Raw genomic sequence first — 56,522 nt, forward strand, 5'->3', positions numbered from 1 at the left:
GGCCCGGTCGTGCACCGTGCGTCAGGTCGTCAGGAGGCGGTGGAACAGGGCGCGGTACTGGCACAGCGCGACGCGCAGGCTCTCGGTGTCCGCCTCCAGCCCCTGGCCCCACTGGCCCTCCAGGGTCCCGCGGTGCCGGGCGAAGGTGTCGGCCAGCGTCCTCATCACGTCGCCGACCAGCACGTCCGCCGCGTGGACCGCCTGGCGGGGGTCGTCGACGAACCGGCCCTGGACCTCGTGCCAGCGCTTGCGGAACTCCTCCTCCTCCGTGGGAGCGAGCAGGTCCGGGATCTCCTCGGCGTCCCCGCCGGTGCCGGGCCGGGCGGGGCGGGCGTGGTCCGGCCGCCGCTCCGCGCCCCCGGCGCCCCGGGCCTCCCGCGCCGGGTCCTGCGGGGCGGGCGCGGCGTGACGGGCGTGCCCGCCGGAAGCGTGGGCCTCCGGGTCGGGGGACGCGGCGGGCAGGGGCGGGGTCCCCGGCGCGGCCTGCGGCGCGCCCCGCGGGGCGGGCGGGTACGGCGCGGCCGCCGGGTCCTGCGGGGGCGTCACCTGCCGGGCGGCGGCGGATACGGGCCCGGTCTGCGCGGTCCCGGGATCCGCGGGGCCGGAGCCGGGCCGGGTGCTCCCGGCGGCGGGACCTGACCGGGCCTGCGCGGCCCCGGGATCGACGGGGTCGGAGCCAGGGCCGGGCTGCGCGGTGCGGGGATCTACGGGGACGGGCCGGGACCGGCCGCCTCCGGGGCCGGTGGGCGCCGCGTGGGGCCGGGCCCGCCCCGGGGGGTCGGCCTGGGGCGGGGTCGGGGCGACGATGGGGCTGTCCGGGGCCGCCGACGGGGCGGCGGGGCCCTGCGGGGCCGGGCGCGGGGCCCGGCGGTCGTCGGCCGCTCCCGCGCCGGCCTGCCGCGGCGGGGTCGGCGCCACCGTCGGGCTGTGCTCCGGCGGACGCTGCGGCTCGGGTCCGGCCGTCCCGGACGCGGGGCCCGCGGCGGGGCGGCCCCGTCCCGCGCCCGCTCCGGCGGGGGCGTCCGGGTGTCCGTGGCGCCCGTCCGCCGGCCGCTCGTGGGGGTGGGGGTCCGGCGTCCGCGTCGTGGGCTCCGAGGTGTCGTGGTGTCGCATGTCTCCTGCCTCCGCGTCAGGACCGGCGCCGGGCGCCGGTCGGCTCGCCGTCGGCGAGCAGGTCGTCGAAGAGGGTGCGGTAGTGGGTCATCGCGCCCCTCAGCTGTTCGGTGGTGGCGGACCTGTGGGTGCTCAGCGCGTGGACCTCCAGGGCCGCCCGGTAGTCGTCCAGGACGCGGCCGTGGCGCACCGACAGGTCGCGCAGCCGCTGCTCGTACCCCTCGTCGGGGTAGCCGCGGTCGCGCATGAGGGCCGCCACCAGCTCGTCGGCCTCGTGGACCGCGGCCTCCGGCCGGATCACGAACTCCTCCTGGACCCGCATCCACCGGCGGGCGTACCGCTCGCGCGCCTCGCCGGGCACGGGCTTGATCTCCAGGTCGGCGAAGCGGCGCCGGCGGGCGTCGAGCTCCTCCTCCGCGGCCCGTCTGCTGCCGGCCGCCTCGACGGCCCGTTCGTACTCGGGGCCGAAGCGGTCGCGCAGCCGCGCCCGCCGTCCCCGGTCCACCGCCATGGCGGCGAGGAAACCGGCCGCGACGACGGCCGCGACGAGGACGACGACGATTCCGGTCGACATCGGTTGCCACCTCTCTCGTTCGCTCGCTGGGTCACGCTGTTCCGTCCCGGACCTCGGGGGTCCCGGGACCGCATGGAGGTCCGCGTGCCCCGCGGCCCCGGCCGCAAACCGGGCATCCGCGGCCCAACGGACCAACGGCCCGCCGGACCAGGAAGTCGGCCCGCTCCCCACCGGTCCGAGCCGGTCCGAGCCGAGCCGAGCCGGTCCGAGCCGGTCCGAGCCGGCGCGCCTCCCGCCCGGGACGACCGTTCCCGACCGGGCCGACCGTTCCCGACGGGTTGTCAGCTCCCCTCGCAGCTCCTACAGTTCCGGCCAGCACCATGCATGGGAGCGCTCCCAAAGGCGGATCGCCGGCAGGCGGCGCTCCACTCCCCCTCTGAGCCCCCACAGGTCACCCCCCTCCCGGAGAGGTCCCTCCATGCGAGCCTCACCCCACCGCCCCAGGCCCCTGCGCGACGCGCTCGGCGCGCTGCTCCTCGCCCTCGTCACCGTGACGGGCGTCCTCGCGGGCACCGCCACGACGGCCCGCGCCGACACCCTGCTGTGCGAGCAGTACGGCGCCACCACGATCCAGGGCCGGTACGTCGTCCAGAACAACCGCTGGGGCACCGGCGCGACCCAGTGCGTCACCGCCACCGACGCGGGCTTCCGGATCACCCGGGCCGACGGCGCCGTGGCGACCGACGGGCCGCCGAAGTCGTACCCCTCGCTCTTCAACGGCTGCCACTACACCCGCTGTTCGCCGGGCACCGCCCTCCCCGCCCGGATCGACGGCATCGCCGCGGCGCCCAGCGGCATCGCCTACGGCTTCGTCGGCGACGCCGTCTACAACGCCTCGTACGACATCTGGCTGGACCCGACGCCCCGCACCGACGGGGTGAACCGGACCGAGATCATGATCTGGTTCCACAGGACGGGCCCGGTGCAGCCCATCGGCGCGCCCGTCGGCACCGCCACCGTCGGCGGGCGCCCCTGGCAGGTGTGGACCGGCGGCAACGGCGCCAACGACGTCATCTCCTTCGTCGCGCCGTCGGCGCTCGCGGAGTGGAACTTCGACGTCATGGACTTCGTCCGGGAGACCGTCGCCCGCGGCATGGCCCGCGACGACTGGTACCTGACCAGCGTCCAGGCCGGCTTCGAGCCGTGGCAGAACGGCACCGGGCTCGCCGTGAACTCCTTCTCCTCGACGGTGGAGCTCGGCACCCCGCCCACCGGACCCGGTGAGCCCGGCCCCGGTGGACCGAGCCCCGCGACGGCCTGCAGGGTGACCTTCGCGCCGCACGTGTGGAGCGGCGGCTTCACGGCGGACGTCACCGTCACGAACACCGGTCCGGCCCCCGTGGAGCCCTGGCGACTCGCCTTCACCCTGCCCGCCGGACACCAGGTCACCCAGGCGTGGAACGCCGCCCTCTCCCCGTCCTCCGGCGCCGTGACGGCGACCGCCCTCGCCCACAACGCCCGGATCGCGCCGGGAGGGAGCCAGACCTTCGGCTTCCAGGGCACCTACAGCGGCACCTTCGCCCCGCCGTCGGGGTTCAGCCTCGGCGGCGCGGCCTGCACGTGATCCGAACGGTCACACATCCCCGACACGCACAGGAGACACGATGGCCGGACGCAAGAAGCGACTCGCCTCCCTGGCGGCGGTGCTCGCGACCCTGATCGCCGGAATCGGCCTGACCTTACTGGGCCAGAGCAGCGCGCGGGCGCACGGCGTCACGATGATGCCCGGGTCGCGCACGTACCTCTGCTGGGTGGACGCGCGGACGAGCACCGGAAGCCTGGACCCGACCAACCCCGCCTGCGAGGCCGCGCTCGCCGAGAGCGGACCGAACGCGCTGTACAACTGGTTCGCCGTGCTCGACTCCCAGGCGGGCGGGCGCGGCGCCGGCTACGTGCCGGACGGCACGCTGTGCAGCGCCGGCGGCCGGTCGCCGTACGACTTCGGCGGTTACGACGCGGCCCGCGCCGACTGGCCGCGGACCCACCTGACCTCGGGGCGGACGATCCGGGTCAAGCACAGCAACTGGGCCGCGCACCCGGGTGCCTTCCGGGTGTACCTGTCCAAGCCCGGCTACTCGCCCACCACCGCACTGGGCTGGGACGACCTGGAGTTGATCCAGACCGTCACCGATCCGCCGCAGACCGGCTCCCCGGGAACGGACGGTGGGCACTACCACTGGGACCTCGACCTGCCGCCGGGCCGCTCGGGCGACGCGGTGCTCTTCGTCCAGTGGGTCCGCTCGGACAGCCAGGAGAACTTCTTCTCCTGCTCCGACGTCGTCTTCGACGGCGGCAACGGCGAGGTGACCGGCATCCGCGGCTCGGACGGCACCCCGACCCCGACTCCTACTCCCACTCCGACCCCGACCGAGCCGACCCCCACCCCGACCCCGACCCCGACCCCGACCGACCCTCACACCGGTTGCATGGCGGTCTACACCGTCGTCAACTCCTGGACCGGCGGCTTCCAGGCCTCGGTCGAGGTGATGAACCACGCCACCACGGCGCGCGACGGCTGGGCCGTGCGCTGGACCCCCGGGGCGGGCACCCGGATCGACCACCTGTGGAACGGCTCCCTCGCCTCCGGACCCGACGGCACGCTCACCGTCGGGAACGTCGCCTACAACCGGACCGTCCCGCCGGACGGCAGCGTCACCTTCGGATTCACGGCGACGTCGACCGGCAACGACCACCCGATCGGATCGGTCGCCTGCGTCACCCCCTGACGTCCCTCCGCCCCCCTGAGGGGCCCTGACGAGCGAGGGGCCGGTCCCGCCACGGCGGTCCGGCCCCTCGCGGGCACGGACCCGGACGGGTCAGTGCCACTCCTCCGTCTGCTCCTCGCGCCCCTTGCCCGGGTCCGGGCTCTTGGCCGCGTGGCCGCCGGCGCCCTCGCGGTCGGTGGTGCCCCGCCGGCCCGCCACGGCCTCCTCCGCCTCGCGCCGGGCCTCCTCGTCACCACTCTCCCCCTTCGCGTGCGACGGCGTGGTGCGGGCGTGCGGGCCGCCCCGCTCGTGGCTCCGCTCGCGCTTCTTCTCGGTCATGTCTCCTCCTTCGGCCGCGGAAGGGGCGGGTCCCCTTCGTCGCTCCGGGCGTCCGCGCGGCTACCCGCCCACCGCGGAACCATGCGCGGCGGACGGTCTCGGCGGAGCCCGTGCGGAACCGCGCCGCGAAGCGGGACGACCGCGCCCGGTGCCGCGCGGGTTCCTCGGGCGGTGGGGTCGGGAAGGGGGTCGAGGGCGGCCGCCGCGCGCGGACGGCCGGGCCCGCGTGCCCCGGCCGTCCGCGCGCGGGTCCCGGCCGTCCGGGCGCGGCGGCCGTCGTGACCGCAGGCGGCGCGCCCCGGCTCACAGCGCGCTGACGATGTCCTCCACGCGGTCCTTGGCGTCGCCGAAGAGCATGGTGGTGTTGGGGCGGTAGAAGAGGGGGTTCTGGACGCCCGCGTAACCGGAGGCCATCGAGCGCTTGAAGACGATGACCTGGCCCGCCTCCCAGACGGTGAGGACCGGCATCCCGGCGATCGGGCTGCCCGGGTCCTCGGCGCCGGCCGGGTTGACCGTGTCGTTGGCGCCGATGACGAGGACGACGTCGGTGTCGGCGAAGTCGCCGTTGATCTCGTCCATCTCCAGGACGATGTCGTACGGCACCTTCGCCTCGGCCAGGAGGACGTTCATGTGGCCGGGGAGCCGGCCGGCGACGGGGTGGATGCCGAAACGGACGTCGACGCCCCTGGCGCGGAGCCTGGAGGCGAGCTCGGCGACGGGGTACTGGGCCTGGGCGACGGCCATGCCGTACCCGGGGGTGATGATGACCGAGCGGGCGGCGCCGAGGAGTTCGGCGGCGCCGCGGGCGGTGATCTCCTGGTGCTCGCCGTAGTCGACGCGGGAGTCCGCCGGGGCCTCGATGCCGAAGCCGCCGGCGAGGACGGCGAGGAAGGAGCGGTTCATCGCCCGGCACATGATGTAGCTGAGGTAGGCGCCGGAGGAGCCGACGAGGGCGCCGGTGACGATGAGCAGGTCGTTGCCGAGGAGGAAGCCGGAGGCGGCGGCCGCCCAGCCGGAGTAGCTGTTGAGCATCGACACGACGACCGGCATGTCGCCGCCGCCGATGGAGGCGACCAGGTGCCAGCCGAGCGCGAGGGCCAGGGCCGTCGCCGCGATCAGGAGCCAGAGGGCGGGCTCGGCGGTGAAGCGGACGGTGAGGGCGGCGAAGAGGACGAGCGCGCCCAGGTTGAGGGCGTTCCTGCCGGGGAGCATGAGCGGTTTGGAGTCGATGCGCGCGGCGAGCTTGAGGTAGGCGACGACCGAGCCGGTGAAGGTGACGGCGCCGATGAACACGCCGATGAGGACCTCGGCGTGGTGGATGCCGAGGGTGCCGAGCGCGTCGAGCGCGGCCGCCTCGGCGCCGCCGGGGTGGTGCTCGACCTCCAGGTAGCCGTTCCAGCCCACGAGGACGGCGGCCAGGCCGACGAAGGAGTGGAGCAGGGCGATCAGTTCGGGCATGCCCGTCATCTCGACGCCCCGGGCGCGCCACAGGCCGATGAGCGCGCCGGCCAGCATCGCGGCGGCGAGCAGTCCGGCGGCGCCGGCGCCGATGCCGCGGTCGGCGGCGAGGACGACGGTGGCGACGAGCGCGACGCCCATGCCGAGCATGCCGAAGGCGTTGCCGAGCCGGGCCGACTCGTGCTTGGAGAGCCCGGCGAGGGCGAGGATGAAGAGGAGGGCGGCGACGAGGTAGGCCGCCTGTGCGGCGTGGGTGGCGGACATGTCAGCTCCTGTGGAACATTCCGAGCATGCGGCGGGTCACCGCGAAGCCGCCGAAGACGTTGATGCTCGCCAGCAGGATCGCGGCGGCCGCGAGCACGGTGACGGCGGTGCCGCCGTGCCCGATCTGGAGGAGCGCGCCGACCACGATGATCCCTGAGATGGCGTTGGTCACCGACATCAGCGGGGTGTGCAGGGCGTGGTGCACGTGCCCGATGACGTAGTAGCCGATGACGACGGCGAGGACGAAGACGGTGACGTGGGGCAGGAGGGCGGCGGGGGCGAGGCCGACCGCGAGGAAGAGCGCGAGGGCGCCGAGGCCCACGCCGGCGAAGCGGCGCCCCGGCGTCATGGGCTCCATCACCGGCGAGACGGCCACCGGGGCGGTGTCGCCCGCGGCGGGGGCGGCGGAGACCTGGACGGGCGGCGGCGGCCAGGCGAGGGTGCCGTCGCGCACGACCGTGACCGAGCGCTGGACGGGGTCGTCCTCGTCGAGGACGAGCACGCCGTCCTTCCCGGGCGTCAGGAGCGCGAGGAGGTTGAGGAGGTTGGTGCCGTAGAGCTGGGAGGCCTGGGCCGGCAGGCGGCCGGCCAGGTCGGTGTAGCCGAGGATCGTGACGCCGTTCGGGGTGACGGTCCGCTCCCCCGGTACGGTCCCCTCGACGTTGCCGCCGTTGGCGGCGGCCATGTCCACGATGACCGAGCCGGGCTTCATCGCGGCGACCGTCTCGGCGGTGACGAGCCGGGGCGCGGGGCGGCCGGGGACGAGGGCGGTGGTGATGACGATGTCGGCGTCGCGGCACTCGGCGGCGTAGAGCGCGGCCTCGCGGGCCTTGTAGTCGTCGCCCATCTCCTTGGCGTAGCCGGTGGCGGAGACCTCCTTCTCCGGGGACTCGATGGCGAGGTACTCGCCGCCCAGCGAGCGGACCTGGTCGGCCACTTCGGGGCGCGGGTCGGTGGCGCGGACGACGGCTCCGAGCGAGCCGGCGGTGCCGATGGCCGCCAGACCGGCGACGCCCGCGCCGGCGACGAGGACCCGGGCCGGGGGCACCTTCCCGGCCGCGGTGACCTGGCCGGTGAAGAAGCGCCCGAAGGCGTGGGCCGCCTCGACGACGGCCCGGTAGCCGGCGATGTTCGCCATGGACGACAGGACGTCCATGGACTGGGCGCGGCTGATCCGGGGCACCGCGTCCATCGACAGGACGGTGAGGGGCCGGCGGGCCAGCTCCTCGACCGCCGCCGGGTCGGACGCGGGGGCGAACAGGGCGATGACCGTAGCCCCGGGCCGCATCCGGTCCAGCCGGCCGGGCCCGGGGGCGTTCACCCCGAGCACGACGTCCGCCTCCGCCGCGTCGCCGGTCACCGCGCCGGCCGCCTCGTAGGCGGCGTCGGGGAAGCCCGCCGCCGCCCCCGCGTCGGGGTCGACGACGACCTCGTACCCGAGCCCGCGGATCCGCTCCACGGTGACGGGTGTCGCCGCGACCCGCCGCTCGCCGGTCCGTGCTTCCCTGAGGACTCCGACCTTCACCGCGCTCCTCCGTTCGCCGTTCCAGCCCCCACCTTGGCCTGTGCGGCGGCCCGCGGGAAGAAGGCTCGCGCGGCCGTGCCGGAGCGGGGGCGCCCCCGCGGCGGACGCGCCCGCGGACGGCGTCCGTACCGGTGGCGGCGGCGCGGGTGGGGCGCACGGCGAATCGACGACCGTTCACGTATATGAATCCGCTGGTGCGCGGGCTAGGGTGGGCCGGGCCGGGAAGGACCGGTCGGCATTCCGGACGACTCGACCTCACCAGGCGGTGCGCGCATGGCCCTTTTCGACCTGCCCCTCGACGAGCTCCGGGGGTACCGCAGCGCCTCGGTCGAACCCGGCGACTTCGACGACTTCTGGGCGGTGACGCTCGGACGGGCCCGCGCGCACGACCTGGACGCGCGCTTCGAGCGCGTGACGACGGGGCTCGCGACGGTGGAGACGTACGACGTCACCTTCGCCGGCTTCGACGGGCAGCCGGTCAAGGGCTGGTTCGTCCTCCCGGCGGGGACCGACGGGCCCGTGCCGGCCGTCGTGGAGTTCCTGGGGTACGGGGGCGGGCGCGGCCTGGCCCACAGTCACCTGCTGTGGGCGTCGGCCGGTTTCGCGCACTTCGTGATGGACACCCGCGGCCAGGGCAGCGGCTGGGCGCCCGGCGACACCGCGGACCCGGTGGGCAGCGCGCCGTCGTTCCCGGGGTTCATGACGCGGGGCGTGGAGGACCCGGAGACGTACTACTACCGGCGGGTGTACACGGACGCCGTGCGCGCGGTGGAGGCCGCCCGGTCGCATCCGCGCGTGGACGCGGAGCGCACGGCGGTCACCGGGATCAGCCAGGGCGGCGGCATCACGATCGCCGTCTCGGGCCTGGTGGGGGACCTCGCGGCGGTGGCGCCGGACGTGCCCTTCCTGTGCGACTTCCCGCGGGCGACGACGGTCACGGACCGGACGCCGTACCGGGAGCTGGGCAACTACCTGAAGACGCACCGGGGCCGGACGGAGCGGGTGCGGGAGACCCTCGCCTACTTCGACGGGGTGCACTTCGCGGCGCGGGCGACCGCACCCGCGCTGTTCTCCACCGCGCTGGAGGACCTGACCTGTCCGCCGTCGACGGTCTTCGCCGCGTTCAACGCCCACGCGCACGAGGACAAGGCGATCGAGGTCTACGACTTCAACGACCACGAGGGCGGCGGCGTCTTCCAGCAGGCGGCCCAGCTGCGCTGGCTGCCGGAGCGGCTCCGCACCCGATAGCCCCTCCCTTGGTCTGGACCTGTCATGGGGTGGGCGTCAAGCTGGTCCCATGGACTTGGAGTTGCGGCACCTGAAGACGGTCCGGGCCATCGCCGAGGCCGGCAGCCTCACCCGCGCGGCCACCGCCCTCGGACTGGCCCAGCCCGCGCTCAGCGGCCAGCTGAAGCGGATCGAACGGGCCCTGGGCGGGGCCCTGTTCGTGCGCGGCCGGGACGGGGTGCGGGCCACCGCCCTGGGCGACCTGGTGCTCGACCGGGCCCGGGTGGTGCTGCCCGCCGTCTGCGAACTCCAGGAGGAGGCCGTCCGGTTCGCCCGGGACGGCGCCGCCGGGCACCGGCTCGGCGGGACCCACGGACCGCTGCTCGGCGGCCTGGTGGACCGGCTCGCCCGCGCCGCGCCGGACGACCGGGTGACCACGTACACCTCCTGGTCGGAGCGGGAGATCGCCCAGGGGGTGGTGGCCGGCCGGCTCGACTTCGCGCTCGTCGGCGTCTGCGGCGAGAGCTCCCCGCCGGAGGCCGGGCGGCTCGCCTGGACGGAGGTGGCCCGCGACCCGGTGTACGTCATGCTGGCGACGGGCCACCCGCTGGCCCCGCGCCCGCACGTGTCGCTGGCCGAACTCGCCGACGCGGACTGGACGGACGTCCCGGGCGACGGCTGTTTCGGCGACTGCTTCGCCGCCGCGTGCGTCCGGTCCGGCTTCACCCCGGCCCGGGTGTACGAGACGGACACCGCCTCCTGCGTCCACCTGGTCCAGGTGGGCCGGGCGGTGGGCCTGTGCCGGGCGACCTTCCCGGCCACCCCCGGCATCGTCACCCGCCCCCTGGCGGGCGCCCCGCTCCTCTGGCGCCACCTGCTGGGCTGGCACCCCGAGGGCCGCGCGGCCGGACGCGCCGCCGCCGTCCTCGGCCACGCCCGTGACGCCCACGCGGAGGCCCTGGCCCGCAGCGCGGGCCGCCCGCCCACGGGGACGGGCCCGGAGACAGGGCCGGAGACAGGGCCGGGAACGGTCCTGAGGACGGGCCCGGGAACGGGGCCGGGACCGACGCGCGCGGCGCCCTGAGCGGCCGTCAGGTGTCGTGGGTGCCGTCCCACGGGGCGGAGAAGCCCAGCCCGTCGGGGTGGAGCTCGGCCCATTCCCTCGGGCCCCCTTCGTGCGCGTCCACGACCAGCCCGAACGGGGTCCCCTCGTACCGCACGGCGAAGGGCGCGACGGCGATGGAGGCGTACCGCCGCCAGTCGGCCCCCGGCGTCCAGCCCTCGGGGAAGGCCGCGGTGACCGAGGCGAGGAACCGGCCCCCGTCCCACAGGCCGATGGCGGACGTGCGGCGGCCGGGCTCGCACGCGATCGGGAGGACCTCGGGAACGCTCATGCCCGCGCCGTGGCGGCCGCCTCCGGCAGCGCCCGGGGCCATAACGCGGAGGAGGGGGCCGGGTGGAGGCTCCCGCCGGGACGGGGGCGTTCCTACGGTTCTCCGCAGATCCCCTCCCCCACCGAGAACCGAGGAGACTCCCCATGCTCCGACGACACGCCCGCGCGGCGTGTACCGCGCTGGCCGCCGCCGGGATGGTGCTGGCCGGTCTTCAGGCCGGGTCCGCCACCGCCGCGCAGCCCTCCCCCGGGACCGCCCCCGGGGTGCAGAGCGCCGCCCGGGCGCTCGGCGCCGCCGAGGCGCAGCCCGAGCTGCTCGCCGCGATGGGCCGCGACCTGGGGCTGACCCGGGCCCAGGCGGAACGCCGCCTGGTCAACGAGGCCGAGGCGGGTGCCGCCGCCGCCCGGCTCCGCGACCGGCTCGGCGGATCCTTCGCCGGCGCCTGGGTCACCGGCGCCGAGTCCGGCAGCCTGACCGTGGCCACCACCCGCGCCGCCGACCTCGGCGCGATCCGCGCGGCCGGGGCGACGGCCCGGCTGGTCCGGCACGACCTCTCCGCCCTGGAGCGGGCGAAGGAGCGGCTCGACCGGGCGGCGGGCGCCGACGCGCCGGTCCGGTACGTGGACGTGCGCTCCAACGTCCTGGTCGTCGAGGAGACCGGGCCCGGTGCCGCGGCGCGCCTCACCGCGGCGACCGGCGTGCCGGGCGAGCTGGTGCGGGTGGTGCGGAGCGCCGAGGCGCCGCGCCCGCTCTACGACATCCGGGGCGGCGACGCGTACTACATGGGCGGCGGAGGCCGCTGCTCGGTCGGCTTCGCGATCACCCGGGGCACCACGCAGGGCTTCGCGACGGCCGGGCACTGCGGCCGCGCGGGGCAGACCACCAGCGGCTACAACCAGGTCGCCCAGGGCAGCTTCCAGGCCTCGGTCTTCCCCGGCAACGACATGGCGTGGGTGGCGGCGAACAGCAGCTGGACCTCCACCCCGTACGTGAAGGGCTCGGGCGGCGCGAACGTGCAGGTCACCGGTTCCGTGCTGCAGCCGGTCGGCGCCTCGGTCTGCCGCTCCGGCTCCACCACCGGCTGGCACTGCGGCACCATCCAGCAGCACAACACGAGCGTGACCTACCCCGAGGGCACGATCAGCGGGGTGACCCGGACGACCGTGTGCGCCGAGCCGGGCGACTCCGGAGGCTCGTACATCTCCGGCAGCCAGGCCCAGGGCGTCACCTCGGGCGGCTCGGGCAACTGCTCCAGCGGCGGCACGACGTTCTTCCAGCCGCTGAACCCGATCCTGTCGAACTACGGGCTGACGCTGAGGACCACCGGCACCGACCCCGGTCCGGGTCCCGGCCCGGGCGAGCCGGAGCCGGGCGGCACGTGGAAGGCGGGCACGGTCTACGCGGCCGGCGCGACGGTCACGTACGGCGGCTCCACCTACCGCTGCCTCCAGGGCCACCAGGCGCAGACGGGCTGGGAGCCCCCGAACGTGCCCGCCCTCTGGCAGCGCGTCTGACCCCGTGCCCTTCCGCGGGATCCTCCGCGGCGCCACTCGCCCCCGCCGGGCGGGTGGCGCCGCGGCGCCGGCGCGTAGAGTGGGGCGGGGCGCGGTGATCAAGAGGAGTTTCCGTGACCACGCCCACCCTGGAGCACGCCACCGTCCCCGCCGACAGCGGCGAGGTGAACCTGCTGATAGCCCGCCGGGTGGAACCCGGCCACGAGGCCTCCTTCGAGCGCTGGGCCCGCGGCATCCTCGACTGCGCGGCGACCTTCCCCGGCCACCTCGGCTACGGCTTCTTCCGCTCCGCCGGCGGCGACGCCCCCTGGTTCCTCGTCCACCGCTTCCGGGACGCGGAGGCCTGCCGGGCCTGGCAGGAGTCGCCCGAGCGCGCCGCCTGGTTCGCCGACTGCGAGGGGCACCACCACAGCGAGATCGCCCGGCGCCGGCTCACCGGCATGGAGACCTGGTTCGCCGAGCCCGGCTCGACCCGGCCCGCGCCGCCGCGCTGGAAGATGGCGGTCAGCGCGACCCTGGCGATCTACCCGATCTCCGTGCTCGGCAGCCTCTTCCTCGTCCCCCGCCTCACCGCGCTCCCCGTCCTGCTCAGCAGCGCGGTGCTCGCCTGCGTCTTCAACGTGCTGATGACCTACGCGGCGATGCCGGCCGTCAGCAGGCTCCTCCGCCGCTGGCTGACGCCCTAGAGGGAGGGCGCCGCCGGTCTGCGGGCGTGGAGGGCGTGGGCGCCCAGTGCGAGCGGGGTGTGGCCGACGAGGGCGAGACCGCAGTCGGCGAACAGCCGGGCGTACTGCTCGGCGGTGCGCTCGCGGCCCCCGGTGTTGCACAGCATGTGGAGGTCCCACGCGGTGGCGAGGGAGGGGGAGCCGTCGGCCGGCAGGAGGCGCTCGACGACGAGCAGGTCCGCGTCCGGGCCCATCGCGGCGGCGCAGTGCCGCAGGATGGTCCGGCAGCGCTCGTCGTCCCAGTCGTGGAGGACCCGGGAGAGCAGGTAGACGTCGGCCCCGGCGGGCACGTCGGCGAAGTCGCCCTCCCGGAAGGAGCAGCGCCCCTCGGCGGCCGGGACGGCCAGGCGGGTCCGCGCCGCGGCCAGCACGTGCGGGCGTTCGAGGAGGACGCCGCGCAGGGCGGGGTGGGCGGTGAGGACGCGTCCGAGGAGCTCGCCGGTGCCGCCGGCGACGTCGACGACGGTGCGGGGGCCGCCGGGGGCGCCGGCGGCCGAGGCGAGGACCGGGTGGCCGGGGAGCGGATCGAAGAGCGGGGCGCTCGACACCATGGACCCGTCGAACCGCGCGGCGAGTTCGGGGTCGCGCGCGAAGCGGTCGAAGTGGTTCTCGCCGTGGAGGTGTTCGAAGCCGGGCTCGCCGGTGCGGACGGCGTGGGTCAGGTGGGCGAAGGACTCGTAGAAGGGTCCGCCGTACATGAGCGCCAGGGGCCGCATGGAGTACGGGGCCTCCGCCGCGAGGAGCGCGCCGACCCCGGTCAGGCGGAAGCCGTCGGGGCCCTCGGCGACCACGTCCAGCATGGCGAGGTACCGCAGCAGGACCGCGAGGCTCTCGGGGCGGGCGCCGACCGCCCGGGCCAGCTCGGGGACGCCCGTCCCGGCGTCGCGCTCCAGCGCCTCCGGCAGTCCCAGCTCCGCGCAGGCCGCCAGGGCCTGGGTGGTCCAGGCCCCGGTGAGCAGCCGCAGGAGCGTTTCCGCCGGTTCGGACGAGGCGGGGGAAGCGGGGGCGGTCCCCCCGCCCGGGGCCCGTCCGAGGTGCTCGGCGAGTACGTCGCGATGGTCGCCGCCCGCGTACAACTCCACCCTTCGATAGGGGGACTTGGTGTCGTCGGGGGCGGTGAGGTAGAAGACGGTGCCGTCCTCGTGCGGGTTGTAGCCGCCCCCGTCGGCGGTCGCCCCGTGCCGGGCGAAGCTCGCCAGCAGCCCCCGCAGGACCAGCGGGTCGGGGCGCTCGACGTCGAAGGCGAGGTGCGCCTCGCGGTCCCGTACGCGCTCGGCGGCGGCGATCCGGGCCGCCCCGGACCCCGGGGGCGCGGCCAGCGCGAAGACCTCGACCGCCCGGCGTTCCCCGGCGGGCCCGGTGACCCCGGGGCGCAGGATCCGCACGTCGAGGTCCTCGGGGCGGCGGCCGTACCGGGCGGCGAGGCGGTCGCGGACGACGACGCTGGGCCGCGCCTCGGCGTCGGCGGCCAGCCCGCACGCCGCCAGCTCCGTCCGCAGCGCGGCCTCGTCGGGCGGGAAGACCAGCAGGGCGGCGTGCGCGAACCGGCACCGGTCGGTGAGGGCCCGCAGCTCGGGTCCGTCGAGGCCGGGCAGGACGCGGGCGAGCAGGAGTGCGGTGTCCTGCTCGCGGACGAACCGGGCGGTCTCGCCCAGCCGTTCCGCGTCGGTGACGGCGTCCGCCGCCACCGGGGTCGGGTGTGCGGGCACGGCAAAGGAGGGTTCGGAGTGCATGTCCCGTTCCAGGGGTGGGGGAAGGAGTGAGGGAGGAGCGAGGAGGGAGGGCGCGGAGAAGGTCCCCGCAGGTGAAGGAGAATGAGGGTGCGTCAGATGCCGACGTACTGCTCGGCGAACCAGTCCTGGCGGCTCGCCGAGTCGCGCAGCGACGCGAGCCGCACGTGCCGCAGCCGCTCCCGGAAGAGGCCGGCGTCGCCGGGGTCCGCGCGCTCGTGCAGCAGGCGGATCATCCAGTGCGAGAACTCCTGGGCCCGCCAGATGTGCGCCAGGCACCGCTCGGAGTAGCGGTCGATCCCCTCGGGGTCGCCGTGGACGAGCGCGTCGACCAGCGCCCGGGCGAGGAGTTCGGCCTCCAGGACGGCGAGGTTCGCGCCCTTCGCCGCGGACGGGCTGAGCAGGGCGGCGGCGTCACCGGCCAGGAACAGCGAGCCGTGGCGCAGCGGTTCGAGGACGTCGGACTCCAGGGCGACGACGGAGCGCTGGACGATACGGCCGCGCACCAGGGGGCCGTAGGCGGACGCCCGCATGCGCAGGTCGAGTTCGTCCCAGATCAGGTCCTCGCTCCACGCGTCGGCCGGGGTGTCCCGGTCGCACTGGAGGTAGTAGCGGGTGATGTCGGCGGAGCGGGCCATGTGGCCGGCGAATCCGCGCGGATGGACCGCGTATCCCACGGCGTCCAGGCTCGGCGGGGCCTCGGCGAGCAGGCCCAGCCAGGAGACGCCGTGGTCGCGGTGGTGGCGCACGGTGCCGGGCGGCAGGGAGCGCCGTCCGGCGCCGTGGCGTCCGTCGCAGGCGGCGACGTACCGGGCCCGCCAGCGTCCGGGCCGCCCGTCGGCGTCCCGGACGGTCACCGAGGGGGCCGGGCCGTCCGCGTCGGCGACGGCGGCGGCCTCGGTGCCGAAGCGGATCGTTCCGCCTCCGTCGAGGAAGCGGGCCATCAGGTCGGCGACCAGTTCGTGCTGGGGGTAGACGGTGTGCGGTTCGCCCGTGCCGAGCCGCCGGTAGTCCAGGCGGAAGCGGCCGGTCTCGGTGCGGAACTCGCAGACGCCGTGCTCCCGTCCGCCGCGCCGCACTCCCCCGTCGAGGCCGTTGCGCTCCAGGATCCGGACGGTGTTCGGCACGAGGAAGCCGGCGCGGGCGCGGTTCTCGACGCCCTCGCGGTCGGCGCGCTCCAGGACGACGCAGTCGACTCCGTGGCGCAGCAGGATGTTTCCCAGTACCAGGCCGGCGGGACCGGCCCCGATGATGACCACGTCCGCGGACTCCCCCGCGACCTGGGCATGTTGACTCTCTGTCACAGCAGTGGATCTTAAGCACGGAAAAGTACGGACCCGGTCCAGGATCACCCGTATGCACCCGTGCGAGGGAAAAGGATTCGCCTGCACCGACCGCGGGCCGCTCCCCCGCCGTCTCCGCCTCAACTCCGGCCACGGGCAATGACGGTGAGGGGGCTCCCCGCCCGTCCCCGGAACGGGTCCCTCCTCCGCGCGCCCTTGCGCGCGTCGAACACCGGGCCGTCCGGCGTCCTTCGCGCGGGGAGCTTCCGGCGCCGGGTGCACGCTCCGCCGGGGACGCGGCGCACGGAGCCCGGTGCCCCCGGCGACGGGGGTCCCGGGGACGGGGGTCCCGGGGACCCCCGCGAGGCCCGGGGGAACCGGCCCCGTCACGGGGCGGGGGCCGCGGGCCGGTTCAGGAGGTGCGGCGCTCCAGGGCGGTCGCGTAGGCGTCGTCGGGGTCCAGGTGGCGCAGCTCCTCGGCGATCAGCTCCGCCGTGGTGCGGACCTTGAGCGCCATGACGCGGCTCGGCTGGCCGGGGATGGCGAGCCGGGCCACCGGGCCCTCGGGGCGGTCGATGCGGATCTCGCCCTGCGGGGTGCCCATCCGGACGGCGGTGACGACCGGGCCCCCGGAGACGATCCGCTCCACCGGCACGCCGAGCCTGACCTCGAACCAGCGGGCCAGGAGTTCGGCGCTGGGGTTGGCCTCCTCGGCCTCCACGGCGGCCGAGACGACGTCCGTCCCGGCCTGGTCGAGGGCGGCGGCCAGCATGGAGCGCCAGGGGGTGAGCCTCGTCCAGGCGAGGTCGGTGTCACCGGGGGCGTACGAGGCGGCCCGCGCGTCCAGCGCGCCGAGCGGGTCCTCGACCGCGTACGTGTCGGTGATCCGGCGCTGCGCCAGGGCGCCCAGCGGGTCCTTGGAGGGGACGGCCGGGGCGTCCACCGGCCACCACACCACGACCGGGGCGTCGGGGAGCAGCAGCGGCAGCACCACGGAGTCGGCGCGGGCGTTGAGTTCGCCGTGGAGGCGGAGCAGCACCGTCTCGCCGGAGCCGGCGTCGGTGCCGAGGCGGACCTCGGCGTCGAGCCGGGTCACGTACCGCTCGCGGGGTGACAGCGCCCGGCGGCGGATGACGACGAGGGTGCGCGAGGGGTGTTCCTTCGACGCCTCGTTGGCGGCCCGCACGGAGTCGTAGGCGTTCTCCTCGTCGGTGACGATCACGAGGGTGAGGACGACACCGACGGCGGGGGTGCCGACGGCCCTCCGGCCCTCCAGGATCGCCTTGTTGATCGCGCTGGAGTTGGTGTCCGTGAGATCGATCTTCATTGCCCGGCGCCCGTCCCTTCCTCTGCGGCGAGCCTAACGCCCCGCACGCGCGCGCGTGCGGCTCCCCCGGGGTCCCGGGGCGGCCGCGCGGCGGGGCGGTCGGCGGTTCAGTGGGTCTCCGGCTCCTCGGAGCCGCCGGATACGGGGGCCGCGTCCTCCTCGGGGGCTGCGGCGGCCGCCCGGGCCTGGGCGCGGCGGCCGACCACGGCCGCCGCGGCGACGGCCGAGCCGAGGAAGGCGGTGGCCACCACCCAGGGGCGGTCGAGGACGTGCCCGGTGGCGTGGTCGAGGGAGTAGCGGCCGGCTCCGGTGATGCCGATCGCGGCGGCCGTGAAGCCGAGGAAGGCCGGGTACTCGTAGCCCCCGGCCTGGGCGAAGAAGCCGGCCGGGGCGTGCACGGAGACGGCACCGGCCATGGCGCCCGCCGCGGCGGCGCCGGCGGCGGGGGTGGCGAGCCCCAGGGCGAGCAGCAGGCCGCCGCCGGCCTCGCCGAGCCCCGCGGCGACGGCGGACTCGCGGGGCGGGTGGAAGCCCATCGCCTCCATCGCGTGGCTGGTGCCCTCGATCCCCCCGCCGCCGAACCAGCCGAAGAGCTTCTGGGTGCCGTGCGCGGCGAGGACGGCACCGGTGCCGACCCTCAGCACGAGCAGCCCGAGGTCGCGCCGGTTGGGGTGAGCCATGGGTTTCTCCAGGTGCGGGAGGGAACGCGTACGCCTCCACTCTCCGCGCGCGTCCCGCCCGACGCCGCCCGACAGTCCGTCCCGTACTCCACTTGTGTCATCTTTTGCGGCGTTTGACCGGCATTGTTTGACTGGGATGGCCGCCGCCGCCCCGGCCCGCCCGGGAACGGCCCGAGGGAAGTGGGTACGCATGACCTCCGAGTCCACCGACACCGCCGCGCTGCGGGAACGGGTCCGGGCCCTGATGCCGCGCGCGCAGGAGGACCTGACCGCCCTGGTGGCGATGCGCTCCGTGGCCGATCCGCGCCAGTTCCCGCCCGAGGAGTGCGCCCGGGCCGCCGACTTCCTGGTGCGGGCCTTCACCGAGGCGGGGCTGCGGGACATGCGGCGGGTCACCACCCCGGACGGCACGGACGCGGTGGTGGGCCACGCGCCAGGCCCCGAGGGGGCGCCGACGGTCCTGCTCTACTGCCACTACGACGTGCAGCCGCCGCTGGACGACGACGCCTGGGAGACCCCGCCGTTCACCCTGACCCCGCGCGACGGGCGCTGGTACGGGCGCGGCACGGCCGACTGCAAGGGCAACATCGCGATGCACCTCACCGCGCTGCGGGCGCTGGGCGGCGCCGACGGCGCCGGGTTCCCGGTGAACCTCAAGTTCGTGGCGGAGGGTTCGGAGGAGCAGGGCACCGGCGGCCTGGAGCGGCTGGTGCCCCAGCGGCCCGAACTCTTCGAGGCGGACGCCCTGCTGATCTGCGACACCGGCAACTTCGCGCGGGGGCTGCCCACCGCGACGACCTCGCTGCGCGGGCTGGCCAACGTGGTGGTGACGGTCTCCACGCTCAAGGGCGAGATGCACTCCGGCATGTTCGGCGGCCCGGCGCCGGACGCGCTGGCCGCGCTGGTGCGGATCCTGGACAGCCTGCGCGACGAGCACGGCAACACGGCGGTCCAGGGGCTCGCGGCCGACGGACGGTGGGACGGGGTGTCGTATCCCGCCGAGCAGTTCCGGGCCGACGCGGGGGTCCTCGACGGGGTGCGGCTGGTCGGCACCGGGTCGGTCGCCGACGAGCTGTGGGCGCGGCCCGCCGTCACCGTCCTCGGCATCGACTGCCCGCCGGTGGTCGGCTCCTCGGCCGCCGTGCAGGCGAAGGTGCGGGCGCGGGTCAGCCTGCGGGTGCCGCCGGGGACCGACGCCGACCAGGCCCGCAAGGCGCTCACCGACCACCTGGTGGCGGCCGCGCCCTGGGGCGCCCGGGTCGAGGTGGAGGCGGAGAGCGCCGGGCAGCCCTTCCGGGCCCGCACCGACGGGCCCGCGTACGCGGCGCTCGGGGCGGCGCTGCGCGAGGCGTACGGCAAGGCCATGGTGCAGTCGGGGCAGGGCGGTTCGATCCCGCTGTGCAACGTGCTCGCGGACCGCTTCCCGGACGCGGAGGTCGCGCTGATCGGCGTGGAGGAACCGGGCTGCCTGATCCACGCCCCCAACGAGAGCGTCGATCCCTCGGAGATCGAGCACATGGCGCTGGCCGAGGCGCTCTTCCTCCGCTCCTACGCCGAGGCGTTCGCGCGCCCGGCCGGCGCGTGAACGCGGACACCGGCGCGCACCACGGGAGGTGGAGACGGCTCCATGGCGCGGACGCGCGACCGACCGTACGAGGGGCCCCTCCGGGAGGAACCGCCGCCGGGTCGACGGCCCTGCTCGCGGGGGCGGCGCGGCAGGCGCCGCCGCCGGCCGGGATCGCGGCCCTCGCCCTGGGCGCGCCGGTGCCGGCGCGGCCGGGCGCCTCGCCGGCCGGTGCCGGCGAGGCCGGGATCGTGACCGCCTTCGTGGTCCGCTCCCGGGCCGGGAGGCTGCCGCCCGGCGTCTGATCCGCCCCGGGTGGTCCGTCTCGTCCGGTCCGCCGTCCGCCCCGATCCCCGGGCGGACGGCGGACCGGCTTGTTCCGTGCGCTAGATTTTGCCGGTCCATGACCGTCGATCGCTCGCGATCACCACTCTCCGGAGCCGGCTTCCCATGACCGACATCGTCAACGGCCTCGGCCGTGCCACCGCCTACGGCGCCCTCGGCGTGGTCCTGCTGATCCTCGGCATCGTCCTGGTGGACATCCTGACGCCCGGCAAGCTGGGCCGGCAGATATGGGAGGACCGCAACCGGAACGCGGCCGTCCTGCTCAGCTCCGCCCTGCTCGGCATCGGCGGGATCGTCTTCACCTCGATCTGGACCACGTACGACAACTTCGGCAAGGGCCTGGCCTCCACGGCCGCGTTCGGTCTCCTCGGCCTGGTGATGATGGCCGTCGCCTTCCTGGTGGTGGACCTGGTGACGCCCGGCAAGCTCGGTGCCACGCTGGTGGACCCGGAGCCGCACCCGGCGGTCTGGGTGACCGCCTCCTGCAACATCGCCGTCTCCGCGATCGTCTCCGCCTCGATCGCCTGACGCCCGGCCCCTCCGCGGCTCCGCCCGGCCCGGTGCCCGTCCGCTCAGGACGGGCCCGGGCCGGCGGCCGTCCCGGCGGGTTCCACCTCCAGGAAGCGGCGCCCGCGCGGCCCCTTGTAGAGCAGGGCCTCCCAGCCGAGCCGGCCGAGGGCGTCGGCGCAGGCGGCGAGCGCCCCGGCCTCCTGCCCCGCGGCGCCGGAGCCGGGCGGTCCCAGCCACTCGACCACGGTGGTGGCGGGCCGCTCCCCCGCCCGCACCCGGTAGCCGGTCGCCGTCCGCGTCCCGCCGGCGTCCACTGCGGAGGCGGCGAGCCCGCCGGCCTCCAGGGCGAGCGCCACGGCCCGTACCGGCTGCCGGCGTTCCCAGGGGGCGGGCACGGTCCCGGAGTCGCCGCCCGGGGTGCCGGTGAGCCGCCGGATCTGCCGGAGGCCGTCGAGGGCGGAGCGGACCTCGCGGGAGCGCTGCTCGGCGTCGCCGGTGAAGGGCGGTCCGTCGCCCGTCGCCGCCTGGAAGGCCCCCTTGCCGCCCGGGTCCCCGGTCACAGCAGCCGCCGGATCTCTCCGCGGACCCGGTAGAAGCCGCCGGCGGCGGGGTGCAGGGCCTCCACCACGAACCGGGCGCCGGGCTCCCGGATGGCGCGGGGGAACTGCACGTTCCACGACGGCTCGTAGCCGGGGCTGACGACGCGGACGCGGCTGCGGCCGCCCTCCCGGGCGCACTCGACCACGATCGAGCCGGCCGGCGCCTCGCCCACGGAGGCGACGACCTCGACCGCGGCGGCGGTGGTCGCCGGGGTGTAGGTGGGCAGCGCGGCGGCCAGCTTGACGTCCCGGACGACCGGGACGCTGCCCTGCTGGGCGGCCTCGATCGCCGCCTCGCTCGCGTCCACGCAGACCAGCGAGCCGTCGGTGGTGACCAGGTAGAGCCGCTCGTCGCGGTACTGCATGGAGAGCGCCGATCCGCCGCCGGTGCCCAGCTTCCACAGCCGGGTGCCGTCCTCGGCGAAGCAGTAGACGGAGGAGGACGAGTCGCCGGCGAAGACGAACCGGCCGCCGGGCGAGGTGGCGCACGAGTAGACCATGGCGTCGCAGCCGTAGACGGCCTCGACCCGGCCGTCGCTCTTGGCGAGCCGCTGCACCTTCTTGTGGCCGGTGCCCGCGTAGACGGCGGTCTCCTCCTGCCAGCCGAAGAGCACCGCGCCGTCGGTGCCCGTGTTCCACAGCTCGCCGGTGCCGTCCGCCGCGTAGGCGGTGACGCCCTTGGTGTCGCCGTAGTAGACCGCGCGGCCGTCGGCCCGGACCATCCAGGCGAACTCGCCGCGGCCCGAGCGGGACCACTGGTGCTCGTCCTCGTGGTCGATGACGGTGAGCCGGCCCGAGCGGTCGGCGACGTCCAGGACGCCCTCGTGGATGTCGAGCCAGAAGATGTCGACGTCGGAGGCGATGTCGTAGGCGGCGAACGGCAGTTTGGAGGAGAGGTCGTAGACCTTGCCGTCGTCGCAGCCCGCGTAGATCCAGAAGTCGTCGGCGACCAGGCACTTCACTCCGTCGGGCAGGCCGAAGCGGGCGAGCACGTCACCGCCGTGGTCGAGGGTGAAGACGTCCCCCGCCTGGTTGCCCACCCAGATCCGCTCCTCGTCCACGTGGATGCCGAAGGCGGCGGAGCCGGTGCGGAAGCGCCACAGGACGGGCGCCACGGCGCGGGCGGTGGAGGGGGCGGAGCCGACCGCGCGGCGGGTGACCGCCCGGGCGGCCCGCTGTCCGGGGACCGCCGGGGCGTACCCCTTGCGGACCTTCTCGCCGATCTTCTTGGCCGCCGCGGCGTGCGCCTTCTCCGCGGTGGGGAAGGCGGAGCGCTGGGTCTGCCCGGCGGCGCCGATCCGGCCGTAACGGACCGACACCTCCAGACCGTCGACGGTCACTTCGTAGAACTTGTGGGCACCGCCGCCGTCCTGCGACAGCTCCAGATAGGTCGTCGTCATGATCCGTACGGTAGGCGCCGCCACTGACAACGGCCTCCCGCGCGGCCCGCGGCGGACGCCGCGGGGGCCGGTCAGCCGGTGACGCGGGCGATCCAGGCGGTGAGGTCGGCGACGACCTCCTCGCGGTTGGTCTCGTTGAGGACCTCGTGGCGGGCGCCCTCGTAGCGGTGGTAGGAGAGGTCGGTGAGGCCCGCCTCTCGGTAGCGGGAGACCAGCAGGTCGCTGTGGGCGAGGCGGCCGTTGAGCGGGTCGCGGTCGCCGACGAAGAGCGCGACGGGCAGGTCGGCGGGGATGCCGGCGGGGGCGGCGAGCCGCCCGGCGGCGCCGGCCATGTCGGCGAGCCCCTGGAGGTCGAGGCCGAAGCCGCAGAGCGGGTCGGCGAGGTAGGCGTCGACCTGCCGCTCGTCGCGGCTGAGCCAGTCGGCCTCGGTGCGGACGGGGGCGAAGGGGGCGTTGAAGGCGTCGAAGGGGCCGCCGCCGGTCGCCGGCGCCTCCGCGAGCGCGGTGATCAGGGCGTCCACCGCGGTGGTGCCGGAGAGGGCCACGCCGTCGACCAGTTCCGCGTGGTCGAGGAGGTACTGCTGGGCGGCGAACGAGCCCATGCTGTGGCCGAGCAGCACGACCGGGACGCCGGGGTGGCGTTCCCGGGCGGTGCGGGTGAGCGTCGCGAGGTCGCCGACGAGGAGGTTCCAGCCGTCGGCGCCGAGGTGGCCGGGGCCCGCGTGCATCGAGCGGCCGTGGCCGCGGTGGTCGGCGGCGTAGACGGCGTGTCCGCGGGCGGTGAGGTGGTCGGCCAGGGGCGCGTAGCGCAGGGCGTGTTCGCCCATGCCGTGGGCGATCTGCACGACGCCGCGGACGGGGCCCTCGGGGAGCCAGGTGTGGACGTGGACGCGGACGCCGTCCTGGGAGGTGAAGGTGAACATGGCGCGTTCCGGCTCCTCTGCCCGCTCGCTGATCGGTCACGCCACCGTACGCCGCGTTCGGCATTGCCGAACAAGGGTCCGGTGGCGTGATCCGCGTCTCAGGCGGACGGACCCGCCTCAGGCCTTCTCGGCGGGCTCCCCCGCGGGCTGCGCGGCGGGCCGCCGGACGGTCGCCCCAGGGTTCTCCGTCACCGTGACGCGGCCCCTGCGGAGGGTCGCCACCCGCGGGGCCCGGCGGGCCAGGGCGCTGTCGTGGGTGACCATCACGAAGGTCAGGCCGTGCTCCCGCCAGAGCCCTTCGAGCAGCTCGACGATCTCGTCGCGGGTCGACTCGTCGAGGTTGCCGGTCGGCTCGTCGGCGAGCAGCACCTGCGGCCGCTTGACCAGCGCGCGGGCGATGGCGACGCGCTGCTGCTGGCCGCCGGAGAGCTCGGACGGGAGGTGGCCGAGGCGCTCGCCGAGGCCGACGGACTCCAGCGCCTCGGCGGCCCGGCGGCGGCGCTCGGCCGCCTTGGCGCCGAGCGGGACGAGCGCGGTCTCCACGTTCTCCTGGGCGGTGAGCGTGGGGATGAGGTTGAAGCTCTGGAAGACGAAGCCGATGTACCGGCTGCGCACGGCCGTGAGCCGGCCCTCGGAGAGCCGGGTCAGGTCGGTGCCGTCGAGGAGCACGCTGCCGGCGGTGGGGCGGTCGAGGCCGCCGAGCATCTGGAGCAGGGTGGACTTGCCGCCGCCGGTCGGGCCCTGGATGACGAGGCGGTCGCCCTGGGCGATCCTCAGGTCGACGCCGGCGAGGGCGTCGACCCTCTCCTGGCCGCGCCGGTACTCCTTGGTGACGCCGGTGAGTTCGTACATGGTGTGACTCCTGGGGTGCGGGAGGGACTCCTGCGGTACGGGGAAGGACGGGGCGGCTACTCGACGCGGCGCAGCGCGTCGGCGGGGCGCAGCCGGGAGGCGCGCCAGGCGCCGAAGGCTCCGGCGACGAGGCCGCCGACGAGGGCGAGGAGGACGGCGAGTCCGACGGTGGCGAGGCTGACCGGGGCGGTGAGCGCGATGTCGACGCTGCGGCCGGCGGCGGAGCGCGCCGCGCCGGGGCCGCCGCCGAATCCCATGCCGCCGCGGCCGGCGAACCCGCCGGTGGCGGCGCCGAGTTCGGCGGTGAGGGTGGGGCTGACGGCCGTGACGGCGTAGGCGCCGGCGAGGCCGACGGCGATGCCGAGGGCGCCGCCGATGACGCCGTTGACGAGGGCCTCGCCGACGACCTGGCGGGTGACGCGGCCGCTCTTCCAGCCGAGCGCCTTGAGGGTGCCGAACTCGCGGACGCGGCGGCTGACGGCGGAGGAGGTGAGCAGTCCGGCGACGAGGACGGCGGCGAGGAGGACCGCGTACGAGAGCCACCGGCCGACGCTGGAGGCGAGGCCGGCGGCGGTGTCGAGGGAGCCGGAGACGGTCCGGGCCAGGTCGGCGGAGGTGGTGACGGTGGTGCCGGCGACGTTCTCCTGGATGGCGGCCTTGACCGCGTCGATCCGCGTCGAGTCGGTGGCCTTGACGTAGACGGTGGTGACCTTGCCGGCCGAACCGGAGAGGGTCTGCGCCTGCTTCAGCGGGAGGTAGACCTGGGCGGTGGGCTGGCCGCTGTCGGCGGTGGCGATGCCGACGATCTCGAAGGCGACGCCCTTGACCTTCAGTTCGCCGCCGACGGCCAGGTCCTGCTGCTGGGCGTAGGCGCTGTCGACCACGACGACCTTCGCGTCGGTCTCGGTGGTCCCGAAGGTGCGGCCCCGGGAGATGGTGGAGGTGGTGAGGGGGCCGAGGTCGGGGCTGGTGACGTCGGTGCCGTAGAGGGTGAAGGAGTCGACGTCGAAGCTGGCGCCGCCGCCGGTGACGGTGTCGCCGGGACCGCCGGAGCCACCCGGCCCGGATCCCCGGCCCTGCGCCTGGCCCTCGCCGCGCTGGATCTCGCCGCGCCGGAACTCGCCGTTGATCTTCAGGTTGACGAGGCTGAGGCCGCCCACCGCGCGGTCGACGCCGGCCTGCTCCGCGACGGTGGCGACGGTGGAGTCGGCGAGGGTCTGGAAGCCCTGGACCATGAGCCGGTCGCCGCTCTGCTCCTCGCCGTCCTCGCCGCCCCGGAACTCGAAGCGGGGCCGCGTCGGCTGCGCCCCCTCGGCGGGCCGCTCCTGGGCCTTGGTCACCGTGAGGTCCGTGCCGAGTCCGTAGAGGGATTCGAGGACCTTGCCCTGGGCCTGCTTCATGCCGGCGGAGACCGAGGTCACGACGATGACCAGCGCGATGCCGAGCGCCAGGCCGGAGGCGACGACGAACGCCGCCTTTCTGCGGCGGCGCAGTTCGCGCCGGAGGTAGGTGAAGAACATGGCGCGAACGTAGGGCCGCCGCGTGAGGCCGGGATAAGGCCCGCGTGAGAGCCGGATGAGAGGGGAGGGGAGGGCCCTGGACAAGCCCGGACCCGCACCCTACTCTCCAGTACACCTATTCAACTCATTGAATATGTCGTGAGCCGTGGAGGTCCCGTGCACCCCTTCCGTACCGCCGTCGAGAAGCGCGACCCGGACGCCGTCGAGGCGCTCCTCGCCGAGGACGTCGTCTTCACCAGCCCGGTCGCCTTCAAGCCGTACGCCGGCAGGGCCATGACCGCCGCCATCCTCCGCGGGGTCCTGCGCGTCCTGGAGGACTTCACCTACGTCCGCGAGATCGCGGACCCGGGCGGGCGCGACCACGCCCTCGTCTTCACCGCCGTCGTCGACGGCAAGCGGATCCAGGGCTGCGACTTCCTCCACTTCGACGAGGACGGGCTGATCGACGACTTCACCGTCATGGTCCGCCCGCTCTCGGCCGCGCAGGCCCTCGCCGCCGCGATGGGCGCCCAGTTCGACCGGATCGCCCGGGAGGCGGCGGAGTCCTGACCGGGCGTCCGCCGGACTCCGCCCGGGCCTTCGTCAGCCCAGGGCCTTCAGTACCTCGGCCGCGAGGGGCGCGGAGGAGGCCGGGTTCTGACCGGTCACCAGGTTCCGGTCGACCACGACGTTCGGCACCCACGGCGCACCCGCCCGGACGTCGACCCCGGCCTCGCGGAGCCGGGTCTCCAGCAGCCACTTCGCCTTGCCGGCGAAGCCCGCCTGGGTCTCCTCCTCGTCGGTGAAGGCGGCGACCCGGTAGCCGGCGAAGGCGTTGCCGCCGTCCTCGCGCACCGCGGCGAGCAGCGCGGCGGGCCCGTGGCAGACGACGGCCAGCGGCCTGCCGGAGTCGAGGGCGGCGACGAGCAGGCGCCCGGAGTCGGCGTTCACGGCGAGGTCCTCCATGGGGCCGTGGCCGCCGGGGTAGAAGACCGCGTCGTACGCGTCCGGGTCGACGTCCTCCAGACGGAGCGGCGTCCGCAGCTCCGCGAAGGAGTCGAGGACGGAGGCCACCCGGGCGGCCCCCTCGGGACCGCCGTTGGCCTCGGGGGCGAGGCTGCCCCGGTCGACGGTGGGGACGACGCCTCCGGGGGTGGCGACGACGACCTCGTGCCCGGCGGCGGTGAACGCCTCGTAGGGGGCGGCGGCCTCCTCGGCCCAGTAGCCGGTGGGGTGCTCGGTGCCGTCGGCCAGGGTCCAGCGGTCGGCGCCGGTCAGCACGAAAAGGATCTTCGACATGGGTCTGCGGGGCCTCTCGGTCGGGGATGCGGTGTCGTCCCGGCCCCTCGGAAGGGGACCGTCCGGGACGGCGATGGGTCGACCGTAGGCTCCTCGACCCGGGGGAATCCAATAGGCTCGGGCCCGTGGACGATAGGAATTCCGATGGGACGCCGGGAATACCGGCGGGGACCGGAGCGGGCTCGGGACCACCGGACCTGAACCAGCTGCGGACCTTCCTCGCCGTGTACCGGGCCGGGGCCTTCACCGCGGGCGCCCGGACCCTCGGCCTGTCGCAGCCGACGGTGACCGCGCAGATCCGGGCGCTGGAGGGCCGGCTCGGCCGGGAGCTGTTCGAGCGGCTGCCGCGCGGGGCGGCCCCGACGCCCTTCGCCGACGACCTGGCCGCGCGGATCACGGCCCCGCTGGACGCGCTGGGCGCCGCCGCGGGCCCGCCCGCCGGCGAGGACGCGCCCGCGGAACCGGTCCGGCTGGCCGGCCCCGCCGAATACCTGACCCACACCGTGCTGCCGGCGCTGGCGCCGCTGGTGGAGCGGGGGGTGCGGCTGCGGATCGCGTTCGGGCTCACCGACGGCCTCCTCGACGAGCTGCGGGCCGGCCGGCACGACCTGGTGGTGTCGACGGTGCGGCCCCGGGGCCGCAGCCTCGCCTGGCTGCCCCTCTCCGACGAGGAGTTCGTCCTGGTCGGCGCGCCGGTCTGGGCGCGCCGGCTCGGCGGACGGATCGCCTCCGAGGGGCCCGGCGCGCTGCGGGACGTGCCGCTCGTCGCGTACGCCGAGGACCTGCCGATCCTGCGCCGGTACTGGCGCCACGTCTTCGGGCGGCGCCTGACGGCCGTGCCCGCGGTGACCGTGCCGGACCTGCGGGCGGTACGGGCGGCGGTGGCGGGCGGCGCCGGCGTGAGCGTGCTCCCCCGCTACCTGTGCGAGGCGGAGCTGGCCTCGGGCGCGCTCGTCCCGCTGCACCTGCCGGAGGACCCGCCGATCAACACGGGCTTCCTGGTGCGGCGCCCGGGCGCCCCGGCCCACCCGCACGTGGCGCTGGTCGGGGACCGGCTGGCGCGCCGCGCGCGGGAGGCCGGGTAGCGGCGCCCGGCCTCAGTAGGTGACGGTGATCCGCCGGGCGGGCCCGTCGACGCGGACGGTCCCGCCGTACGGGATCACCACCTGCGGGTCGGTGTGCCCGAGGTCCACGTCGAGGACGGCCAGCGTGTCGGGGGCGTAGGCGTCGAGGGCGCGCAGCACGGCGGCCCGCTGCGCCTCGCGGTAGGCGGCGCGGGCGGCCGCGTCGTTCGGGGCGTCGAAGGACCAGGCGCGGGCCCGCCCCATGAGGAGGGCGGGGAAGCGCCGGAGGAGGCCCCGTTCCCCCATGGCCCGCAGGATCCGGAACACCTCGTCGGCGGAGGGCAGCAGCTCGGAGGTCTCCAGGAACAGCACCCCGCCCTCGTACGCCTCGGGCCGGGCGATCTCCCCGCCGGCCATGAGGAGCTGGGCGACGGTCTCCAGGCAGCCGCCCCACGAACGGCCCTCGACGACCCGGTCGGCGCGGTGCCAGTGCCAGGGCCCGGCGGGCTCCATCACGGGCGCGGAGTCGAAGGTGCGGGGGTCCTCCCAGGGCCGCTCGACGTCGTTGGTCTCGGTCGGGGCCGGGAGTTCGTAGGGGCCGGAGCCGAAGAGCGCGGCGCGGACGGAGGCGTCGGTGACCGGGTGGACGGCGCCGGGACGCCCGAACTGGGTCATCACCGAGGCCCCGTGGTAGGCGACCAGGCCGAGGTTCCACAGCCGCATCAGCAGGTTGGTGTTGTCGCTGAAGCCGAAGAACGGCTTGGGGTTGGCCCGGATCAGGGCGTCGTCGAGGTGCGGGAGGAGGGTGATCTGGTCGTCGCCGCCGATGCTCGCGACGATCGCCGCGACCGTGGGATCGGCGAAGGCCGCGTGCAGGTCGGCGGCCCGGTCCCGCGCGGACGCGCCGAGCCTGCGCGTGGTCGGGTACTCGACCGGCACGAGCCCGTACTCCTCCGTCAGGCGGCGCAGCCCCAGGTCGAAGGGGAGCGGCAGCACCTCGGGCAGTCCGGCGGCGGGCGACAGCACGGCGACCCGGTCGCCGGGGCGCGGCTTGGGGGGAAGGACGATCTCGGGCATGCCCGCACCCTAGTCGGGGCGGCGCCGCGTCCACCCGCCCTTTTCTCCGGCCGGGGCCGCCTCAGGAGGTGGGCGCGGGGGTGTGCGCGAGCGGGTCGGCGAGGACGTCCTGGAGGACGAGGGCGGCGGCGCCGCGGGCCGCGTCGGTGGCGGGCGAGGCGGCCCGCAGCCGGGGGGCGTCGGCGGGCCAGAGCCCGGAGACGACCCGTTCGGCGAGTTCGGCGGTGACGGCCGGGGCCAGCCAGGGCATCAGACGGGGGTAGATGCCGCCGAGGACGACGGCCTCGGGGTCGAGCAGGTTGACCGCGCCCGAGAGGGCGCGGCCGAGCATGCGGCCGGCCTCGGCGAGGGCCGCGAGCGCGCGCGGGTCCTCGCGGGAGGCGCGGGCGGCGAGTTCGTCCACGTCTCCGGCGCCCGCGGCGTCCAGCAGCGCCGCCTGTCCGGCGTACTGCTCCAGGCAGCCGCGCGAGCCGCAGCGGCAGCGCGGGCCCTCCGCGTCGACGACGAGGTGTCCGATCTCGCCGGCGAACCCGTGGGCGCCGCGCAGGAGTTCGCCGTGGACGACGACGGCGCCGCCGACGCCGGTCTCGCCGGTGAGGTGGAGGAAGGTGCGGGGGGTGCCGGGGGTGCCGAAGCGGAGCTCGGCCAGGGCCGCCATGTTGGCCTCGTTGTCGGAGGCGACGGGGAGCCGGGGCGCGGCGGGACGGAGGGCGGCGAGGGCCTCGCCGAAGAGGTGCTCGGCGGGGGTGTCGTGCCAGCCGAGGTTCGGGGCCTGGCGCACGGTGCCGCCGGAGACCAGGCCCGGCAGGGCGAGGGCGGCGCCGGCCGGGCTCAGGCCGAGGGCCCCGGCCTCGGCGAGTGCCTCGGCGGCGATCCCGGCGGCCCGGTCGAGGACGTCGGAGGCGTCGGCGCGGTTGTCGAGGCGTACGGTGCGGCGGATCCGGTCGGTGCCGGTGAGGTCCACGAGGCAGACGGCGACGTAGGCGACGTTGATCTCGACGCCGAGCCCCGCGGGGCCGGTGACGGCCGGCTTGAGGACGGTGCCGGGGCGGCCCGCCTGGCCGCTGAAGGTCTTGCCCGACTCGACCAGGAACCCGAGGTCGAGGAGCTGCTCCACGAGCGAGGAGACGGCGGGCCGGGTGAGGCCGACCCGGGCGGCGACGGCGGCCCGGGTGGTCTCGCCGGCGTCGTGGACGGTCCTGAGGACGAGACTCAGGTTGTGCCGGCGCACGCCCGACTTGTCGGCCTTGGGTTCCGTGGGCTGGTTCATGGTGAGCGAGAGCCTAGTCGTCCCTTTCGCTCGAACAGAAATGCCAGGTCGGTGCGGACGCGGGAGTCCGGGACGGTGTGCGGCGACGGGCCGCGGGCGGGGGCCCGGCGCGGGCCGGCGGGGCACCGCGAGGGCCGGCCGGGGCCTGGCGCGGCTGTGGCACGGCCCCTGCGGGGCCGGTGGGACCGGCACGCCCCGCGGGGCGCCGTCCCGGGCCGGCGCGGTCGGGGCCCCCGGCGGACCGGTGGCGGATCGACGGCGTCGGGCGGGGTCAGTAGGCTCGGCGGCGCCGGGACCGGAGCAGAGGAGCGACAGAGTGTTCGTCAAGGTGTGCGGGCTCGCCACGACCGCCGACATCGACGTGGCCGCCGAGGCGGGCGCGGACTCGATCGGCCTGGTGATCAGCGGGACCAGCGTCCGGGGCCTCGGCAGGGACCGCGTCCCGGTGCTCGTCGCGCACGTGCCGGACGGCGTGGTCTCGGTGCTCGTCGTCAACGACACGCCCGCCGACGAGGCCGCCCGGATCGCCGCGGACCTGGGCTTCGACGCCCTCCAGCTGCACGGCCGGGCCTACGGGCGCCCGGAGTTCGAGGCCGCCGCCGGGATCTTCCCGCGCCTGTGGCGGGCGACCGCGCTCGCCGACGGGCCCGACACGCGCGTCGGCGCGCTCGGCGAGGAGGTCCTGCTGCTCGACTCGCCGAAGGCGGGCTCGGGCTCGCGCTGGGACCTCTCGCTCCTGGACGCCGCCCGCCCCGAGGGCCGCTGGCTCCTCGCGGGCGGCCTCGCCCCCGGGAACGTCGCCGGGGCGATCGCCGCCGCCCGCCCCTGGGGCGTCGACGTCTCCAGCGGCGTCGAGTCCGCGCCCGGCGTGAAGGACCACGGTCTGGTCCGCGCCTTCGTCACCGCTGCGAAGACCGCGCCGCCCGTTCAACCCTTCGACGCCTCCGCACGTCCGTAGGGGTGGAGCGCGGCGGACCGCCGGGCGGGACGGGAAACGAGGGGGCCGTGATGGTGGAGGAACTGGCGGAGGCCGTGGTGCGGGCGGCCGGCGTGGCGGCGCGGGGCGTGGCCGCGATGCTGTCGGTCCCGGAGACCTACGCGGCGGCGGCGGAGTTCGCCGCCGGGGCGGAGCGCCCCCGCGAGCGGCGGGACGGCGCCGACGGGACGGCGGAGCGGGACGGACGGGGCGGGCAGGGCCGGAAGGACGCCCCCGCGGCCTAGGGCCTGTCTGACCATGGGCGTCGGATCAGGCCGGGTCGTTCGCTGCGTGCGATCGGCGTGCGGCCGGGGCGCCCTCGGTCGGGGTCTCCCCTGCTCGAGCGAAGCCGAGAGCTCGGGGAAGGAGCTACTCGGGCGTTTCGGCCGTGCGGCATGGGGGCACCTCCCGTGCCCGAAGGGCTACGGGGGAGTGCGTGCCGGGCGGGCCGGACCCGACGGGAAGGGTCGGACAGGCCCTAGGCCGCGCCGCCGGGGGCGGCGAAGACGCGGGCCAGGTGCGCGGCCAGGCGGGCCGGGTCCGGGTCGGCCAGGCGGGCGCCCAGGTAGCCGTCGGGGCGGACCACGAAGGCGGTGGGGCGGGTTCCGTCGACCGCGTAGCGCACGGCGAACTCGCCGCCGGCGTCCCGGTGCTCGGGGATCGGACCGGTGCCGGACGGCGCGTCCGGCGGGAGGACCGCGCAGACGTCGACGCGGCCGCCGGTGGCGCGCCAGGCCGTCGCGGCCAGCTCGTCGCGTCCGGCGGCGGCACCGGAGCCGTACCCCGTCCCGTGCAGGAGGAGGACGGTGGGGCGGTCGCGGAGGACGTCGTGGAGGCGGACGGGGTAGGCGGCGATGGGGCCGGTGAGACCGCCGCAGTCGGGGGCGCGGTCGCCCGGTCCGGGCCCCGGGCCGCCGTCGGGCGGGTCGACGACGGGGCTGCCGCGGTAGCCGACGAGCAGTTGGGCCTCGCGGAGCATCAGGGTCGCGGGGTCCTCCGGGTCCGCCTGCACGCCGCCCGCGGCGGCGTGCCGCACGGTGCGGCCGACGACCTCCTCGCCGACCGGGCGGCGCTCGGCGTCGTAGCTGGCGAGCAGGGCGGGCGAGGCGGCGCCCGCGACGGCGAGGGCGAGCTTCCAGGCGAGGTTGCAGGCGTCCTGGATGCCGGTGTTCATGCCCTGGGCGCCGGTCGGCGGGTGGATGTGGGCCGCGTCCCCGGCGACGAACACCCGGCCGTCGCCGTAGCGGTCGACGATGCGGTGGCTGATCCGGAAGACCGAGGCCCAGCGGAGCGCCGAGGCCGTGGTGCGCCGGGGCGCGAGGCGGTCCAGGACGGCCTGGATGTCGGCGAGGCCGGGCGCCCGGGTGGCGTCGAGGCCGTGCGCGACGGCGGCGCCGGGCGTCCGCTCCCCGGCGGAGAGCTCCGGCGGGACCCGCATCGACATGCGGTAGCGGCGGCGGCCGGGGAGCGGGATGCAGACGAGGACGTCGTCGACGGCGCCGGTCTCGTCGAGGCGCACCGAGCGCAGGCCGTACCCCTCGGGCAGGTCCCAGTCGACCTCCACGTCGCCGAGCATGTACTCCTCGGGGAAGGCCCCGCCCTCGAAGGCGAGCCCGAGGCCCTTGCGGACGGTGCTGTGGGCGCCGTCGCACCCCACCAGGTAGCCGGTGCGCAGCTCCTCACCGGCGCCGTCGGCGCCGGTGAGGCGGACGGTGACGCCGTCCGGGTCCTGCTCGAACGCGTCGAGGACGGTGCCGCGTTCGATCCGGGTGCCGTGGCGGGCCAGGGCCTCCTCCAGCAGCCGCTCGGTCTCGTACTGGGGCAGGGCGGCGAAGCCGTACGGCACCTCGGGGGGCAGCACGAGGTCGTGGCGGCCCCGCTCGACGCCGTCGACGTAGACGTACTGGCCGCGCATCGGCACCGCCGCCTCCAGCGCGGCGCGCACGACGCCCATCCGGTCCCAGACCTCCAGGGTCCGGGGCTGCACGCCGACGGCCTTGGCGTACGGGAGCCGTTCCGGCAGCCGGTCCACGATGCGGCAGGAGACGTCCTGGCGCCGCAGCTCCAGGGCGGCGGTGAGTCCCACGGGACCGGCTCCGACGACGAGCACCGCCGTGCCGTCCGCGTCCCCGGCGGGTCCGCTGGTCTGTGCCACGGCGCCTCCTGGGCGTGCGGCCCCCGAACGGGTCGTTCCGTCCCCATGGTCGCGCGGGCTCCGGTGCGCCCGCCAGTCGGCGGCCGCGCCGGCGGCCGGGAAGCGGGAGGGCGGGCCCGCCGCGCCGACTGCCGGGGAGCAGGAGGACAGGCCCGCCGCGCCGGCGGCCGGAGGCCCGGCGAGCAGACCCGCCACGGCGCCCGGGGAGCAGGAGAACGGACCCGCCACGGCGCCCGGAGAACAGGAGCGGACCCGCCGCATCGGCGGCCGGGGCGTCAGGTGAGCAGGCCCGCCGCGGCGGCCGTCAGCACCTCCTCGACGCGCTGCCGGGTCCCGTCGTCGCGGGGCACCGGCGGGAGGGTCTCCCCCGCTCCCGTGCCCCAGGCCGCCGCGAGGGCCACCGGGTCCTCTCCGGTCACCGCGCCCGCGGCGAGGGCGGCGGCGCCGAGGGCGACGAGCTCCCCGGCGGCGGGGACGACGAGGGGGCGGCCGGAGAGCCGGCGGACGGTCTCCGTCCAGGTCCGGCCGCGCGCGCCGCCGCCGATCAGGCGCAGCGGCCGGTCCCGCACGGCCGGGTCCGCGGGGTCGAGGCCGCAGGCGGCGAGGAGGCCGTCGAGGGCGCGCAGCAGGGTGAAGGCGGCGCCCTCGTAGGCGGCGCCGAGGACCGCGCGGGGGTCCGTGGTGTGGCGCAGGCCGGTGACGAGGCCGGAGGCGGCGGGGAGGTCGGGGGTGCGCTCGCCGTCCAGGTACGGCAGGACGACCGTGCCGCCGCCGGGCAGGGCGTCCTCGCGGTCGAGGCCGAGGAGGGCGGCGAAGCGGTCGACGGCGAGGGTGCAGTTGAGGGTGCAGCCGAGGGGCAGGTGGGTGCCGTCGGTGGCGGCGAAGCCGGCCAGGGCGGGGTCGGCGGGGCGGGCGCGGGTGGCGGCGAAGACGGTGCCCGAGGTGCCGAGACTGACGACCGGGTGGTCGAGCAGGCCGGCGGCGCCGAGCCCGAGGCCGACGGCGGCGGCCATGTTGTCGCCGGTGCCGGCGGCGACCGCGACCGTGCGGGGCAGCCCCAGGGCCTCGGCGGCGGCCCCGGTCAGGCTGCCGGCGCGGGTGGCGCCGGTGGGGGCCACGGCGGGCAGCCGGTCCGGGTCGAGGCCGAGGAGGTCGAGGAGGCCGGGGTCGTAGGCGCGGTCGGCGGTGGACCACCAGCCGGTGCCGGAGGCGTCGCCGGGGTCGGTGACGGCCTCGCCGCAGAGCCGTTCGGTGAGCAGGTCGTGCGGGAGGCGGACGGCGGCGGCGGCCTCGGCGTGGTGGGGTTCGCGCTCGCGGAGCCACTGCCACTTGGCGGCGGTCGTGGAGGCGACGGGGACCGAGCCGGTGCGGTCGAGCCAGGCCTTCGGGCCGAGGCGGTCGGCGAGGGCGGCGGCCTGGGGGGCGGAGCGGGTGTCGTTCCAGAGGAGGGCGGGCCGCAGCGGGCGGTGGTCGGCGCCGAGCGCGACGAGGCCGTGCTGCTGTCCGGCGACGGCGATGCCGGTGACGGTCTCCGGGGTCGCGCCGGCGTCGCGCACCGCCGCGCGGACGGCGGCGACCAGGGCGGTCCACCACTGCTCGGGATCGCTCTCGCGGGCTCCGCCGGTGCCGGTGACGGTGTGCGGGGCGCGGCCGAGGCCGAGGACCTCGCCGGTCGCGGCGTCGACGGCGACGGCCTTGGCGGACTGCGTGGAGCTGTCCACGCCGATCACGACGGAGCGGCTGACGGGCACGCCCTCACCTCATTCTCTTCTCCGCGGCCCCGTGGGGTGTTCTCCGTTCCGCGGCTTCGCGGGGTCTGGCGCCGCCGGGCATCGGTGGCGTATTAGTTATCTCAGAAAACAAATCCCGCCGCCAGAAGAAGGACCCACCCATGTCCGAGCGTTTCTCCCCCACCCCCGAGGACCGTTTCACCTTCGGCCTGTGGACCGTCGGCTGGCAGGGCCGCGACCCCTTCGGCGACGCGACCCGCCCCGCCCTCGACCCCGTCGAGTCGGTCGAGCGGCTGGCCGGCCTCGGGGCGTACGGCGTGACCTTCCACGACGACGACCTGATCCCCTTCGGCGCTCCGGAGGCGGAGCGCGAGGCCACCGTGAAGCGCTTCCGGGACGCCCTCGACCGCACCGGCCTGAAGGTGCCGATGGCCACCACCAACCTCTTCACCCACCCGGTCTTCAAGGACGGCGCCTTCACCGCCAACGACCGGGACGTGCGCCGCTTCGCGCTGCGCAAGACGATCCGCAACATCGACCTGGCCGTCGAACTCGGCGCGCGGGTGTACGTCGCCTGGGGCGGGCGCGAGGGCGCCGAGTCCGGCGCGGCGAAGGACGTGCGGGTCGCCCTGGACCGGATGAAGGAGGCCTTCGACCTCCTCGGCCAGTACGTCACCGAGCAGGGGTACGACCTCCGGTTCGCGATCGAGCCCAAGCCGAACGAGCCGCGCGGCGACATCCTGCTCCCCACGGTCGGCCACGCCCTCGCCTTCATCGAGCGCCTGGAACGGCCCGAACTGGTGGGCGTGAACCCGGAGACGGGGCACGAGCAGATGGCCGGGCTCAACTTCCCGCACGGCATCGCGCAGGCGCTGTGGGCGGGCAAGCTCTTCCACATCGACCTCAACGGGCAGTCCGGCATCAAGTACGACCAGGACTTCCGCTTCGGCGCGGGCGACCTGCGCCAGGCGTTCTGGCTGGTGGACCTGCTGGAGTCGGCCGGCTACGCCGGTCCCCGCCACTTCGACTTCAAGCCGGTGCGCACCGACGGCTTCGACGGCGTCTGGGAGTCGGCGAGGAACTGCATGCGGAACTACCTGGTCCTCAAGGAGCGGGCGGCCGGCTTCCGCGCCGACGCCGAGGTGCGGGAGGCGCTCGCCGCCTCCCGGCTGCCCGAACTGGCCGTGCCCACCGCCGCCGAGGGCCTGGCCGAGCTGCTGGCCGACCCGACCGCGTACGAGTCCTTCGACGCGGACGCCGCCGCGGCGCGCTCGATGGCCTTCGAGCGCCTGGACCAGCTGGCCCTGGAGCACCTGCTCGGCGTCCGGCGCTGATCCGGGGCCCCGGGGACACGGGGCCGGCCCGGGCCTCGGGGCCCGGGCTTCCGGTCGCGGGCTTCCGGTCGCGGCCGCGAGGCCCGGGCCGGGGCTTCGGGCCCGGGCCGCGGGCCGCACCGGCCCGGACCCGCTCCCCCGCGGGTCCGTGCGTCGGCCGGTCGCCCGGGCCCGGCTCCTGCGACACTACGAACCGCGGGGCGACGGTGCCGTCCGGGACCGGGCCGCCGCCCGAACCGGACCGTCCCCGAGGAAGTGCTGATGCGCGTCGCGCTCTTCGTCACCTGCGTCAACGACGCGGTGTTCCCGGCGACCGGGGTGGCCACGGTCAGGCTGCTCGAACGGCTGGGGGTGGAGGTGGACTTCCCGGCGGCGCAGACCTGCTGCGGACAGCCCCCGTTCAACACCGGCTACCGCCGGGAGACCGCGCCGCTGGTCCGGCGCACGGTCGGCGCCTTCGAGGGGTACGACCACGTCGTCGTCCCCTCGGGGTCGTGCGCGGCGATGGTCCGCCACCACTACCCGGCCTTCGGCCCGGACGCGGCGGCGCTCGGGCCGCGGACGTACGAGCTGACCGAGTTCCTGGTGGACGTGCTGGGGGTGACGGACGTGGGCGCGTACTTCCCGCACACGGTCACCTACCACCCGTCCTGCCACGGACTGCGGATGCTCGGGCTCGGGGCGCGCCCGCGCCGGCTCCTGGAGTCCGTGAAGGGGCTCGAACTGCGGGAGCTGCCGGGGGCGGAGGAGTGCTGCGGCTTCGGCGGCACCTTCGCCGTGAAGAACCCGGACGTGTCGGCGGCGATGGGCGCGGACAAGGTGGCGAACGCGGTGGCGACCGGCGCCGAGGTGCTGTGCGGCGCGGACAACTCGTGCCTGCTGCACGTGGGCGGCATGCTGAGCCGGCGGGGGGTGCCGCTGCGGGCGGTGCACCTGGCGGAGGTCCTGGCGAGCACGGAAGAGGAGCCCTGGCGGTGAGCGGAGTCTTCGTCGGCATGCCGGCCTTCCCGGAGGCCGCGCGCGAGGCGGTGCGGGACGGGCGGCTGCGGGCCAACCTGCGGCACGCCACGCACACGATCCGCGACAAGCGGGCGCGGGCGGTGGCCGAGCTGGCCGACTGGGCGGAGCTGCGCGAGGCGGGGAAGCGGATCAAGGACCGGACGCTCCGTCACCTCGACACGCATCTGATCCGGTTGGAGGAGGCGGTGACGGCGGCGGGCGGCACGGTGCACTGGGCGGCGGACGCGGCCGAGGCCAACCGGATCGTCACCGAACTGGTGAAGGCCACCGGCGAGACCGAGGTCGTCAAGGTCAAGTCGATGGCCACCCAGGAGATCGGCCTCAACGACCACCTGGAGACCGAAGGCATCCGCGCCTACGAGACCGACCTCGCGGAACTGATCGTGCAGCTCGGCGAGGACCGGCCCTCGCACATCCTCGTCCCCGCCATCCACCGCAACCGCGCCGAGATCCGCGACATCTTCCGCACCCAGATGGGATGTTGGGGCCGCCCCGCACCGGACGGCCTGTCCGACTCCCCCGCCGAACTGGCCGAGGCCGCCCGCCTCCACCTCCGCGAGAAGTTCCTCCGCGCCAAGGTCGGCATCTCCGGCGCGAACTTCATGGTCGCCGAGACCGGCACCCTCGTCGTCGTCGAGTCCGAGGGCAACGGCCGCATGTGCCTCACCCTGCCCGAGACCCTCATCTCCGTCGTCGGCATCGAGAAGGTCGTGCCCACCTGGCGGGACCTGGAAGTCTTCCTCCAGACCCTCCCCCGCTCCTCCACCGCCGAGCGGATGAACCCGTACACGAGCATGTGGACGGGGACGACGGACGACGACGGGCCGCAGGCCTTCCACCTCGTCCTCCTCGACAACGGCCGCACCGACGCCCTCGCCGACGAGGTCGGCCGGCAGGCCCTGCGCTGCATCCGCTGCTCCGCCTGCCTCAACGTCTGCCCCGTGTACGAGCGGGCCGGCGGGCACGCCTACGGCTCCGTCTACCCCGGCCCCATCGGCGCCATCCTCACCCCCCAACTGCGCGGCACCACCAGCGAGGTCGACGCCTCCCTCCCCTACGCCTCCTCCCTCTGCGGCGCCTGCTACGACGTCTGCCCCGTCGCCATCGACATCCCCGAAGTCCTCGTCCACCTCCGCGAGAAGGTCGCCGACCGGGGCGGGAAGGGACACCGCCTGGAGAAGGCCGCGATCAAGGCCGCCGGGTGGGTCCTCGACCATCCCGCCGCCCTCGCCGCCGGCGAACGCCTCGCCTCGAAGACCCGCACACTGCACCCGAGGAAGCTCCCCGGGCCGGGAGTCGGTCCGTGGACGGAGAGCCGCGACCTGCCCGAACTGCCCGCCGAGCCCTTCCGCGACTGGTGGAGGAGGAACCGCGGCAAGAACCGCCCGGAGCCCCGCCCCGAGGACCGCACCGGAGACCGCCCGTGAGCCAGACCTCCCGCGACCGGATCCTCGCCCGGATCCGGTCCGCCGTCGCGACCGCACCCGAGGCGCCCGAGGTGCCCCGGACGTACCTGACCCGGCACGTCCCGGACGGCCCGGACGCGGTCCTCGACCTGCTGCACGAGAACCTGGCCGACTACCGGGCCCACGTCCACCGCACCGACCCGGCCGGGCTGCCGGGGCTGATCGCCCGGCTGCTCGACGAGCGGGGCGCGCGGAGCGTCGTCGTGCCCCCGGGGCTGCCGGAGGCCTGGCTGGCGGAGTGCGGCGCCGGGCGGGTGGCCGACGGGCCCGGGCTCACCCCGGCGGTGCTGGACTCCGTGGACGCGGTGGTGACCGGCTGCGCGCTGGCGGTCGCGGAGACCGGGACGCTGGTGCTCGACGGCGGTCCGGGGCAGGGGCGGCGCGCCCTCACCCTCGTACCGGACCTGCACGTGTGTGTCGTACGGGCTCCGGAGCAGGTGGTGGCCTCGGTGCCGGAGGCGCTGCCCCGGCTGGACCCGCTGCGGGCGCTGACCTGGATCTCGGGCCCGTCGGCGACGAGCGACATCGAACTGGACCGGGTGGAGGGCGTCCACGGCCCCCGCACCCTGGAGGTGGTCCTGGTGCGGGGCGCCCGGACCGTGTCCGGCGGACCGGCGACGGACCGGGAGGCGACGGACCGGGAGGCGACGGACCGGCGATGAGCCGTCCGCGGGGACGGGCGGGCGGTGCGGGTGGCCGGGGGTGGGCTCGGGCGGAGGCGCTCGACGCCGCCGGGGGCGTCGAGCGGGCCGGTGCCGGCGGCGGGATGGCTCGCCCCCCGCTGAGACCGCGCGTGACGACGGGCCGGGCCCCGGGGGTCCGGCCCTTCCCGTCCCGGGGACCCCGGCGGGTCAGCGGACCGGGCCCCGGTGGCCCAGGCGGGCGGAGAGCTCGCCGGCACCCCGGACGGCGAGGGCGGTGAGCTCGCCCTCCCGGGCCTCGTCCCAGCGGATGACGGGGACGGAGACGGAGAGCGCGGCGACGACGCGGCCCGAGCGGTCGCGGACGGGCGCGGCGACGCAGCAGACGTCCGGGTGGGACTCGCGCCGCTCGACGGCGACGCCGAGGGCGGCGATCCCGTCGAGGGCGGCGCGCAGCGCGTCCGGGTCGGTGACGCTCCACGGGGTCATGCCGATCAGCCGTCGTCCGTCGGCGAGTTCGCCGGGCAGCCCGTCGAGGAGTTCGCCGAGGAGCCCGTCGCGCTCGTCGGCGGGGAGCCCGGCGAGGAGCATCTTGCCGGCCGCCGTGCAGTGGGCGGGCAGCCGCCGGCCGGCCGCCGCCACCATGCGGACGGCGTGGGTGGAGTCCACCGTGGCGACGTGGATGACGTGGGCGTCCTCCAGGAGGGCGACCCGCACGGTCTCGCCGCAGGCCGCGGCGGTCCCGCGGGCGACCTCGCGGCCCTCCGCGGCGAGGTCGAGCCGCTCGGCGTACCGGCTGCCGAGCTGGTAGGTGCGCACCCCGAGCCGGTAGCGGCCGGGCCGTTCCGGCACGGCGACGAGGTAGTGGCGGGCGGCGAGGGTGGAGACCAGCTCGTGGGTCGTGGTGCGGGGCAGCCCGAGCCTGCGGGTGATCTCGGGTGCGGAGAGCGTGCCGTCGCCCTGGAGGAAGAGCTCCAGGATGTCGAACGCCCTGGTCACCGCCGGTACGAGTCGCCCCATGTCGCCCGCCTCCCCCTCGTGCCGTTCGACCTGTCGGACGGCGGCCGGTATCGCGCACGAAGACTAACCGGGCACCGGGGGCCGGGCAACGGCCCCCGTGCGAAGGGCTCCTGACGGCGGGCTCCCGACGGCCGCGGCCCGCCCTCCCCGCCGTGGAAGCGGAGCCGGCGCGCCCCGGCTCCGGCTCCGACCCGGGCCCGGCTCCGCCCCGGCCCCCGCCCCTTGCTCCGCACCCGCCTCCGACTCCGCACCCGCCCTCGGCTCCGCTCTCGACTCCGACTCCGCACCCGACTCCGGCTCCGGCTCCGGCTCCGGCTCCGGCTCCGGCTCCGGTTCGGCGAGCACGTCGTCGAAGCGCTTCGATTTCCTGTCGTCCCCACTCTGGACACTCCCCCTCCCCCGCGTTACGGTCTCGCTGGGTCGCCTGGAACGATCACCCGACCGTCTCCGTCGAAGCGATTCACTTCCGTCACAGTCCTGCCCACGGGGAGATCGGATGGTCACGCTGGCCGAGGTCGCCCGGCACGCCGGGGTGTCGGCCAGCACGGTGAGCTACGTCCTCAGCGGCAAGCGGCCCATCTCCGACCCCACCCGGCGGCGGGTCCGCGCCAGCATCGACCAGCTCGGCTACCAGCCGCACGCCGGTGCCCGCGCGCTCGCCAGCAGCCGGTCGCGGATCATCGCGCTGATGGTGCCGCTGCGCACCGACATGTACGTGCCGGTGATGCTGGAGATCGCGGTCGCCGTCGCCACCACCGCCCGGACGCACGGCTACGACGTGCTGCTCCTCACCGGCGAGGAGGGCCCCTCGGCGCTCCGCCGGGTCACCGGCAGCGGGCTCGCCGAGGCCGTGATCCTGATGGACGTGCAGCTCGACGACGGGCGGCTGCCGCTGCTGCGGGGGGCCGCGCCGCCCGCCGTCCTCGTCGGGCTCCCCGCCGACCCGGCCGGACTGAACTGCGTGGACCTGGACTTCGCCGCGGCCGGGGCGCTCTGCGTCGACCACCTGGCCGGGCTCGGACACCGGGAGATCGCCGTCGTCGGCGGCTCCCCCGGCGTGTACGCCCGGCACACCGGCTTCGCCGAGCGGACCCTCGGCGGCCTGCGCGAGCGGGCCGGGCGCCGGGGCGTCGGGCTGCTGCACCGCCCGTGCGACGGCAGTCACGACGCCGTCGCCGGGGTGCTCGCCCGGATCCTCGACGAGCGCCCGGCGGTCAGCGCCTTCGTGGTGCAGAACGAGACGGCCGTCGAACCGCTGCTCGCGCTGCTGCGGCGGACCGGACGGGCGGTCCCGGAGGACGTGTCGGTGGTCGCGGTCTGCCCGGAGGCGGTGGCCGAGCGGGCGTCGGTGCCGCTCACCTCGGTGGCGATCCCCGCCCAGGAGCTGGGCCGGCGGGCGGTGGAGCGGCTGTTCGCCCGGCTGACCGGCGCGGACGGGCCGGACGCGGCCGGGGTGGAGCTGCTCGCCCCGGTGCTGACCGTGCGGGCCAGCTCGGGTCCGCCGCAGGGACGGGCGCTCACGGGCTGACGAGCCTGTGCTCCGCCCCCGCCCGCAGCGCCAGCCGCCGCCGTCCGCCGGGGGCGCACAGCTCGACCTCGGCGTCCCGGGAGGGACGGAGTACGGCCCGGTACTCCCCCGGAGCCCAGTCGAGGTCGACGCGGGCGCCGAAGCGGGTCCGCACCCCGGTGAGCCGGCCGCGGGCGCACAGTCCGGGCGGCGGGGCGGGCAGCAGCACCAGCCGGCCGGGGGTGGAGCGGACCAGCGCCTCGACGAGGAGCGCGGGCAGGGCGTGGGCGGCGTCCGCGTTGTAGACGTTGCGCTCCGGATAGTGCGCGCTCATGAGGGAGGCGTGGAAGTAGTCGCCGCCGAGGACCCTGCGGAGGGCGTCGCCGGTGCGCCGGGCGTCGCCGAGCCGGGCGGCGACGAGCCCCTGGTGGAGGTGGCCGTGGGCCGAGTCGTTCTCGCTGCCGCGCAGTTCGAGGGCGCGCGCGGCGGCCCGGGCCAGGGCGGGGGTGTCGTACGGGGTGATCTCGTCGAGCGGCCAGACGGGGTAGAGGTGGCTGAGGTGCCGGTGGTCGTAGCGGTCGCCGAGGCCGGGCCAGGCCCACTCGGCGAGGGCGCCGTCCTCGTTGACGCGGTGGGGCGGCAGGCGGTCGGCGAGGGCCCGGAGCCGGGCGGCGCGGTCGGCGGGGGCGCGGTCGGCGGCGGCGGTCAGGGCGTGCCGGGCGGCGGAGAGGTCCATGGTGGCGTTGACCGCACCCGGGCCGCCGCCGCGCGGGCGGTTCTCCGGCGAGTAGGAGGGGACGACCGCGAGATGGCCGTCGGGCCCGGTGCGGGTGAGGAAGTCCTCGTAGAAGTCGGCGAGTTCGTCCAGGAGGCCGGTGAGCCAGGGGTCGCGGCGGCCGTCGGCCTCGTCGGCCTCCAGGAGCGGGAGGAGGAGCCAGTCGGCGGCGGCGGTCCAGAGGTGGAGGGGGTACGCGCGGTCGAAGTGGTACGTGTGGCCGCTCTCCCCGTCGGTGTGGGCGGGGGCCGTGATGCCGCGGGTCCCGAAGACCGCCCGGGCGTTGGCGCGCCAGTCGGCCGTCTGGCCCCGGATCAGGGCGCGGTGGGCCTCGGTGACCTCGGGCAGGCCGGCGGCGACGGCGGAGGCGGTCTGGAGGGCGAGGTTGGCGTCGGTGGTGAAGCCGCCGGCCCAGGCGGTGTCCCAGTCCCCGGTCCACAGTCCGCACAGGCGGGGCGGGTAGAGGCCGGACGAGGAGAGCAGGTGGTAGCGGCCCGCGGCGAAGAGGCGTTCGAGGAGGGCGGGTCCGGCGGGGCGGGCGAGCAGCGCGGAGCCGGACAGGGCCCGTTCGGCGGGGTCGGCGGCGAGGTCGAGGGCCGTCCGGCGGTAGGCGGCGCCGTGGAGTTCCGCGTGCCGCCCGAGGAGCCGGCGGTACGCGGCGGCGGGGCCGTCCTCCCCGGCGAGGGCGCGGAGGGCGGCGGCCTCGCCGGCGGGGTCGAGGGGGCCGTCGTGGCGGCGGACCCGGGTGAGCAGGAGGAGCCGGCCGGCGCCCTCGACGCGGACGCCCCGGTCGGTGAGCGCGGTCCGGCCGGTGTCGGCGACGACGAGGGTGACGCCGGTGTAGCCGAGCGTCGAGCCGGGGTAGCCGGCGCGCAGGGTGAGGAGGGTCTCGCCGTGCGCGGTGGCGACGCCGCGTCCGACGGCGAGGCCGGGCGGGACGCCGTCGAGGCGGTGGTCGAGCTCGACGCGGACGCGTGCGCCGGGCCCCGTCACGTACTGGACGAGCAGGTCGTCGGCGCGCGAGGCGAGGACCCTGCTGACGCGGTCGCCGGCGGTGGAGGTGACGACTCCGGTGGTGAAGTCGACCTCGCGCCGGGCGCCGGGGGCGTGTTCCGGGGTCTCGTCGCGGACGCGGGTGAGGAAGCCGGGGTGGAAGGACTGGATCCAGCGCAGCGGGCGTCCGTCGGTGAAGGTCTCGGCCGCCGCGAGGTCGCCGGAGAGCAGCGCGTCCTGGAGGGCGCCGAGCCGGTCGGCGAGGCGCGGCGGGTCGGTGTCGCCGGGCCGGTGGTGGGGGCGGACGAGGGTGTGGTGGGTGACGATCACCCGGTCGTCCACCGGGTCTCCGTACACCAGGGCCCCGTGCCGGCCGTTGCCGGTGAGGAAGGCGTCCTCCCAGCGGGTGGCGGGCGCGGGTTCCCACGTGCCGTGCACGGGGGTGCGCGGGGGCACGGGGACGGGTGCGCTCATGGGTGCTCCTCCAGGACGGCGGCGCCGAAGCGGTCGAGGGTGAGGGTGTCGTCGACGGTGGTGCCGGTGAGCAGGTCGCGGTGGCGGCCGGGGACGCGGACGGTGACCGGGTCGCGGCCGTGGTGGAGCAGGAAGAGCAGGTCGCCGCGGCGGACGGCCTCGACGCCGTCGGGGAGTCCGGCGAGGACGGGGCGGACGCCCGCCTCGTGCGCGGCCTCGGTGAGCAGGGCGCGCAGGGCGGCGGGTTCGGGGAGGGTGGAGAGGTAGCGGGTGCGGCCGTGGCGGAGGACGGCGGGCCTGCCGTCGAGGGGGCCGCCCCGGTGGGAGGCGAGGACCTCGGTGCCGGGGGCGGTGACCAGCTCCTCCGTCCACAGGCCGCCCCGGAAGGTGCCGCAGTCGGTGGACTCGTCCGCGGCGAGGGGCCACCACTCGTCGATCCGCTCGATGCCGAGGAGGGCGCGGAGCCGGGCGTCCGTGCCGCCGGGGCGGACCCGGTCGTCGGGGTCGGCGACGCCGGTGAAGAAGCCGCAGACGAGGTGGCCGCCGCCCGCCACGTACCGCTCCAGGGCCGTGATCGACCGGTCGTCGAGGAGGTAGAGGTGCGGGAGGACGACGAGGGGGTGCGCCGCCAGGTCGTGGTGGGGGTGGGCGAGGGTGACGGGGAGGCCGGCCTCCCAGAGGGCGCGGTGCCAGGCCCGGACGAGTTCGCCCTGGTCGAGGCGGTCGGAGAGGGCGCCCTCGTGGCGGCCGGCCCACCAGGAGTCCCAGTCGTGGAGGACGGCGATGCCGCCGCCGGGGACGCGGCTGCCGGCGACGCGGGGTCCGAGGCGGGCGAGGTCGGCGCCGACGCGGACGGTCTCGCGGTAGGCGCGGCCGTGCTCCCCGCTGTGGCCGATCATGCCGGAGTGGAACTTCTCGGCGCCCTGCCGGGAGGGGCGCCACTGGAAGTAGTGGACGGCGTCGGCGCCCCGGGCGACGGCCTGGAGGGCCCAGAGCCGGTTGAGCCCCTCGGGCTTGGGGCGGTTGACGGGGCGCCAGTTGACGGCGCCGGCGGCCTGCTCCATGACCATCCAGGGGCCGCCGCCCGCCTCGGCGCGGGTGAGGTCGGCGACCAGGGCGTTCTCGTGGGCTCCGGTGCGGGGGTCGGCCGGGTCCGGGTAGACGTCGACGGAGACGACGTCCTCCTCTGCGGCCCAGGCCCAGCCGTCCTGCCCCTGCCAGAACGGCATGAAGTTGGTGGTGACCGGCAGGTGGGGGGTGTGTCGGCGCACGATGTCGCGCTCGGCGCGGTAGCACTCCAGGAGGAGGTCCGAGGTGAAGCGGCGGAAGTCGAGGACGTGGCCGGGGTTGCGCAGGTAGTGGGCGCGGCGGGGCGGCAGGACCTCGTCCCAGTCGGCGTACCGCTGGCCCCAGAAGTCGGTGCCCCAGGCGGTGTTGAGGGCGTCGAGGGTGCCGTGGCGGGTGCGGAGCCAGGTGCGGAAGGCGCGGGCGGCCTCGTCGCCCCAGTCGTGGGTGCAGTACTCGTTGTTGATGTGCCACATGACGAGCGCGGGGTGGGCGGCGTACCGGGCGGCGAGGGCGTCGGTGATGGCGGCGGCGTGGGTGCGGTAGGCCTCGCTGGCGGGGGCGAAGTGCTGCCGGGAGCCCCACCATTCGGTGCGGCCGTCCTCGTCGCGGGGGAGGGTCTCGGGGTGGCGGTGGCCGAGCCAGGGCGGCGGGGAGGCGGTGGGGGTGGCGAGGACGACGCCGACGCCGTGCGCGTGGGCGAGGTCCATGAGCCGGTCGAGCCAGCCGAACTCGCGCGCGCCCGGCTCGGGTTCGAGCCGGGCCCAGGAGAAGACGCCGAGGGTGACGGTGGTGACCCCGGCCCGTCGCATCAGCCGCAGGTCCTCGGCCCAGGTCTCCTCCGGCCACTGCTCGGGGTTCCAGTCGCCGCCGTAGAGGATGCGGGCGGGGCGGCCGGGCGGCCGGGTGAGGTCGTCGAGACGGGGCATGGGGCCTTCCTTGAGGGGGTGGGGTGCGGGCTCATCCCTTGACGGCGCCGGTGAGCATCCCCTTCTTGAAGTGCTTCTGGACGAAGGGCGAGAGGACGGCGACGGGCAGCAGGGCGAGGACCATGACGGCCATCTGGACGGCGAGTCCGGAGAGGTTCCCGGCCTTGACGGCCTGGCCGAGCCCGACGGGGATCTCCTGCTTCTGGGCGAGCTGGATGAGCACGTTCTGGAGCGGCATCATGGTCTGGTCGTTGAGGTAGATGGAGGCGTTGAACCAGGCGCTCCAGTAGCCGACCGCGTAGAAGAGGGTGATGACGGCGATCACCGCGCGGGAGAGCGGGATCACGATGGTCCACAGGATGCGCAGGTCGCCGGCGCCGTCGATGCGGGCGCTGTCGGTGAGTTCGGGCGAGATGCCCATGAAGAAGGCGCGCAGCACGAGGATGTTGAAGACGCTGACGGCGCTGGGGAGGATCAGCGCCAGGTAGGTGTCGGTGAGGCCGAGGGTCTGCACCAGCAGGTAGGTGGGGATGAGGCCGGCGCCGAAGAACATGGTGCCCATCAGCGTGAAGAGGATGAGGCGGTGGCCGACGGAGCCGGGCCGGGAGAGCCCGTAGGCGCAGAGCACCGACACGGTCGTCGAGAAGAGGGTGCCGACGAGGGTGACGCCGAGGCTGACGAGGACGGCCCGGGTGACCTGTCCGCCGCTGAGCAGCTCCCGGTAGGCGATGAGGGTGAGGTCGCGGGGGACGACGACGAGCCCGCCCGTCTCGGTGATCGTCTTCTTGGAGGAGAGGCTGGTGACGACGACGATCCAGAGCGGGAAGAGGACGGCGAGGCAGGCGAGGACGAGGAGCCCGGCCTTGGCCGTGAGCCCGGCGCGGGTCGGCGGCTCCTCCCAGACCGGGCGGGCGGGCGCCGCCCACCGGGAGGGGCGGGCGGGGCGGCTCCCGCGGGCGGCGGGGAGGGGCCTTTCGAGGAGTCGCTGGGTCATTTCCGGTACACCCCCTGCTCGCCCATGAGGTGGGCGGCCTTGTTGGCGGAGACGACGAGGACGAGCCCGACGAGTCCCTTGACGAGTCCTGCGGCGGCGGCGTAGCTGAAGTCCTGGCTGCGCAGGCCGGTCCACCAGACGAAGGTGTCGAGGACCTCGGCGGCGCCGGGTCCGACGGCGTCGCGCTGGAGCAGCAGCTGTTCGAAGCCGACGGTGAGGGCGTCGCCGACGCGGAGGACGAGCAGCAGGGCGATGACGGGCCGCAGGGCGGGCAGGGTCACGTGCCACATGCGGCGCCACCGGTCGGCGCCGTCCATGGCCGCGGCCTCGTACAGCGAGCGGTCGACGGCGGCGAGCGCGGCGAGGAAGACGATGACGCCCCAGCCGGCGTCCTTCCAGATCCCCTCGGCGGTGACGAGGAACTTGAAGGTGCCGGGGTCGGTCATCAGGTCGAAGCCCTCGTGGCCGCGCTCGCGCAGGGTCTGGGCGATGATGCCGGCGCCGCCGAAGACCTGCTGGAAGACGGTGATGACGATGACCCAGGAGAAGAAGTGGGGCAGGTAGAGCACGGCCTGCACGAAGGCGCGGACGCGGGGCCGCAGCAGGCTGTGCACGAGCAGGGCGAGGGCGATGGGGACGGGGAAGAAGAAGACCAGCTGGAGGAGGAAGAAGACCAGGGTGTTCTCGACGGCGTCCCAGAAGGAGGGGTCGGAGAGGACCCGGTCGAACTGGGCGAGGCCGACCCAGGGGGACTCCGCGATGGCGGTGACGCCATTGGTGGAGACGTAGGGGTCGTACTCCTGGAAGGCGACGACGTTCCCGAGGACGGGGACGTAGTGGAAGACGAGGACCAGGACGAGGGCGGGCACCGTCATCAGCAGGAGGGCGCGGTCGCGCCGGAGCCGCCGGCCGAGGGGGATCCTCGGCCGGCGGTCGGTGGTGTCGTGCGTCTTCACGTCAGCCCGCCGCGGAGCCGGTGGTGTCGAGGAGCTTCCTGTACCAGTCGCGGAGCTGGTCGCCGCCCTTGCTCTTCCACTCCGAGACGGCCTGCTGCACGTCGGAGACCTTCCTGCGGCCGCGGACGACGTCCTTCTCCAGCTGTTCGAAGTCGTTCATGAGGCCGGTCCACCGGCTCGGTTCGGTGACGGTGAGTCCGTAGAAGGAGGACTTCCGGGTGGCGGCCCCCATGCGCTGCTGCCACTCGACCATCGCCCGGGTGACCTCGGGGGTGTCGGGGTGGGCGATGTAGGGGGCGGGGCTGGCGATGAACATCCAGCTGCTGCTGACCTCCAGGTTGCCCGCGTCGGTCTTGACCGGCAGGCCGTCCTCGACGGTGTGGTGGACGCCCTCGGTGCCGTAGTCGGTGAGCATGCGCTCCTTGGTGCCGTAGGGGGCGGCGGTGAAGTCGGCGATGGCGAGGACGTCCTCGATCAGGGCCTTCGGCGCGCCCTTGCGGACGAACGCCCAGATGTTCGCGGGGTTGGTGGCCCAGAGCCGGGGGGTGCCGCCGTCGTGGCCGGGGACGTCCATGGCGGCCATGGCGAACGCCGGGTTCTGGGCGGCCTGTTCGGAGGTCTTGGCGTACCAGTGGGAGAGGTCGTTGTTGTAGACGAGGCACTGGCCGGCGGTGAAGCGGTTGCCGGTGTCGCCCTGGTTCTGGGCCTTCTCGTCGGGGTGGACGACGCCGGCGTCGAAGAGCTTGCGGGTCCACTCCAGGGCTTCGAGGTACTCGGGGGTCTCGATGCGGTTGACCAGCCTGCCGTCGACGAGGTTCCAGCCGAGCGCCTTGTCGCCGCCGTTGAGGACGCCGAACATGTTCCAGGCGGTCCAGGTCATGTCGCCGCAGGCCCACACCTTGGCCCTGGCGCTGGTGATCTCCTTGGCGAGGGCGAGGAACTCGTCGGCGCTCCGGGGGAGCTGCCAGCCCTTCGCGTCGAAGAGGTCCTTGCGGTAGAAGGGCGCGATGTTGGTGACGTAGGAGGCGGGCATGGGCAGGCCGCGGAGTCTGCCGCCGAAGATCGAGCGCTGCCAGGCGTCGGTGGGGATGGCGGCGAGGTTGGGGTAGGCCTTCACCTTGTCGCCGGAGAGGTACGGGCCGAGGTCCTCGAACTTGGCTTCGATGGCGCTCGGGATCTTGCCGCCGAGGTTCCAGCCGGGGACGACGACGACGTCGGGGACGTCGCTGGAGGCGAGGACGGCGCCGAGCTTCTGGTCGTAGACGTTGCCGTCCTGGTTCTGCCAGGTGGCCTGGACGCCGATGGCCTCGTTCATGGCGCGGTAGTACGGGTTGCCGGGCGCCGGCGGGGTGCCCCAGAAGGGGGCCATGACGGTGAGCGCGGTGCCCTTGCCCTTCCTCTCCGCGACGGACGCCTTGAGCTCGGCGCTCGGGATGGCGCGGGTGAAGCCGGCGGCGGAGCCGTCGGCGGCGGGGATGTCGGCGGGGACGACGTCGCTGGCCACGAAGGCGGGGAGGATCCTCGCGGCGTCCTTGCCGCTGGTGGTGCCGTCCTTCTTCCCCGTGTCGCCGTCGCCGCCGCAGGCGGTGAGCAGCGGGGCCCCGCCGGCGACCGCGACGGCGGCGACGGCACCGGTGGCGAGGAAGCCCCTCCGGCTCGGTGCGGTTCTCGGGGAGCCCGGGGAGGCGGCGTTCGGCGTCATTGCGTCAACCCTTCATGGCACGCGCCAGGACACGCGGCGTCCGAGGGAGCGCCGGCCGGCAGCGGTGACGGAGATGGAGCAAGTGCGGGGGTGCGGGCGGGGCGGGGCCCCGGGAGCGCGGCGACGGGCGCGGCAGGCCGGCACCGGTGAGTCGAAGCGCTTCGATGTTGCTGCGAGGTTAAGTGACGCCCCCAGGTGCGGCAAGAGTCGTTCAGGAGTTTCTCGAAGTGGGCTCCAGGACGACCGAATGCCTTCAATTCCTTTACCCGGACGGGGAGGCGAAACGGTCGGGCACCTTGACACCCCTCTCGGCGGGCTTGAGCATCGAAGCGCTTCGAAACTTCCCGCCGCCGTCGGGCGGCCGCCATCCAAGGGACTCGTACGTGACCGCAGACCGGCCGCCCTTCCGTGACCCGGCCCTCCCCGTCGGCGAGCGCGTCGCCGACCTCCTCGGCCGCCTCGCCCCCGGCGAACGCCTCGCGCTGCTCCACCAGTTCGCGCCCGCCGTCGAGCGCCTCGGGCTCGCCGCCTTCCGCACCGGCCAGGAGGCGCTGCACGGCGTCGCCTGGATGGGCCCGGCGACCGTCTTCCCGCAGGCCGTCGGCCTCGGCGCGAGCTGGCACCCGGAGCTGGTGCGCCGGGTCGGCGAGGCCGTCTCCCGCGAGGCGCGGGCGATGCGCGCCGGGGACGACCGCGTCGGCCTCAACGTGTGGGCGCCCACCGTGAACCTGCTGCGCAATCCCCTGTGGGGCCGCGGCGAGGAGGGCTACGCGGAGGACCCGGAGCTCACCTCCGCCCTCGCCACCGCCTTCACCCGGGGCCTGCGCGGCGACCACCCCGCGTACTGGCGCACGGCGCCCGTCCTCAAGCACTGGCTCGCCCACAACAACGAGACCGCCCGCGACACCTCCTCGGCCTCCGTCCGCCCCCGCGTGCTCCACGAGTACGACCTGCGGGCCTTCCGCGGCGCCGTCGAGGCGGGCGCGGTGGCGGGCGTGATGCCCGCCTACAACCTGGTCAACGGCCGCCCCAACCACCTCTCCCCGTACCTGGAGTCGGAGCTGCGCGCCTGGACCGACCGGGAACTGCTGGTCTGCTCCGACGCGGGCGCCCCGAGCAACCTCGCCGACTCCCAGGCCTACTTCGAGAGCCACGAGGAGGCGGTCGCGGCGGCGCTGCGGGCCGGCGTCGACTCCTTCACCGACCACGGCACCGACGCCTCCGTGATCGTCGGCCGTCTCGCCCGCGCCCTGGAGCACGGGCTGATCGGCCAGGAGGACGTGGACCGGGCGGCCCGCCGCCAGCTGACCGTGCGCTTCCTGCTCGGCGAGTTCGACCCGGAGACCGACCCGTACGCCCACGAGACCGCCCACGACACCCCGGCCCACCGCGAACTGGCCCGCGAGGCGGCGGAGGCGGCGCTCGTCCTGCTGCGCAACGAACCGGCGGGCGGGGAGGCGCCGTTGCTCCCGCTGGAGGGGGACGGCCGGATCGCGGTGGTCGGCCTGCTCGCCGACGCCGCGAAGCTGGACTGGTACAGCGGCTCCCCGCTGCACCGCTCGTCCCCGCTGGACGGCTTCCGGGAGCGCTTCGGCGCGGACCGGGTGGACTTCGCCGAGGGCGTGGACCGGATCCGGCTGCGGACCGCCGACGGGCTCGCCCTGCGCGCGCCCGAACCGGCGGGCGGGGAGACCCCGCGCGGCGGGGAGGCCGCCCTCGACCCGGCGCTGGTCGCGGGCCGCACCGACCTGCCGCCGCTCACCGCCGACGCCGAGGGCTCGGTCCTCGACCTGGTCGACTGGGGCGACGGGGTGATCACCCTGCGCGCGCCCGGCGGGCGGTACCTGTCCGTGGCCGAGGACGGCCTGGTGCGCGCCTCGGCGGACGAACCGGGCGGCTGGGTCGTGCAGGAGACCTTCCGCTTCGAGCCCCGCGACGCCGGGGCCGGGGCCGGGCACGACGCCGGCGGGCACGGCGCCGGGCGCGGGGGCCCTCCGCACGAGGGCTCGTGCGGAGGCGGGCCCGAGGGCGACCGCGGCACGCTCGAAGGCGCGCGCGAGGGCGCGCGCGAGGGCGCGCGCGAGGGCGGGCGCGAGGGCGGGCGCGAGGGCGGGCGCGAGGGCGGGCGCGAGGGCGGGCGCGAGGGCGACCACGACGCGCGGGAAGGCGGACAGGGGGGCGGGCACGGCGGCTTCCTCCTTCGGCACCTCGGGACGGGGGGCTACGTCTCTGTCGCCGCCGAGGGCGTGAAGGTTGCCGCCGGACGCGAATCCGCCGGGATCTTCGCCGTGGAGACCGTCGAGCGCGGCGAGGACGCCGTGGCCCGGGCCGCCGCCGGGGCCGGGACGGTGATCGTCGTCGCCGGGAACGACCCGCACGTCAACGGGCGCGAGACCGAGGACCGGACGACGCTGGACCTTCCGCCGCACCAGGACCGCCTGTGGCGGGCGGCGCACGCCGCCAACCCGCGCACGGTCCTCGTCCTGACCTCCTCCTACCCCTACGCGGTGCCGGACGCGGCGGCGACGCTGCCGGCGCTGCTGTGGACCGCGCACGGCGGCCAGGCCGCCGGCACCGCCCTCGCCCGGGCCGTCGCCGGCGACGTCTCCCCCGCCGGGCGGCTGCCGCAGACCTGGTACGCCTCCGACGTCGACGTGCCGGACCTGTTCGACTACGACGTCATCGGCGGCCGGCAGACGTACCTCTACTCCGACCGGACCCCGCTCTTCCCCTTCGGCCACGGCCTGACGTACACGAGTTTCGGGTACGAGGGGCTGACGGCGACCGCGGACGAGGAGCGGGCGGAGGTGCGGATCTCCTGCGACGTCACCAACACGGGCGCGGTCGCCTCCGACGAGGTCGTCCAGGTCTACGCGCGGGCGGTGGCCCCCTCGGTGCCGCGCCCGCACCGCGCGCTCGTCGCCCACGCGCGGGTCCGCCTGGAGCCGGGGGCGACGGCGGCCCTCTCCTTCGCGGTGCCGCTGTCGGCGCTCGCGTACTGGGACGTGGCGCGCGGGCGGTGGACGGTGGAGACGGGGGCGTACGAGTTCCTGGCGGGCCCGTCCTCGGCGGACGCCCGCCGGACCGTCCGGATCGAGCTCGCGGGCGAGACGCCGGCCCCCCGTCCGGTCCTGGAGGCGGGGCTGGAGGCCGCCGACTACGACGAGCAGACCGCCACCGTGATCGTCGACCGCTCCCGGGCGGCGGGCGACGCGGTGGCCCCGGCGGATCCGGAGGCGCCCGGCACGCTCCTCTACCGCGCCTGCGACTTCGGCGACGGCGTCACGGAGCTGGCCGTGACGGCGGCCGGCGCCGGCGAGGTGACGTTCTTCGCCGGTGCGGGCCGGAGGGAGGCCGCCCGGGTGGCGGTGGGCCCGACCGCGGGCCCGTACGACCTCACCACCGTCCACGTCCCCTGCCGGCTCGGGGAGGTGACGGACCTCCGCCTCGAACTGCGGGGCCCGGTGCGCCTCGCGCACGTCGGCTTCTCCGGCTGAGGGACCGGGGCGGCGCGACGACGGCGTCCCGCCGGGCTCCGGCCCCGCGGGACGCCACCAGGGGTCGGGCACCGGAACGCCCGGCGCCCGAACCGCCCGGTGCCGGTCCTCCGGTGCCGGGCGCCTGGTCACGGGCGCCTGCTCACGGGCCGGTTAGGCTCGCCGGGTCCATGACACAGGGGAGGGACCCACATGATCCACACGACTTCGGTACGGGCCGTCGCACTGGCCGCCGCGGCCCTGGCGGCCCTGGCCGTCTCCTGCGGCACGAGCCCCGAGCCCGACGCCCGGGCGGAGGGCCCGGCGGCGACCGCGACGACGACGGCGCCGGAGGCGACGGAACCGACCGGGACGGCGTCCGCCGCACCGGAGGCCACCACGGACGCGCCCACCGACGCGTCCACGCCCGGGGGTTCGCCCACGCCCGGGGGGTCGGCCACGCCCGGCGCGGCCGACGGGACGCCGTACCCGGACGCGCAGTACTCCCCCTTCGCCGGCGAGCTGGTACGGGACGCCTTCGCCACCCTCCAGGCCACCCTGAACGACTCCTGCGCCTCGGACTGCTCCTACTTCCTCCGCCGCGTCAACAAGGAGCTCCAGGAGCTCGACTGGGCGATGAAGAACGACCCCAAGGGTCCCGGCCACTTCCCCGAGCCGCTCCAGAAGATGGCCGAGCTGAACAGGACGCTCGCGGGCGACAGCTCCTTCGAGAACCTGAAGAAGCACCAGAAGAAGCTGATCGGCACCCGGGACTTCATCAACACCTGGATGCAGGACCACCCGGACGACTACCGCTGACGCCCTCCGCCCGCGGCGGCGAGCGCCGGCGCGGCGGCGACGAGCCCCGCGCCGGGCAGGAACGGGCCGGTCGGACGGCCCGGCGCCGTGGCGGCGAGCAGCGGCCCCGCCACGGCGCCCGCGTTGAGCGCGACCGCCGCGTGCGCCCCCGCGAGGGCGGGCGCGCCGGTCGCCGCGCACAGGATCCGGGCGGTCGGCGTCACGCCGAGGGCGAAGGCGAGGGCCCCCGGACCGCCGGGATCCCCAGGAGCGCGGCCGGGCGCTCCGCGAGGGCCGCGAGGGCGACCCGGCCCGCGAGCAGGAGCGGCCCCCGACGGCCACGACCCGCCCGGAGTACCGGTCCGCCGGCCGCCCGGCCGCCGTGACCCCGGCGAAGGAGCCCGCGCCGAACAGCACCAGGGCGACGGGGACCCAGGGCGCGGTGAGCCCGGTGACGACCGGGGCGAGGAGGGCGAGGGCCCCGAAGACGGCGGCGTTCACCAGCGGCGCCAGGACCACGGCCCGCACGAGCCGGGGCGAGCGGAGCGCCCCGAACCCGGCCCGCGGGGAGCCCCCTTCGGCCCGGTCGCCCGGGACGCCCCACAGGATCCCGAGCGCGGCGGGCACGCACGGCGCCGCGACCGCCCGGAACGCCGCCCGCCACCCGGCGGGGGAGCCGGGCAGCGCCCCGCCGGGCACCCCCACGACGGTCGCGGCGGTCGGTGGCGGTCACCGGCTCAGGGGTGCGGAGGCTCAGGGGCTGACGGCGTGACCGGAAGCCCCCGCCTCGGGAAGCCTCGGGGCTCGACGTGGAGGGCACCCCACGACCCGGCCCGCGCCCCCGCTCTTCCCGCCCGGGCGGCCGACCGGCACCCCGCGAGCCGGACCGCCGCCGTCACTCCCCGGCCCACTCCCCGGCCGTCATCAGCTGCCGCCCCGGCAGCTCGGGCTCCTCGCGCCAGGCCTGGACCCCGGCCGGACGGACCCGGAACCAGCGGTGGGCCGGGCCCGAGCGGACGGCGTTCCAGCCGGTCCTGACCCGGAAGCCCTCGGCCACCGCCTCCGGGACCTCGTCGTGGGTGTACACCGCGACCTCGCCGTCGAGGAGGACGACGTCCCGGGTGTCGCCGAGGGCGAGGCGGGTGCGGGGGTTGGCCGCGAGGTTGCGGCCGGTGGGGTTGGAGAGCCGGGTGACGAGCCAGACGTCGGCGCCGTCCCAGAAGAACGAGAGCGGCACGAGGTACGGCACCCCGTCCGCTCCCGCGGAGGCGACCCAGAGGTCCACCTCGCGCTCCAGCCGCTCCCGTACGTCCCTGATCCGCCGCGCCCGGTCACGCGGCGCCGTGTCGTCGCCCATCCCCCGACCCTAGGCGCCGGCTCCCGTGCGCCCACCCGCCGGGTCTCCGGGGGACCGGTCTGACAGGATGCCGGGACGGAAGAAGGCGGGGACGGACATGGACGAGTGGGATTTCCCCGAGTGGCAGGCGGCGCTGGCCGCCCTCGGCCCCCGGGCGGCGGCCCTGATGGGCCTGGCGGCGGCCGAACGCGTCTCCGGATGCCTCGCCGACGAGCGGTTCCGGCGCCACGGCGGTACGCGGCCCGAGGAGGTCGCCGCGCTGCTCGGGGCCTGCTGGACCGCGCTCGGTCCGGAGGGCGCGTCCGCCCTCCCCCTGCTCCGGGAGCGCGCCGACGAGCTGGCCGACTGGTCCGGCACGTATCTGACGCTGTCGCTGACGGACCCCTTCCCCGAGGCCGACGAGCCGGACGACTTCCTGGAGGAGGCCGAGCCGGAGGGCGCGGTGATGCTCCATCTCGACGCGCTGACGGCCGTCACCGAGGCCGTGTCCGCCTGCGCCGGCGGCCCGTGGGACGGCGCCCTCCGCTGTCTCCAGACCGCGGCGACGGCCGCGGCCCCGTACGCATCCGGACTCCCGGGCCCGGGCGTCGAAGTGCGCCGCCAGCGCGAGGACCTCGCCCTGCTCCGCACCTCGTCGCCCGACGCCGCCGCCACCGAACTGCGCACCCGCGCGCGGGCCGACGCCGCGGGATGGCAGCGGGCGGCGGAGCGGCTCGACCTCCTGCACGACTGAGGGGCGGCCCGCCGTCCCGGGCCCGTCGTGCGGGACCCGGATGGCGCGGGGATCAGCGTCCGAGCAGGGGGACGTCGATCTCGCCCAGGTGGTAGGCGCGGACGGCCTGGACCGGCTCCTCGACGGAGAGCCGGCCGTCGCCGTCCACGTCCACCAGCTCG

49 protein-coding genes (1 of these 49 running past the window's edge) are annotated in these 56,522 nt (G+C 76.0%); 20 read left to right on the forward strand and 29 right to left on the reverse strand.

The window, feature by feature from the left end; all coding sequences use genetic code 11:
• Positions 1-21: 21 nt before the first annotated feature.
• Together IE287_RS25925 and IE287_RS25930 are read right to left on the reverse strand one after the other, a co-directional pair.
• Positions 22-546, reverse strand: a complete 525-nt coding sequence (locus IE287_RS25925; RefSeq protein WP_189851608.1) for a hypothetical protein — start codon at positions 544-546, stop codon at positions 22-24.
• A 583-nt stretch (positions 547-1,129) separates the two neighbouring features.
• The gene (locus tag IE287_RS25930) at positions 1,130-1,687 is read right to left on the reverse strand and encodes a hypothetical protein (RefSeq protein WP_189851609.1); all 558 of its coding nucleotides are present in this window, start codon (positions 1,685-1,687) and stop codon (positions 1,130-1,132) included.
• 418 nt (positions 1,688-2,105) lie between these two features.
• On the opposite strand from IE287_RS25930, the gene IE287_RS25935 reads away from it, so the two are divergent.
• Both IE287_RS25935 and IE287_RS25940 read left to right on the forward strand, forming a co-directional pair.
• Entirely contained in the window at positions 2,106-3,251 is a 1,146-nt protein-coding gene (locus IE287_RS25935) for a glycoside hydrolase family 12 protein (RefSeq protein ID WP_189851610.1), read from the forward strand.
• 40 nt (positions 3,252-3,291) lie between these two features.
• Positions 3,292-4,413, forward strand: a complete 1,122-nt coding sequence (locus IE287_RS25940) for a lytic polysaccharide monooxygenase (RefSeq protein WP_189851611.1) — start codon at positions 3,292-3,294, stop codon at positions 4,411-4,413.
• A 90-nt stretch (positions 4,414-4,503) separates the two neighbouring features.
• Here IE287_RS25940 and IE287_RS25945 read toward each other — a convergent pair whose 3' ends face one another.
• From IE287_RS25945 to IE287_RS25955, 3 genes are all read right to left on the reverse strand, one after another.
• Positions 4,504-4,731, reverse strand: coding sequence for a hypothetical protein (locus IE287_RS25945; RefSeq protein WP_189851612.1), 228 nt, complete (start codon positions 4,729-4,731; stop codon positions 4,504-4,506).
• 303 nt (positions 4,732-5,034) lie between these two features.
• The gene (gene pntB, locus IE287_RS25950; RefSeq protein ID WP_189851613.1) at positions 5,035-6,453 is read right to left on the reverse strand and encodes a Re/Si-specific NAD(P)(+) transhydrogenase subunit beta; all 1,419 of its coding nucleotides are present in this window, start codon (positions 6,451-6,453) and stop codon (positions 5,035-5,037) included.
• 1 nt (position 6,454) lies between these two features.
• A complete protein-coding gene (locus tag IE287_RS25955; protein WP_189851614.1) occupies positions 6,455-7,978 on the reverse strand; it encodes a Re/Si-specific NAD(P)(+) transhydrogenase subunit alpha in 1,524 nt (507 codons plus the stop codon).
• A gap of 273 nt (positions 7,979-8,251) precedes the next feature.
• On the opposite strand from IE287_RS25955, the gene IE287_RS25960 reads away from it, so the two are divergent.
• Together IE287_RS25960 and IE287_RS25965 are read left to right on the forward strand one after the other, a co-directional pair.
• Positions 8,252-9,226 carry an acetylxylan esterase gene (locus IE287_RS25960; protein WP_189851615.1) on the forward strand — a complete coding sequence of 325 codons (975 nt, stop codon included), beginning with the start codon at positions 8,252-8,254 and terminating at the stop codon, positions 9,224-9,226.
• A gap of 49 nt (positions 9,227-9,275) precedes the next feature.
• Positions 9,276-10,289, forward strand: coding sequence for a LysR family transcriptional regulator (locus IE287_RS25965; RefSeq protein ID WP_189851616.1), 1,014 nt, complete (start codon positions 9,276-9,278; stop codon positions 10,287-10,289).
• Between the two features lie 7 nt (positions 10,290-10,296).
• On the opposite strand, the gene IE287_RS25970 is transcribed toward IE287_RS25965, so the two are convergent.
• Positions 10,297-10,599: a hypothetical protein gene (locus tag IE287_RS25970; protein WP_189851617.1), complete on the reverse strand. Its 303-nt coding sequence runs from the start codon at positions 10,597-10,599 to the stop codon at positions 10,297-10,299.
• 143 nt (positions 10,600-10,742) lie between these two features.
• Here IE287_RS25970 and IE287_RS25975 point away from each other — a divergent pair, with 143 nt between their 5' ends.
• Together IE287_RS25975 and IE287_RS25980 are read left to right on the forward strand one after the other, a co-directional pair.
• Complete coding sequence (locus IE287_RS25975; protein WP_189851618.1) at positions 10,743-12,113, forward strand: carbohydrate-binding protein; 1,371 nt, start codon at positions 10,743-10,745, stop codon at positions 12,111-12,113.
• Positions 12,114-12,226: 113 nt separating this feature from the next.
• Positions 12,227-12,799: an antibiotic biosynthesis monooxygenase gene (locus IE287_RS25980; protein ID WP_189851619.1), complete on the forward strand. Its 573-nt coding sequence runs from the start codon at positions 12,227-12,229 to the stop codon at positions 12,797-12,799.
• Here the strand turns inward: IE287_RS25980 and IE287_RS25985 are convergent.
• From IE287_RS25985 to IE287_RS26000, 4 genes are all read right to left on the reverse strand, one after another.
• On the reverse strand, positions 12,796-14,547 hold the full coding sequence (locus tag IE287_RS25985; RefSeq protein WP_229883747.1) for a methyltransferase: 1,752 nt from the start codon (positions 14,545-14,547) through the stop codon (positions 12,796-12,798). The two genes, IE287_RS25980 and IE287_RS25985, sit on opposite strands and share 4 nt — an antisense overlap.
• Positions 14,548-14,663: 116 nt before the next feature.
• The gene (locus IE287_RS25990; protein ID WP_373307899.1) at positions 14,664-15,872 is read right to left on the reverse strand and encodes a 4-hydroxybenzoate 3-monooxygenase; all 1,209 of its coding nucleotides are present in this window, start codon (positions 15,870-15,872) and stop codon (positions 14,664-14,666) included.
• A 391-nt stretch (positions 15,873-16,263) separates the two neighbouring features.
• Positions 16,264-17,178 carry a glucose-6-phosphate dehydrogenase assembly protein OpcA gene (opcA, locus tag IE287_RS25995; RefSeq protein ID WP_189851621.1) on the reverse strand — a complete coding sequence of 305 codons (915 nt, stop codon included), beginning with the start codon at positions 17,176-17,178 and terminating at the stop codon, positions 16,264-16,266.
• Between the two features lie 107 nt (positions 17,179-17,285).
• On the reverse strand, positions 17,286-17,858 hold the full coding sequence (locus IE287_RS26000) for a DoxX family protein (RefSeq protein WP_189851622.1): 573 nt from the start codon (positions 17,856-17,858) through the stop codon (positions 17,286-17,288).
• 190 nt (positions 17,859-18,048) lie between these two features.
• Here IE287_RS26000 and IE287_RS26005 point away from each other — a divergent pair, with 190 nt between their 5' ends.
• Both IE287_RS26005 and IE287_RS26010 read left to right on the forward strand, forming a co-directional pair.
• The gene (locus tag IE287_RS26005; RefSeq protein WP_189851623.1) at positions 18,049-19,443 is read left to right on the forward strand and encodes a dipeptidase; all 1,395 of its coding nucleotides are present in this window, start codon (positions 18,049-18,051) and stop codon (positions 19,441-19,443) included.
• Between the two features lie 429 nt (positions 19,444-19,872).
• Entirely contained in the window at positions 19,873-20,295 is a 423-nt protein-coding gene (locus IE287_RS26010) for a DUF350 domain-containing protein (RefSeq protein WP_189851624.1), read from the forward strand.
• A gap of 44 nt (positions 20,296-20,339) precedes the next feature.
• On the opposite strand, the gene IE287_RS26015 is transcribed toward IE287_RS26010, so the two are convergent.
• The 5 genes from IE287_RS26015 to IE287_RS26035 form a co-directional block, all read right to left on the reverse strand.
• Complete coding sequence (locus IE287_RS26015; RefSeq protein ID WP_189851625.1) at positions 20,340-20,837, reverse strand: hypothetical protein; 498 nt, start codon at positions 20,835-20,837, stop codon at positions 20,340-20,342.
• Positions 20,834-22,276, reverse strand: coding sequence for a WGR domain-containing protein (locus IE287_RS26020; RefSeq protein WP_189851626.1), 1,443 nt, complete (start codon positions 22,274-22,276; stop codon positions 20,834-20,836). Before IE287_RS26020 ends, IE287_RS26015 begins: the two co-directional genes overlap by 4 nt.
• A 71-nt stretch (positions 22,277-22,347) precedes the next feature.
• Positions 22,348-23,199, reverse strand: coding sequence for an alpha/beta hydrolase (locus IE287_RS26025; protein WP_189851627.1), 852 nt, complete (start codon positions 23,197-23,199; stop codon positions 22,348-22,350).
• Between the two features lie 117 nt (positions 23,200-23,316).
• Positions 23,317-24,051, reverse strand: a complete 735-nt coding sequence (locus IE287_RS26030; protein WP_189851628.1) for an ABC transporter ATP-binding protein — start codon at positions 24,049-24,051, stop codon at positions 23,317-23,319.
• A gap of 56 nt (positions 24,052-24,107) precedes the next feature.
• Entirely contained in the window at positions 24,108-25,571 is a 1,464-nt protein-coding gene (locus IE287_RS26035) for an ABC transporter permease (RefSeq protein ID WP_189851629.1), read from the reverse strand.
• Positions 25,572-25,727: 156 nt separating this feature from the next.
• Here IE287_RS26035 and IE287_RS26040 point away from each other — a divergent pair, with 156 nt between their 5' ends.
• The gene (locus IE287_RS26040) at positions 25,728-26,120 is read left to right on the forward strand and encodes a nuclear transport factor 2 family protein (RefSeq protein ID WP_189851630.1); all 393 of its coding nucleotides are present in this window, start codon (positions 25,728-25,730) and stop codon (positions 26,118-26,120) included.
• Positions 26,121-26,153: 33 nt separating this feature from the next.
• On the opposite strand, the gene IE287_RS26045 is transcribed toward IE287_RS26040, so the two are convergent.
• A complete protein-coding gene (locus IE287_RS26045) occupies positions 26,154-26,849 on the reverse strand; it encodes a type 1 glutamine amidotransferase domain-containing protein (RefSeq protein WP_189851631.1) in 696 nt (231 codons plus the stop codon).
• Between the two features lie 125 nt (positions 26,850-26,974).
• Between IE287_RS26045 and IE287_RS26050 the strand changes: the two genes are divergently transcribed.
• Positions 26,975-27,934, forward strand: a complete 960-nt coding sequence (locus IE287_RS26050) for a LysR family transcriptional regulator (protein WP_229883748.1) — start codon at positions 26,975-26,977, stop codon at positions 27,932-27,934.
• Between the two features lie 12 nt (positions 27,935-27,946).
• On the opposite strand, the gene IE287_RS26055 is transcribed toward IE287_RS26050, so the two are convergent.
• Both IE287_RS26055 and IE287_RS26060 read right to left on the reverse strand, forming a co-directional pair.
• On the reverse strand, positions 27,947-28,990 hold the full coding sequence (locus tag IE287_RS26055) for a S66 family peptidase (RefSeq protein WP_189851633.1): 1,044 nt from the start codon (positions 28,988-28,990) through the stop codon (positions 27,947-27,949).
• 61 nt (positions 28,991-29,051) lie between these two features.
• Positions 29,052-30,260 carry an ROK family transcriptional regulator gene (locus IE287_RS26060; protein WP_189851634.1) on the reverse strand — a complete coding sequence of 403 codons (1,209 nt, stop codon included), beginning with the start codon at positions 30,258-30,260 and terminating at the stop codon, positions 29,052-29,054.
• Between the two features lie 316 nt (positions 30,261-30,576).
• Between IE287_RS26060 and IE287_RS26065 the strand changes: the two genes are divergently transcribed.
• The gene (locus IE287_RS26065; protein WP_189851635.1) at positions 30,577-31,218 is read left to right on the forward strand and encodes a phosphoribosylanthranilate isomerase; all 642 of its coding nucleotides are present in this window, start codon (positions 30,577-30,579) and stop codon (positions 31,216-31,218) included.
• A gap of 50 nt (positions 31,219-31,268) precedes the next feature.
• On the forward strand, positions 31,269-31,481 hold the full coding sequence (locus IE287_RS26070) for a hypothetical protein (protein ID WP_189851636.1): 213 nt from the start codon (positions 31,269-31,271) through the stop codon (positions 31,479-31,481).
• Between the two features lie 233 nt (positions 31,482-31,714).
• On the opposite strand, the gene IE287_RS26075 is transcribed toward IE287_RS26070, so the two are convergent.
• Both IE287_RS26075 and xylB read right to left on the reverse strand, forming a co-directional pair.
• A complete protein-coding gene (locus IE287_RS26075; RefSeq protein WP_229883749.1) occupies positions 31,715-33,391 on the reverse strand; it encodes an FAD-dependent monooxygenase in 1,677 nt (558 codons plus the stop codon).
• A 275-nt stretch (positions 33,392-33,666) separates the two neighbouring features.
• A complete protein-coding gene (xylB, locus tag IE287_RS26080) occupies positions 33,667-35,142 on the reverse strand; it encodes a xylulokinase (protein ID WP_189851638.1) in 1,476 nt (491 codons plus the stop codon).
• 140 nt (positions 35,143-35,282) lie between these two features.
• Here xylB and xylA point away from each other — a divergent pair, with 140 nt between their 5' ends.
• From xylA to IE287_RS26100, 4 genes are all read left to right on the forward strand, one after another.
• Positions 35,283-36,455, forward strand: a complete 1,173-nt coding sequence (xylA, locus tag IE287_RS26085) for a xylose isomerase (RefSeq protein ID WP_189851639.1) — start codon at positions 35,283-35,285, stop codon at positions 36,453-36,455.
• Between the two features lie 261 nt (positions 36,456-36,716).
• Positions 36,717-37,433: a (Fe-S)-binding protein gene (locus tag IE287_RS26090; protein ID WP_189851640.1), complete on the forward strand. Its 717-nt coding sequence runs from the start codon at positions 36,717-36,719 to the stop codon at positions 37,431-37,433.
• The gene (locus tag IE287_RS26095) at positions 37,430-38,902 is read left to right on the forward strand and encodes a LutB/LldF family L-lactate oxidation iron-sulfur protein (RefSeq protein WP_189851641.1); all 1,473 of its coding nucleotides are present in this window, start codon (positions 37,430-37,432) and stop codon (positions 38,900-38,902) included. The genes IE287_RS26090 and IE287_RS26095 overlap by 4 nt, the downstream gene beginning before the upstream one ends.
• Positions 38,899-39,603, forward strand: coding sequence for a LutC/YkgG family protein (locus IE287_RS26100; RefSeq protein WP_189851642.1), 705 nt, complete (start codon positions 38,899-38,901; stop codon positions 39,601-39,603). Before IE287_RS26095 ends, IE287_RS26100 begins: the two co-directional genes overlap by 4 nt.
• Positions 39,604-39,792: 189 nt before the next feature.
• On the opposite strand, the gene IE287_RS26105 is transcribed toward IE287_RS26100, so the two are convergent.
• Positions 39,793-40,602, reverse strand: a complete 810-nt coding sequence (locus IE287_RS26105; RefSeq protein WP_189851643.1) for an IclR family transcriptional regulator — start codon at positions 40,600-40,602, stop codon at positions 39,793-39,795.
• 496 nt (positions 40,603-41,098) lie between these two features.
• Between IE287_RS26105 and IE287_RS26110 the strand changes: the two genes are divergently transcribed.
• A complete protein-coding gene (locus tag IE287_RS26110) occupies positions 41,099-42,130 on the forward strand; it encodes a LacI family DNA-binding transcriptional regulator (protein WP_189851644.1) in 1,032 nt (343 codons plus the stop codon).
• Here IE287_RS26110 and IE287_RS26115 read toward each other — a convergent pair.
• From IE287_RS26115 to IE287_RS26135, 5 genes are read right to left on the reverse strand one after another with little or no spacing between them, the layout of a single operon-like run.
• Positions 42,120-44,351 (reverse strand): glycosyl hydrolase family 95 catalytic domain-containing protein, encoded by a 2,232-nt coding sequence (locus IE287_RS26115; RefSeq protein WP_189851645.1) that lies wholly within the window; start codon positions 44,349-44,351, stop codon positions 42,120-42,122. The genes IE287_RS26110 and IE287_RS26115 overlap by 11 nt on opposite strands.
• On the reverse strand, positions 44,348-46,345 hold the full coding sequence (locus tag IE287_RS26120; protein WP_189851646.1) for a beta-galactosidase: 1,998 nt from the start codon (positions 46,343-46,345) through the stop codon (positions 44,348-44,350). The genes IE287_RS26115 and IE287_RS26120 overlap by 4 nt, the downstream gene beginning before the upstream one ends.
• Before the next feature lie 31 nt (positions 46,346-46,376).
• Positions 46,377-47,339 (reverse strand): carbohydrate ABC transporter permease, encoded by a 963-nt coding sequence (locus IE287_RS26125; RefSeq protein ID WP_189851647.1) that lies wholly within the window; start codon positions 47,337-47,339, stop codon positions 46,377-46,379.
• Positions 47,336-48,295, reverse strand: a complete 960-nt coding sequence (locus tag IE287_RS26130; protein ID WP_189851648.1) for an ABC transporter permease — start codon at positions 48,293-48,295, stop codon at positions 47,336-47,338. The genes IE287_RS26125 and IE287_RS26130 overlap by 4 nt, the downstream gene beginning before the upstream one ends.
• A 1-nt stretch (position 48,296) precedes the next feature.
• A complete protein-coding gene (locus tag IE287_RS26135; protein ID WP_189851649.1) occupies positions 48,297-49,997 on the reverse strand; it encodes an extracellular solute-binding protein in 1,701 nt (566 codons plus the stop codon).
• Between the two features lie 383 nt (positions 49,998-50,380).
• Here IE287_RS26135 and IE287_RS26140 point away from each other — a divergent pair, with 383 nt between their 5' ends.
• Together IE287_RS26140 and IE287_RS26145 are read left to right on the forward strand one after the other, a co-directional pair.
• Entirely contained in the window at positions 50,381-53,494 is a 3,114-nt protein-coding gene (locus IE287_RS26140) for a glycoside hydrolase family 3 C-terminal domain-containing protein (protein ID WP_189851650.1), read from the forward strand.
• Positions 53,495-53,686: 192 nt separating this feature from the next.
• Entirely contained in the window at positions 53,687-54,292 is a 606-nt protein-coding gene (locus tag IE287_RS26145; RefSeq protein WP_189851651.1) for a hypothetical protein, read from the forward strand.
• Here IE287_RS26145 and IE287_RS26150 read toward each other — a convergent pair.
• Positions 54,283-54,495, reverse strand: a complete 213-nt coding sequence (locus tag IE287_RS26150; RefSeq protein WP_189851652.1) for a hypothetical protein — start codon at positions 54,493-54,495, stop codon at positions 54,283-54,285. The genes IE287_RS26145 and IE287_RS26150 overlap by 10 nt on opposite strands.
• 671 nt (positions 54,496-55,166) lie before the next feature.
• On the reverse strand, positions 55,167-55,628 hold the full coding sequence (locus IE287_RS26155; protein ID WP_189851653.1) for a pyridoxamine 5'-phosphate oxidase family protein: 462 nt from the start codon (positions 55,626-55,628) through the stop codon (positions 55,167-55,169).
• Between the two features lie 97 nt (positions 55,629-55,725).
• Between IE287_RS26155 and IE287_RS26160 the strand changes: the two genes are divergently transcribed.
• Positions 55,726-56,361, forward strand: coding sequence for a hypothetical protein (locus IE287_RS26160; RefSeq protein WP_189851654.1), 636 nt, complete (start codon positions 55,726-55,728; stop codon positions 56,359-56,361).
• A 52-nt stretch (positions 56,362-56,413) separates the two neighbouring features.
• Here IE287_RS26160 and IE287_RS26165 read toward each other — a convergent pair whose 3' ends face one another.
• Positions 56,414-56,522 carry the end of an EF-hand domain-containing protein gene (locus IE287_RS26165; protein WP_189851655.1) on the reverse strand. It continues 152 nt past the right edge of the window, so 109 of the gene's 261 nt are visible here — the last part of the coding sequence; its start codon lies beyond the right edge, outside the window; it ends in the stop codon at positions 56,414-56,416.

The sequence above is a fragment of the Streptomyces omiyaensis genome (assembly GCF_014650895.1).
GTDB lineage: Bacteria > Actinomycetota > Actinomycetes > Streptomycetales > Streptomycetaceae > Streptomyces > Streptomyces omiyaensis.

What these genes read in the sequence shown, in the direction of transcription:
- IE287_RS26135 (WP_189851649.1), bottom strand. Translation starts at nt 49,997, where the DNA reads ATGACGCCGAACGCCGCCTCCCCGGGCTCCCCGAGAACCGCACCGAGC.
- IE287_RS26045 (WP_189851631.1), bottom strand. Translation starts at nt 26,849, where the DNA reads ATGTCGAAGATCCTTTTCGTGCTGACCGGCGCCGACCGCTGGACCCTG.
- IE287_RS26030 (WP_189851628.1), bottom strand. Translation starts at nt 24,051, where the DNA reads ATGTACGAACTCACCGGCGTCACCAAGGAGTACCGGCGCGGCCAGGAG.
- IE287_RS26070 (WP_189851636.1), top strand. Translation starts at nt 31,269, where the DNA reads ATGGTGGAGGAACTGGCGGAGGCCGTGGTGCGGGCGGCCGGCGTGGCG.
- IE287_RS25970 (WP_189851617.1), bottom strand. Translation starts at nt 10,599, where the DNA reads ATGAGCGTTCCCGAGGTCCTCCCGATCGCGTGCGAGCCCGGCCGCCGC.
- IE287_RS25960 (WP_189851615.1), top strand. Translation starts at nt 8,252, where the DNA reads ATGGCCCTTTTCGACCTGCCCCTCGACGAGCTCCGGGGGTACCGCAGC.
- IE287_RS26010 (WP_189851624.1), top strand. Translation starts at nt 19,873, where the DNA reads ATGACCGACATCGTCAACGGCCTCGGCCGTGCCACCGCCTACGGCGCC.
- IE287_RS25965 (WP_189851616.1), top strand. Translation starts at nt 9,276, where the DNA reads ATGGACTTGGAGTTGCGGCACCTGAAGACGGTCCGGGCCATCGCCGAG.
- IE287_RS26060 (WP_189851634.1), bottom strand. Translation starts at nt 30,260, where the DNA reads ATGAACCAGCCCACGGAACCCAAGGCCGACAAGTCGGGCGTGCGCCGG.
- IE287_RS25945 (WP_189851612.1), bottom strand. Translation starts at nt 4,731, where the DNA reads ATGACCGAGAAGAAGCGCGAGCGGAGCCACGAGCGGGGCGGCCCGCAC.
- IE287_RS26020 (WP_189851626.1), bottom strand. Translation starts at nt 22,276, where the DNA reads ATGACGACGACCTATCTGGAGCTGTCGCAGGACGGCGGCGGTGCCCAC.
- IE287_RS26005 (WP_189851623.1), top strand. Translation starts at nt 18,049, where the DNA reads ATGACCTCCGAGTCCACCGACACCGCCGCGCTGCGGGAACGGGTCCGG.
- pntB (WP_189851613.1), bottom strand. Translation starts at nt 6,453, where the DNA reads ATGTCCGCCACCCACGCCGCACAGGCGGCCTACCTCGTCGCCGCCCTC.
- IE287_RS26025 (WP_189851627.1), bottom strand. Translation starts at nt 23,199, where the DNA reads ATGTTCACCTTCACCTCCCAGGACGGCGTCCGCGTCCACGTCCACACC.
- IE287_RS26125 (WP_189851647.1), bottom strand. Translation starts at nt 47,339, where the DNA reads ATGACCCAGCGACTCCTCGAAAGGCCCCTCCCCGCCGCCCGCGGGAGC.
- IE287_RS25940 (WP_189851611.1), top strand. Translation starts at nt 3,292, where the DNA reads ATGGCCGGACGCAAGAAGCGACTCGCCTCCCTGGCGGCGGTGCTCGCG.
- IE287_RS26090 (WP_189851640.1), top strand. Translation starts at nt 36,717, where the DNA reads ATGCGCGTCGCGCTCTTCGTCACCTGCGTCAACGACGCGGTGTTCCCG.
- IE287_RS26160 (WP_189851654.1), top strand. Translation starts at nt 55,726, where the DNA reads ATGGACGAGTGGGATTTCCCCGAGTGGCAGGCGGCGCTGGCCGCCCTC.
- IE287_RS25975 (WP_189851618.1), top strand. Translation starts at nt 10,743, where the DNA reads ATGCTCCGACGACACGCCCGCGCGGCGTGTACCGCGCTGGCCGCCGCC.
- IE287_RS26055 (WP_189851633.1), bottom strand. Translation starts at nt 28,990, where the DNA reads ATGCCCGAGATCGTCCTTCCCCCCAAGCCGCGCCCCGGCGACCGGGTC.
- IE287_RS26000 (WP_189851622.1), bottom strand. Translation starts at nt 17,858, where the DNA reads ATGGCTCACCCCAACCGGCGCGACCTCGGGCTGCTCGTGCTGAGGGTC.
- IE287_RS25935 (WP_189851610.1), top strand. Translation starts at nt 2,106, where the DNA reads ATGCGAGCCTCACCCCACCGCCCCAGGCCCCTGCGCGACGCGCTCGGC.
- IE287_RS25930 (WP_189851609.1), bottom strand. Translation starts at nt 1,687, where the DNA reads ATGTCGACCGGAATCGTCGTCGTCCTCGTCGCGGCCGTCGTCGCGGCC.
- IE287_RS26110 (WP_189851644.1), top strand. Translation starts at nt 41,099, where the DNA reads ATGGTCACGCTGGCCGAGGTCGCCCGGCACGCCGGGGTGTCGGCCAGC.
- IE287_RS26115 (WP_189851645.1), bottom strand. Translation starts at nt 44,351, where the DNA reads ATGAGCGCACCCGTCCCCGTGCCCCCGCGCACCCCCGTGCACGGCACG.
- IE287_RS26145 (WP_189851651.1), top strand. Translation starts at nt 53,687, where the DNA reads ATGATCCACACGACTTCGGTACGGGCCGTCGCACTGGCCGCCGCGGCC.
- xylA (WP_189851639.1), top strand. Translation starts at nt 35,283, where the DNA reads ATGTCCGAGCGTTTCTCCCCCACCCCCGAGGACCGTTTCACCTTCGGC.
- opcA (WP_189851621.1), bottom strand. Translation starts at nt 17,178, where the DNA reads ATGAAGATCGATCTCACGGACACCAACTCCAGCGCGATCAACAAGGCG.
- IE287_RS26155 (WP_189851653.1), bottom strand. Translation starts at nt 55,628, where the DNA reads ATGGGCGACGACACGGCGCCGCGTGACCGGGCGCGGCGGATCAGGGAC.
- IE287_RS26035 (WP_189851629.1), bottom strand. Translation starts at nt 25,571, where the DNA reads ATGTTCTTCACCTACCTCCGGCGCGAACTGCGCCGCCGCAGAAAGGCG.
- IE287_RS26105 (WP_189851643.1), bottom strand. Translation starts at nt 40,602, where the DNA reads ATGGGGCGACTCGTACCGGCGGTGACCAGGGCGTTCGACATCCTGGAG.
- IE287_RS26120 (WP_189851646.1), bottom strand. Translation starts at nt 46,345, where the DNA reads ATGCCCCGTCTCGACGACCTCACCCGGCCGCCCGGCCGCCCCGCCCGC.